The 57671-nt window shown below is 41.5% G+C and carries 56 protein-coding genes and 3 pseudogenes (2 of these 59 running past the window's edge); 31 read left to right on the top strand and 28 right to left on the bottom strand.

The window, feature by feature from the left end; translation table 11 throughout:
* The 3 genes from HMPREF2086_RS08560 to HMPREF2086_RS08550 all read left to right on the top strand — a co-directional run.
* A protein-coding gene (locus HMPREF2086_RS08560; protein WP_023928381.1) for a type II toxin-antitoxin system HicA family toxin crosses the window boundary here: on the top strand, positions 1-100 show its 3' portion. The gene continues 98 nt to the left of window position 1, outside the view; only the last 100 of its 198 coding nucleotides appear in the window; its start codon lies beyond the left edge, outside the window; its stop codon occupies positions 98-100.
* Between the two features lie 81 nt (positions 101-181).
* Positions 182-418, top strand: coding sequence for a hypothetical protein (locus HMPREF2086_RS08555; protein WP_023928380.1), 237 nt, complete (start codon positions 182-184; stop codon positions 416-418).
* Complete coding sequence (locus HMPREF2086_RS08550) at positions 415-669, top strand: type II toxin-antitoxin system RelE/ParE family toxin (RefSeq protein WP_023928379.1); 255 nt, start codon at positions 415-417, stop codon at positions 667-669. The genes HMPREF2086_RS08555 and HMPREF2086_RS08550 overlap by 4 nt, the downstream gene beginning before the upstream one ends.
* Positions 670-935: 266 nt before the next feature.
* Here the strand turns inward: HMPREF2086_RS08550 and HMPREF2086_RS08545 are convergent, their stop codons facing one another.
* The 3 genes from HMPREF2086_RS08545 to gatA all read right to left on the bottom strand — a co-directional run bounded on the left by HMPREF2086_RS08545 (position 936) and on the right by gatA (position 5617).
* Positions 936-2333 (bottom strand): FAD-linked oxidase C-terminal domain-containing protein, encoded by a 1398-nt coding sequence (locus HMPREF2086_RS08545; RefSeq protein WP_023928377.1) that lies wholly within the window; start codon positions 2331-2333, stop codon positions 936-938.
* A 262-nt stretch (positions 2334-2595) separates the two neighbouring features.
* A complete protein-coding gene (guaB, locus tag HMPREF2086_RS08540) occupies positions 2596-4227 on the bottom strand; it encodes an IMP dehydrogenase (RefSeq protein WP_023928375.1) in 1632 nt (543 codons plus the stop codon).
* 28 nt (positions 4228-4255) lie between these two features.
* A complete protein-coding gene (gene gatA, locus HMPREF2086_RS08535; RefSeq protein ID WP_023928374.1) occupies positions 4256-5617 on the bottom strand; it encodes an Asp-tRNA(Asn)/Glu-tRNA(Gln) amidotransferase subunit GatA in 1362 nt (453 codons plus the stop codon).
* A gap of 376 nt (positions 5618-5993) precedes the next feature.
* Between gatA and HMPREF2086_RS12185 the strand changes: the two are divergent.
* A pseudogene (locus HMPREF2086_RS12185) lies at positions 5994-6194 on the top strand (hypothetical protein); the annotation flags it as partial.
* A 161-nt stretch (positions 6195-6355) separates the two neighbouring features.
* Positions 6356-7126 (top strand): glycosyltransferase, encoded by a 771-nt coding sequence (locus HMPREF2086_RS11240; RefSeq protein WP_034561544.1) that lies wholly within the window; start codon positions 6356-6358, stop codon positions 7124-7126.
* Between the two features lie 60 nt (positions 7127-7186).
* Here the strand turns inward: HMPREF2086_RS11240 and HMPREF2086_RS08520 are convergent, their stop codons facing one another.
* The 8 genes from HMPREF2086_RS08520 to lpxB all read right to left on the bottom strand — a co-directional run bounded on the left by HMPREF2086_RS08520 (position 7187) and on the right by lpxB (position 13742).
* Positions 7187-7924 carry a hypothetical protein gene (locus HMPREF2086_RS08520; protein ID WP_023928370.1) on the bottom strand — a complete coding sequence of 246 codons (738 nt, stop codon included), beginning with the start codon at positions 7922-7924 and terminating at the stop codon, positions 7187-7189.
* Between the two features lie 36 nt (positions 7925-7960).
* A complete protein-coding gene (hisG, locus tag HMPREF2086_RS08515) occupies positions 7961-8575 on the bottom strand; it encodes an ATP phosphoribosyltransferase (RefSeq protein ID WP_023928368.1) in 615 nt (204 codons plus the stop codon).
* Between the two features lie 3 nt (positions 8576-8578).
* Entirely contained in the window at positions 8579-9265 is a 687-nt protein-coding gene (locus HMPREF2086_RS08510) for a type III pantothenate kinase (RefSeq protein ID WP_023928367.1), read from the bottom strand.
* A gap of 10 nt (positions 9266-9275) precedes the next feature.
* Positions 9276-10511: a hypothetical protein gene (locus HMPREF2086_RS08505; protein WP_023928365.1), complete on the bottom strand. Its 1236-nt coding sequence runs from the start codon at positions 10509-10511 to the stop codon at positions 9276-9278.
* Positions 10512-10525: 14 nt separating this feature from the next.
* Positions 10526-11353: a hypothetical protein gene (locus tag HMPREF2086_RS08500; protein ID WP_023928363.1), complete on the bottom strand. Its 828-nt coding sequence runs from the start codon at positions 11351-11353 to the stop codon at positions 10526-10528.
* Between the two features lie 139 nt (positions 11354-11492).
* On the bottom strand, positions 11493-11948 hold the full coding sequence (gene dut / locus HMPREF2086_RS08495) for a dUTP diphosphatase (protein WP_023928362.1): 456 nt from the start codon (positions 11946-11948) through the stop codon (positions 11493-11495).
* Positions 11949-11977: 29 nt separating this feature from the next.
* The gene (gene greA / locus HMPREF2086_RS08490; RefSeq protein WP_023928361.1) at positions 11978-12466 is read right to left on the bottom strand and encodes a transcription elongation factor GreA; all 489 of its coding nucleotides are present in this window, start codon (positions 12464-12466) and stop codon (positions 11978-11980) included.
* 43 nt (positions 12467-12509) lie between these two features.
* Entirely contained in the window at positions 12510-13742 is a 1233-nt protein-coding gene (gene lpxB, locus HMPREF2086_RS12180) for a lipid-A-disaccharide synthase (RefSeq protein WP_408605745.1), read from the bottom strand.
* 459 nt (positions 13743-14201) lie between these two features.
* On the opposite strand from lpxB, the gene HMPREF2086_RS08480 reads away from it, so the two are divergent.
* Positions 14202-14621: a Fur family transcriptional regulator gene (locus HMPREF2086_RS08480; protein ID WP_023928359.1), complete on the top strand. Its 420-nt coding sequence runs from the start codon at positions 14202-14204 to the stop codon at positions 14619-14621.
* 438 nt (positions 14622-15059) lie between these two features.
* On the opposite strand, the gene HMPREF2086_RS08470 is transcribed toward HMPREF2086_RS08480, so the two are convergent.
* From HMPREF2086_RS08470 to dnaE (HMPREF2086_RS12555), 3 genes and pseudogenes are all read right to left on the bottom strand, one after another.
* Complete coding sequence (locus HMPREF2086_RS08470; RefSeq protein WP_023928358.1) at positions 15060-15326, bottom strand: hypothetical protein; 267 nt, start codon at positions 15324-15326, stop codon at positions 15060-15062.
* A 519-nt stretch (positions 15327-15845) separates the two neighbouring features.
* Positions 15846-17594: pseudogene (gene dnaE, locus HMPREF2086_RS12560) on the bottom strand (DNA polymerase III subunit alpha); the annotation flags it as partial.
* Between the two features lie 159 nt (positions 17595-17753).
* Positions 17754-19436, bottom strand: a pseudogene (dnaE, locus tag HMPREF2086_RS12555) (DNA polymerase III subunit alpha); the annotation flags it as partial.
* Positions 19437-19957: 521 nt separating this feature from the next.
* Here dnaE (HMPREF2086_RS12555) and HMPREF2086_RS08460 point away from each other — a divergent pair.
* Positions 19958-21004 carry a cytochrome-c peroxidase gene (locus HMPREF2086_RS08460; protein WP_051397687.1) on the top strand — a complete coding sequence of 349 codons (1047 nt, stop codon included), beginning with the start codon at positions 19958-19960 and terminating at the stop codon, positions 21002-21004.
* Positions 21005-21345: 341 nt separating this feature from the next.
* On the opposite strand, the gene HMPREF2086_RS08455 is transcribed toward HMPREF2086_RS08460, so the two are convergent.
* A complete protein-coding gene (locus tag HMPREF2086_RS08455; RefSeq protein WP_034561538.1) occupies positions 21346-22920 on the bottom strand; it encodes a hypothetical protein in 1575 nt (524 codons plus the stop codon).
* 101 nt (positions 22921-23021) lie between these two features.
* On the opposite strand from HMPREF2086_RS08455, the gene HMPREF2086_RS08450 reads away from it, so the two are divergent.
* Both HMPREF2086_RS08450 and HMPREF2086_RS11710 read left to right on the top strand, forming a co-directional pair.
* Positions 23022-25910 carry a DNA translocase FtsK gene (locus tag HMPREF2086_RS08450; protein WP_051397677.1) on the top strand — a complete coding sequence of 963 codons (2889 nt, stop codon included), beginning with the start codon at positions 23022-23024 and terminating at the stop codon, positions 25908-25910.
* A gap of 369 nt (positions 25911-26279) precedes the next feature.
* On the top strand, positions 26280-26417 hold the full coding sequence (locus tag HMPREF2086_RS11710; protein WP_156921329.1) for a hypothetical protein: 138 nt from the start codon (positions 26280-26282) through the stop codon (positions 26415-26417).
* 23 nt (positions 26418-26440) lie between these two features.
* On the opposite strand, the gene HMPREF2086_RS11005 is transcribed toward HMPREF2086_RS11710, so the two are convergent.
* From HMPREF2086_RS11005 to HMPREF2086_RS11000, 5 genes are all read right to left on the bottom strand, one after another.
* On the bottom strand, positions 26441-26992 hold the full coding sequence (locus HMPREF2086_RS11005) for a c-type cytochrome (RefSeq protein ID WP_023928352.1): 552 nt from the start codon (positions 26990-26992) through the stop codon (positions 26441-26443).
* 293 nt (positions 26993-27285) lie between these two features.
* Entirely contained in the window at positions 27286-28248 is a 963-nt protein-coding gene (locus HMPREF2086_RS08440; protein ID WP_023928350.1) for a lipid A biosynthesis lauroyl acyltransferase, read from the bottom strand.
* 13 nt (positions 28249-28261) lie between these two features.
* Positions 28262-29728 (bottom strand): Ppx/GppA phosphatase family protein, encoded by a 1467-nt coding sequence (locus HMPREF2086_RS08435; protein WP_034561728.1) that lies wholly within the window; start codon positions 29726-29728, stop codon positions 28262-28264.
* Positions 29729-29778: 50 nt separating this feature from the next.
* On the bottom strand, positions 29779-30030 hold the full coding sequence (locus HMPREF2086_RS08430) for a YfhL family 4Fe-4S dicluster ferredoxin (protein ID WP_023928346.1): 252 nt from the start codon (positions 30028-30030) through the stop codon (positions 29779-29781).
* 349 nt (positions 30031-30379) lie between these two features.
* Positions 30380-30979: an FtsB/FtsL family cell division protein gene (locus HMPREF2086_RS11000; RefSeq protein WP_023928345.1), complete on the bottom strand. Its 600-nt coding sequence runs from the start codon at positions 30977-30979 to the stop codon at positions 30380-30382.
* A 259-nt stretch (positions 30980-31238) separates the two neighbouring features.
* Here HMPREF2086_RS11000 and ndk point away from each other — a divergent pair, with 259 nt between their 5' ends.
* The 11 genes from ndk (at position 31239) to sppA (ending at position 39589) form a co-directional block, all read left to right on the top strand.
* Positions 31239-31652 (top strand): nucleoside-diphosphate kinase, encoded by a 414-nt coding sequence (gene ndk, locus HMPREF2086_RS08420; RefSeq protein ID WP_023928343.1) that lies wholly within the window; start codon positions 31239-31241, stop codon positions 31650-31652.
* A gap of 166 nt (positions 31653-31818) precedes the next feature.
* Positions 31819-32193 (top strand): DUF177 domain-containing protein, encoded by a 375-nt coding sequence (locus HMPREF2086_RS08415; RefSeq protein ID WP_023928341.1) that lies wholly within the window; start codon positions 31819-31821, stop codon positions 32191-32193.
* 1 nt (position 32194) lies between these two features.
* Positions 32195-32347, top strand: coding sequence for a 50S ribosomal protein L32 (rpmF, locus tag HMPREF2086_RS08410; protein ID WP_023928340.1), 153 nt, complete (start codon positions 32195-32197; stop codon positions 32345-32347).
* 257 nt (positions 32348-32604) lie between these two features.
* Entirely contained in the window at positions 32605-33594 is a 990-nt protein-coding gene (gene plsX / locus HMPREF2086_RS08405) for a phosphate acyltransferase PlsX (RefSeq protein ID WP_023928338.1), read from the top strand.
* Positions 33595-33653: 59 nt separating this feature from the next.
* A complete protein-coding gene (locus HMPREF2086_RS08400) occupies positions 33654-34667 on the top strand; it encodes a beta-ketoacyl-ACP synthase III (RefSeq protein WP_023928337.1) in 1014 nt (337 codons plus the stop codon).
* 295 nt (positions 34668-34962) lie between these two features.
* Complete coding sequence (locus HMPREF2086_RS10995; RefSeq protein WP_023928336.1) at positions 34963-35487, top strand: copper chaperone PCu(A)C; 525 nt, start codon at positions 34963-34965, stop codon at positions 35485-35487.
* Between the two features lie 102 nt (positions 35488-35589).
* On the top strand, positions 35590-36198 hold the full coding sequence (locus HMPREF2086_RS08390) for a hypothetical protein (protein ID WP_023928335.1): 609 nt from the start codon (positions 35590-35592) through the stop codon (positions 36196-36198).
* Between the two features lie 16 nt (positions 36199-36214).
* On the top strand, positions 36215-36808 hold the full coding sequence (locus HMPREF2086_RS08385; protein ID WP_023928334.1) for an SCO family protein: 594 nt from the start codon (positions 36215-36217) through the stop codon (positions 36806-36808).
* 6 nt (positions 36809-36814) lie between these two features.
* Positions 36815-37750 carry a thioredoxin family protein gene (locus HMPREF2086_RS10990; protein ID WP_023928333.1) on the top strand — a complete coding sequence of 312 codons (936 nt, stop codon included), beginning with the start codon at positions 36815-36817 and terminating at the stop codon, positions 37748-37750.
* 20 nt (positions 37751-37770) lie between these two features.
* On the top strand, positions 37771-38562 hold the full coding sequence (locus HMPREF2086_RS08375; RefSeq protein ID WP_023928332.1) for a pyridoxine 5'-phosphate synthase: 792 nt from the start codon (positions 37771-37773) through the stop codon (positions 38560-38562).
* Positions 38563-38686: 124 nt separating this feature from the next.
* Positions 38687-39589 carry a signal peptide peptidase SppA gene (gene sppA, locus HMPREF2086_RS08370; protein WP_023928331.1) on the top strand — a complete coding sequence of 301 codons (903 nt, stop codon included), beginning with the start codon at positions 38687-38689 and terminating at the stop codon, positions 39587-39589.
* A 61-nt stretch (positions 39590-39650) separates the two neighbouring features.
* Here the strand turns inward: sppA and HMPREF2086_RS08365 are convergent, their stop codons facing one another.
* Positions 39651-40130 (bottom strand): hypothetical protein, encoded by a 480-nt coding sequence (locus HMPREF2086_RS08365; RefSeq protein WP_023928330.1) that lies wholly within the window; start codon positions 40128-40130, stop codon positions 39651-39653.
* 237 nt (positions 40131-40367) lie between these two features.
* On the opposite strand from HMPREF2086_RS08365, the gene HMPREF2086_RS08360 reads away from it, so the two are divergent.
* From HMPREF2086_RS08360 to HMPREF2086_RS08310, 10 genes are all read left to right on the top strand, one after another.
* Positions 40368-42710: a DNA methyltransferase gene (locus HMPREF2086_RS08360; protein WP_023928329.1), complete on the top strand. Its 2343-nt coding sequence runs from the start codon at positions 40368-40370 to the stop codon at positions 42708-42710.
* A 90-nt stretch (positions 42711-42800) separates the two neighbouring features.
* A complete protein-coding gene (locus HMPREF2086_RS08355; protein WP_023928328.1) occupies positions 42801-43178 on the top strand; it encodes a hypothetical protein in 378 nt (125 codons plus the stop codon).
* A gap of 99 nt (positions 43179-43277) precedes the next feature.
* Entirely contained in the window at positions 43278-43547 is a 270-nt protein-coding gene (locus tag HMPREF2086_RS08350) for a hypothetical protein (RefSeq protein WP_023928327.1), read from the top strand.
* A complete protein-coding gene (locus tag HMPREF2086_RS08345) occupies positions 43544-43804 on the top strand; it encodes a type II toxin-antitoxin system RelE family toxin (RefSeq protein ID WP_023928326.1) in 261 nt (86 codons plus the stop codon). The genes HMPREF2086_RS08350 and HMPREF2086_RS08345 overlap by 4 nt, the downstream gene beginning before the upstream one ends.
* A gap of 50 nt (positions 43805-43854) precedes the next feature.
* Positions 43855-44976 carry a formyltetrahydrofolate deformylase gene (purU, locus tag HMPREF2086_RS12550; protein ID WP_023928325.1) on the top strand — a complete coding sequence of 374 codons (1122 nt, stop codon included), beginning with the start codon at positions 43855-43857 and terminating at the stop codon, positions 44974-44976.
* Between the two features lie 314 nt (positions 44977-45290).
* Positions 45291-46580 (top strand): O-acetylhomoserine aminocarboxypropyltransferase/cysteine synthase family protein, encoded by a 1290-nt coding sequence (locus HMPREF2086_RS08335; RefSeq protein WP_023928324.1) that lies wholly within the window; start codon positions 45291-45293, stop codon positions 46578-46580.
* Positions 46581-46733: 153 nt separating this feature from the next.
* On the top strand, positions 46734-47048 hold the full coding sequence (locus HMPREF2086_RS08330) for a type II toxin-antitoxin system RelB/DinJ family antitoxin (RefSeq protein ID WP_023928323.1): 315 nt from the start codon (positions 46734-46736) through the stop codon (positions 47046-47048).
* A gap of 3 nt (positions 47049-47051) precedes the next feature.
* On the top strand, positions 47052-47318 hold the full coding sequence (locus tag HMPREF2086_RS08325; RefSeq protein WP_023928322.1) for a type II toxin-antitoxin system RelE/ParE family toxin: 267 nt from the start codon (positions 47052-47054) through the stop codon (positions 47316-47318).
* A 22-nt stretch (positions 47319-47340) separates the two neighbouring features.
* Entirely contained in the window at positions 47341-48240 is a 900-nt protein-coding gene (locus HMPREF2086_RS08320) for a homoserine O-succinyltransferase (protein ID WP_023928321.1), read from the top strand.
* 573 nt (positions 48241-48813) lie between these two features.
* Entirely contained in the window at positions 48814-50532 is a 1719-nt protein-coding gene (locus HMPREF2086_RS08310) for an OmpP1/FadL family transporter (RefSeq protein ID WP_051397686.1), read from the top strand.
* A gap of 131 nt (positions 50533-50663) precedes the next feature.
* On the opposite strand, the gene HMPREF2086_RS10980 is transcribed toward HMPREF2086_RS08310, so the two are convergent.
* The 7 genes from HMPREF2086_RS10980 to HMPREF2086_RS11705 form a co-directional block, all read right to left on the bottom strand.
* On the bottom strand, positions 50664-51998 hold the full coding sequence (locus HMPREF2086_RS10980) for a phosphonoacetaldehyde reductase (protein ID WP_023928319.1): 1335 nt from the start codon (positions 51996-51998) through the stop codon (positions 50664-50666).
* The gene (locus HMPREF2086_RS08300; RefSeq protein WP_023928318.1) at positions 51995-53665 is read right to left on the bottom strand and encodes a thiamine pyrophosphate-dependent enzyme; all 1671 of its coding nucleotides are present in this window, start codon (positions 53663-53665) and stop codon (positions 51995-51997) included. Before HMPREF2086_RS08300 ends, HMPREF2086_RS10980 begins: the two co-directional genes overlap by 4 nt.
* Before the next feature lie 84 nt (positions 53666-53749).
* Entirely contained in the window at positions 53750-54520 is a 771-nt protein-coding gene (locus HMPREF2086_RS08295; RefSeq protein ID WP_232219101.1) for a TylF/MycF family methyltransferase, read from the bottom strand.
* Entirely contained in the window at positions 54486-54641 is a 156-nt protein-coding gene (locus HMPREF2086_RS12170) for a hypothetical protein (RefSeq protein ID WP_023928316.1), read from the bottom strand. Before HMPREF2086_RS12170 ends, HMPREF2086_RS08295 begins: the two co-directional genes overlap by 35 nt.
* Positions 54642-54794: 153 nt before the next feature.
* Positions 54795-56090 carry a phosphoenolpyruvate mutase gene (gene aepX, locus HMPREF2086_RS08290; protein WP_034561702.1) on the bottom strand — a complete coding sequence of 432 codons (1296 nt, stop codon included), beginning with the start codon at positions 56088-56090 and terminating at the stop codon, positions 54795-54797.
* Between the two features lie 64 nt (positions 56091-56154).
* Positions 56155-57252, bottom strand: a complete 1098-nt coding sequence (locus HMPREF2086_RS08285) for a class I SAM-dependent methyltransferase (protein ID WP_023928314.1) — start codon at positions 57250-57252, stop codon at positions 56155-56157.
* 208 nt (positions 57253-57460) lie between these two features.
* Positions 57461-57613, bottom strand: coding sequence for a hypothetical protein (locus HMPREF2086_RS11705; RefSeq protein WP_156921328.1), 153 nt, complete (start codon positions 57611-57613; stop codon positions 57461-57463).
* Here HMPREF2086_RS11705 and HMPREF2086_RS08280 point away from each other — a divergent pair.
* Positions 57592-57671, top strand: the beginning of a protein-coding gene (locus HMPREF2086_RS08280; RefSeq protein WP_023928313.1) for a ComEA family DNA-binding protein. The gene runs 178 nt beyond the window's last position; 80 of the gene's 258 nt are visible here — the first part of the coding sequence; its start codon is at positions 57592-57594; its stop codon lies beyond the right edge, outside the window. The genes HMPREF2086_RS11705 and HMPREF2086_RS08280 overlap by 22 nt on opposite strands.

Here is a 57671-nt window from a genome sequence, read left to right as displayed (position 1 = left end):
CTATAAAAAAGACTCCAAGCGAATGGTATTACCACACCACAGCGGGAAAACTTTGCACCCAAAGATTATCAAAGAGCTATTTGAGGTTTTAGAGGATTAGCAAATCGCTAAATCCCCTTTAGCCAAATCCATAGAATCCAAATAAGTATGCTACAATACGCCAAAACCTAAAGGAGTGAGTATGACCATAGACTTGCCAAAAGAAGTGGAAAACTTTGTCATCAGTGAAGCAGACAAAGAGAACATCAGCCATAGCGAACTCATTCAAAGGGCTTTGGCGCATTTGGCGCACGAGAAGCGAATCCAAAATTACAAAAACGACATAGAGCTAATCAAACAAGGCAAAATGAAAATGCTAAGCGCGGAGGAAGTCTTTGGCAATGTGCGAAAAAGGCTTAAAGAAAGTCGCAAGAAATGAAAGTGATATTTAGCGATAGGTTTGAAAATGAACTTTTTGCCATTGCGGATTACATAAGTTTGGATAGTCAAAAACGCGCTGATTTATTTGTGGAGGAAGTGGAATCGCGTTGTTATAATCTCGCCACTATGCCCTATAAATGCCGAAAGTCGCTAAAATTTGATGATGAGAGTGTGCGTGATTTGATTTGCAAAGGCTATGTGATTCCCTACCTTATCAAAAATGTGTGGGAAGCAGAGGAGCAGGACTAAGTCTGCATTTTTAATTTGATACCCACTTTATCATACCAACACTTACCTTTTCATACTCAAGGTTTTTTGTCATACTGAGGGCAAAGCCCGAAGTATCCAAAAAAAAGCCACAGATTCACCACTTGCCACTTCACTTTGCTATACTTTTTGTCATACTTAAGCGTAAGCGAAGTATCTCAAAGACAAAAGAGAGATTCTTTAGTCGCTAGCTTGCTTTAAGTATGACAAAAATGCTATGCAAACTCAAACACGAATTATTTAGAAAATTACTTAAGTCCCATTTTGTGGGGATTTAGGATATTATTTGGGTCAAATGCCCTCTTTATCGCGCCAAAAAGCTCCATTTCCGCCTCGCTAAAGGCTAGGTGCATAAAAGGTGCTTTGCTTAGTCCGATTCCGTGCTCGCCACTTAGCGTGCCCTCGAGTTCCACAGCGATTTTGAAAATCTCCTCGATACACTTATGCCCCCGCGCGAGCTCGGCTTCATCAAGCGGTTTGCTCGGGTCGCCCACCATTACATTTGTATGCACATTGCCGTCCCCTGTGTGCCCAAAGCAGGGAATCTTAAAGCCATATTTCTCACTCATCTCCCCGATACGCGCTAGGAGCTCGGGCAGGCGCGAGCGAGGCACGGTAATGTCCTCGTTGAGCTTTTTTTTGCCATAGATATTGATACTTTGGCTTGCGTTGCGCCGTGCGAACCACAAATCCTCCTCCTCTTGGGCATTTTGCGCGATTTTGAACTCCGTGCAGCCATTTTCTCTAAATCGAGATTCTAGACTCGCAATTTGGTCTTCTATCAGCACTTCTAAGTCCCCATCGACTTGTGTTATGAGTATCGCGCCCGCGTCAAGGGGCAAGCCTTTGTGAAATTTCTCCTCCACCGCGCGAATGCTTAGGTTATCCAAAAACTCCATTGCCACAGGCGTTATGCCACTTGCCATAGTTTTATACACGGCATTCATCGCAGATTCAATGCTTGGAAACACGCCCATAGCGGATTTTTTGAACTTAGGCTTAGCAATGAGTTTGAGCGTGATTTCGGTGATGACGGCGAGTGTGCCCTCGCTTGCGATTAGGATTCCCGCGACATTGTAGCCCGCGACATCTTTTATGGTTTTTTTGCCCGCGCGGATTATCTCGCCATTTGGGAGCACCGCTCGCAGTGCCATTACGAAGTCTTTGGTGATTCCGTATTTTGCGGCACGCATTCCGCCTGCGTTTTCGCTGACATTGCCCCCCAAAGTGCTGTAATCTTGGCTTGCAGGGTCTGGCGGGTAGAAAAGCCCGCGTTTTTCCACTTCGTTTTGAAAGATTTTATTTACCACAGCGGGCTGGACACGGGCGATGAGGTTTTTTTCATCGATTTCTAGAATCTTGTTAAAGTGCTTTTCTAGGGCGAGGATTATCCCGCCTTGAGCGGGCAAAGCCCCACCTGTAAATCCACTGCCCGCACCGCGCGGGATAACGGGGATTTTGTGTGTGTTTGCGTATTTGAGAATCGCGCTTACCTCGCTCTCATCACGCGGAAATACCACCGCTTCTGGCTCGTATCGCTCGCGCGTGGCGTCATAGCAGTAAGCTAGCAAATGCGCTTTGTCATCGTAGCAATTCTCCTTGCCTACGATATTTTGTAGGGCTTTTATGTGAGCACAATCAAGCATTTTATCTCCTTTGTGTGTTGTGATAGGTGTGTTTTGTGATTGGACTAACTTATTATTGTGAGTTTTGTCGCTGTAAAAAATATTTATAGATTTTTTTTAGATTTGGCAAAATGGTGTGAGATTTTGCTTTATCATCGCCAATTAAGCCAAAAACATAGCGATTGATACAGATTCTCTCGTGCCAAACTTGCTTATGAAAATATAAATCTTATGTTTTGCCTACTATACAAATCTATATGTCTAAAATCTAATCGCGTAAAATCTAGCCGTGATAATTTGGGGCTTCTTTGGTAATGTCAACATCGTGGACATGGGATTCTCTTAAGCCTGCTGAAGTGATTTCTACAAATTCTGCTCTCTCCCAAAGGCTAGATAAATCCTTTGCTCCTAGATACCCCATAGAGCTTCTAAGCCCACCTACAAGCTGGTGTAGGACATCGCCTATGCGTCCTCGATATGGCACGCGCCCCTCTATCCCCTCTGGGACTAGCTTTTCTTGGGCAGTGCCCTCTTGGAAATACCTATCTGCGCTTCCTTTTGACATAGCACCGATACTGCCCATACCTCGATAGCTTTTATACTGCCGTCCTTGATATAGCACCAAATCCCCCGGGGACTCCTCCGTGCCTGCTAGAAGTGAGCCTATCATCACGCTTGATGCGCCAAGTGCCAAAGCCTTTGCTACATCGCCTGAATACTTTATCCCGCCATCTGCGATGATAGGCACACCGCGTTTTATTGCCACTTGTGCGCAGTTGATTATCGCAGAGACTTGAGGCATACCTACACCTGCGACAATTCTCGTAGTGCAGATACTGCCCGGTCCTATGCCGACTTTTATAGCATCTGCACCTGCGGAGATTAGGTCATTTGTGGCTTGTGCGGTTACGACATTGCCAACGATGACTTGGACATCTAGCGTATTTTTTATGCCCTCTAGTGTGGAAATGACATTTTTGGAATGCCCGTGTGCAGAATCAAGCACAAGCACATCTACACCTGCTTCGACTAGAGCTTGCGCTCTATCAAGCTGCCCTACCCCGATAGCCGCACCCACGCAAAGCCGTCCTTGCGCGTCTTTGTTTGCGTTTGGATACTCGATTCGTTTTTGAATGTCTTTTATGGTGATAAGCCCTTGCAAGATATTGTTTTTATCGACTATGGGGAGTTTTTCGATTCTGTGAGCGTGCATTATTTGCTGTGCTTGCTCTAGGCTTACACCCACATTTGCCGTTACAAGCGGCATTTTTGTCATCACATCGCCCACTTTCTTGCTTAAATCCTTTTCAAATCGCATATCACGATTGGTAAGAATACCTATAAGCAAGCCATTTTCATCTACCACAGGCACGCCCGAAATCTTGTAATTATCCGTGATGACTTTTGCATCTGCTAGGGAGCGATTTGCTTGGATAGAGACAGGGTCGCGGATAATCCCACTCTCGCTTTTTTTGACTTTGTTTATATGTTCAGCTTGCATTTGTGGTGGCATATTTTTGTGGATAATACCTATGCCACCATATCGCGCCATAGCAATGGCAGCTTTATACTCCGTAACGGTATCCATAGCAGCGGAGATGATGGGGATATTTAGACTAATAGTGCGGGTAAGCTTAGAGCTAGTATCCACTTCCTTTGGTAGCACGGCAGAATACGCAGGGATAAGCAAAATATCTTCAAAAGTAAGGGCTTTTGGGAATGATTGAAAGGGAGGTTTTGTTGTGGCTAAAAATTTGGGATTAGCAAAGTTTGGGCTAGATTTTGTAGTGGATTTTACATTTGCTTGTGAAATGGATTTTGACTGCGTAAGTGGCTTTGAGGTGTGGGATTTTGGCTTTTTTGTTTTGGCTGGATTTGGAGATTTTGTTGTGGATTTTGCGGTGGGGTTTGTCATTTGCTCGCTCCTTTTTAGATTTGCTACTTTAAGAGAGTGCACTCTCAAGCGCGTAAGCACAATCTAGCACGGATTGTTCATCAAAATGCTTACCAATAAGCTGCATACCGATAGGAAGCCCATCGCTATCTTTGCCCACAGGGATACTTATAGCTGGCAGTCCTGCTAGATTTATACCTATGGTGTAAATGTCGTTTAGATACATTTGTAGAGGTGTTTGCATCGTGCGAAACTTCGGTGCAGTGCTTGGAGCGACAGGGCACAAAATCAAATCTGCGTCTTTAAATATTTCATCAAATTGTGCGCGGATAAGGGAGCGCATTTTTTGCGCTTTTAGGTAGTAGGCGTCATAATACCCACTGCTAAGGACAAAGCTACCTAGCAAGATTCTGTTTTTGACTTCTGTGCCAAATCCATTTGAGCGCGTGGAGAGATACAAATCTTTTAAGCTGCGTTTGCTTGTGTCGGCATTTTGAGCTCGATTGCCATAGCGCACGCCATCAAAGCGCGCTAGATTTGAGCTAGCTTCTGCTGTGCAGATGATGTAGTAGGTAGATATGTGAAAGTTTGTATCAAGCATTTTTTTGGGCAAGATTTCATTGCCGCTAGATTCTAGGACTTTTATGGTGTTTTCATAGGCTTTTGCCACGCTAGAATCCGCATCTTTGATAAAATCCCTTAGCACAGCGATTTTGAACCCTCTCTCTTTGTCAAGTTTGCTAAAGCACTGCAAGGGGGCTTTGCGTGCGCTTGTAGAATCCCTCTCATCGCCACCGCTTATAGCATCTAGCAAAATAGCGCAGTCTTCGACATTTTGCGTGATAGGTCCTATTTGGTCTAGGCTAGAGCTATAAGCGATGAGTCCATATCGGCTTACGCGCCCATAAGTAGGCTTTAGCCCTACACACCCGCAATACCCCGCAGGCTGACGAATCGAGCCACCTGTATCACTACCAAGTGCTGCGATAGCTAGCCCTCCTGCCACAGCTGCAGCACTTCCTCCAGAGCTACCACCGGGGACACGCGAAGTGTCGCAGGGATTTTTCGTGCGTCCATAGCAGCTAGATTCTGTGGTGCTTCCCATAGCAAATTCGTCCATATTTGCTCGCCCAAAAGCACTCATTCCATTTGTGTGTAGATTTTCTATCACAGTGGCGTTATAAGGGGATTTGTAGCCTTTTAGGATTTTGCTTGCACAAGTGATTTCCCAGCCTTTTACGCTTATGTTGTCTTTTATAAGGATTGGCACACCGCTTACCTCATCATCGCTGAAGTCTATATATGCGTTTAGCTCGGCATTTTCGCTTTGCTTGGCTAGATTTTGTATTTGGGATTTTAGCTCGTTTTGCTCTGGCTTGCTAAGGCTTAGGGCTTGCTTTAGCGTTATCATATTTGCTCCTTAAGAAATATAGCTTGTTTAGACTACTATTGCGTGGGATAATCGTGGCGACATTATAGACAAAAATAGCTTAAAGAATCTAAAATTTGGGGGTATTATTGTGGGCAAGTCTTAGTGCAAATGCAATAAGGCGTAGTAAAGTATTTGATTTGCTTTTGTAATGATTTTTATAGAGAATTTATGTGGTGTTGCAATAGCACTTGTGAAAAATGATTTATGACTAGGCATTGGAGTGATATTCATTGCTAATCATCTAAATTTTGTATCCAAATTTTGTTATAATGGCAACTTTTGATTTGATAGAATTTACACGATTCACTATTTAACCTATGCACGATTTGACTTGCGATTTACTTAGGAGGTGCAAATGCTAGAATACGCGATTTTCCTAACCAAAAGGGCGATTTTGCAGTTTTTATGCAATTTTATCCCATTCAAAGCCACTCGCAAAAAGGCGCGAAACGCCATCTTTGATAAAATTGATAAAATCATCACACTTGATAAAGTCGATTCGCACTTGCCTAATGCAGTTTTGGCGCAAATAAACGCGCATAATAACGAATATTTCATCACTAAAAATCGCCAAATCGCTGCGATTATAGGGGGGGGGGGGGGAGCGATAATCCGCACACCGATAACAAGCGCAATACCCAAAAGACACACTTTGGCTACTTTGACTTTGATAAAAATTCATCTAATCCACACTTACCGCTTAATCCTTGGGCTTTTATCCGCGTTTGTAACGAAGCTATCACGCTTAGGGCTTGTTTGGAGAGCATACTTCCTGCCATTCAGCGTGGGATTATCGCTTATAATGACTGCACGGACGGCAGTGAGGAAATCATCTTAGATTTTTGTGCGAAATATCCTACTTTTATCCCCGCGAAATATCCGCATCATATTGAGATTCACAATCCACAGCGCGAAGAAAATAAGCTACATAATTACTATAATTTCGCCCTATCTCATATTCCCAAAAAGCAATGGCTTATTAAAATCGATTGCGACCATATTTATGATGCGAAGAAGCTATATAAGGCGTTTTATTTGCCAAAAAGTCGTTTTGATAGTGTGATAAAGCCACGATTTGATATACTTATTAGAGAAAGGCGAGTGTATATTAGAAAACTAAAACACGGCTTGATACAAGATGATTTTTTGTTTCGTGGTGTTGATGATTGGCTGATTTATAATAATGGCTTAGACTTTGTAGTTTGGCATCCAAATGAGAATAGTAAGCACCTATTTTTTGAGACTTTGACTTGTAGAAATCGAAGGCGAAATATATGCACAGAGCTAAACAACTATCACTTTCCGTTTGTGAAAAACTCACGCGCGGGATTTGGTGATGATTGGATTAAGGGTGCGTTTTTACTAGATGAAATCTGCCAAAGTCCGCTTGTCGGCACACGAATCGACCCAAAGTTGCTTAATAAAGACAAAATCTTAGCGATTTATGATAGCTTTGATTGGAGCAAAGCAAATTATAAAAAGCCTTAAAATGTTATTTTAAAAAATGTATGGTTTGATAAAGTGGAGAATTTTCCTAAATGCAAGGTGCTACCAAACGGTTGCGATGATTTTGATTCTATTTTGTGGGAGTTTGGCGTTTTTGGTATTTTGTTTTGTCGTAAAAGAGATGATTTTGCTATCTAGCCCGCTAAATGAAGTGCCTTTAGATTCTTGTGTGGATTTTTTGGCTGATTCTTGGGGAATTTTTTGCGCGGATTCTTGCGCAAGGTTTTGATTTTTGGGATTTTTATCTTTGCTTCCATCATCATTTTTGCCACTTTCATCACTGCTATTAGCTATCTCACTGTGCTCTTTGCTCATATCTATGAAAGTAAGCCGCGCTTTGGTGCAAGTATTTTCATTTGATTTGCATACTCCTAGCCAAAAATCAATGCTTAAGCTACTTTTATCATCACTCCAAGAGTAAGTGTAGCCATACCTTATATCTAAAGGCATTTCATACGAAACCACATAATTATGGCTTTTTGTAGGTAGATTGCGCTCCAAAGCATAGCCAGATTTTTGGTGGGTTTTGCCGTATTGTCTTAGATAAAGCTGATAGGCAGTTGGTATATCTCTAGCCTCTATGATGATTTCTCTTGTTTTGCCCCTCTCACCACACTCGCTTGTGTTGCTAGCAAAGCGAACCTCACAATCCACATACCCCATCTCCTCCCATCGCCATTTGCCCCACTTTAGCTCATCTGCGATGGCAACAAATCCGCATATATGCGACACTATTGCCACTATGAGAAAAACCTTTTTGTATTGATTGTGTTTTATCATAATCTTGCCTTTTTAGTATTGCGTTTTGCCAAAAATTTAATGCTCTAGTGCGACTTCTATCCTAGAGCAAAGCTCCAAAATCGCGTGCTTTTTAAGCGAGAAGCTATTAAAATTTGCGATTAGATACGCGCTAGAATCTAGGATTTTCTCACTCTCTATGAGGTTGTTTGCCCTCATCGTCTCACCCGTCTCTACAATATCTACAATCCCATCACACAGCCCCACAAGCGCAGCTAGCTCAATAGAGCCATATAGCTTTATCATATCAATAGGTATGGCTTTTTGAGAAAAATACTTTGCAGTGATATTTGGCATTTTTGTAGCGATAGTAATCTTTGGCTTTGAGTAATCAATAGGCTTGTGTGCGTGTGCGCCAACCACCACGCGACATTTGCCTATGTTTAGATTTAGTAAGCGCATAATGTTATAGGGCTGCTCCTCTAGCACATCTAGCCCCACCACGCCTATATCGGCAGCTTGATGATAGACATAGGTGGCGACATCTTGACTTCGCACAAGCATAAAGCAAAAATCGCCTTTTTGCAAGATGAGCTTCCTATCATCAAAGCCAAAATCCTCTCCAAAAATGCGAGAAAAAAGCTGCAAAGTTTCCTTAGCAATGCGCCCTTTTGGAAGTGCAATATTTAGCAAATCCTACTCCCAATCCAAATCCATAGGGGCTTCTTCTAGCTCTTGCACGCTTTGAGCTCTGCGCCTTTTTTCTAATGCCCTCTCAATAGAAATCCTCATACCACGAAATACCATAGTTTCATCATAAATCGCTTGTGCAAAAAATTTCGCTAGATACTTGCCATCGCCACCTGTAAAATATGCTTTTTTTGAGCCAATCGTGTTTTGGATAGTCAAAATAATGCTTTTTAGCATTCCATAAGTGATACTATCTTTGGTATTTAGTGGTAGCTCTTTTGGCTCATAAGTGAAGTTTATCCCTCCTACAAGTAGTGGAGATATGCGTCCATACGCGCCTATCATTTCATTAAACCCCGGTAAAATATAGCCGCCTTGATGTCTGCCACCACTCATCACATCTACGGTAATAGCCGTCCCCGCATCGATTATCACGCCATCTCGCACGCATAGACACGCAGCTTTTCTATCCACACCAAGCCCCATATACTCCGTAGGCAAATCAATAATAGATTCTAAATCATAAGTGGTTTTAAATGTTTTAGTAAGGATTTTTTCATTTTCTGGATTTACGCTAATGTAGTAAATCTCTTCATTAAACATTCTTCTGTGCAGTGAGCGGGGAAGCAGGTGGGTTACTTTTCCATTGCTCCAAAAGTGAAAATGCGTGTTGCCTATATCGCATAGTAGCATAGTGTCCCCTTTATTGAGATGTTATAAAATCGGCAATTTTGGCAAAATCAAAGTAGTATCTGTTGTAATAAAAAATATTTTTGGTATAGAAATGAAGCTTGTTACTCATCATTTTGCCAAATGTATCTTGTGCTTGATAGACTTTGTGGCTGAAGTTTTCCAAATCTAGCGCGATGATAAAGCTACCATTTTTCTCATAAGTGTATAGCACATTGTTTGCTACGGACATTCCCTCCAAACTAGCGTATTCAAATTTCCTAGTATTTACTTCTCGCAGCGTGTGGTCAAGCTGTGCGATTTTGCCCTCTAGGGTAAGTGCATATAAATAGCCATTTGCAAAGGTTATGTCTTTTATGTCCTCTTGGTAGCTAAACTGCTGTCCAGAAACAATGCTTATGAGCTTTTTTGGTGTGGCGGCAAATATGCGAACATCATCGCCTTGCAAATAGATAATGTTATTAAAAAACTTCTCGCTTGATACAATGATATTTCGCTGTGTTTCGTAGTTTTGCAAGCTCACAACCAAAATCCTCCCATCAAGAGTTGGAAAAACCACCACAGAGTCCAAAAATAATGGCGCAGCTATAAGCTGATTTACCGCTAGGACTGCGCTACCTTTTTGGCTAAAGACGGATTTGTAAGACTCGCTATTTTCTCCACTATTTTTAAAATCTTTGTCAGCACTTTCATCTTTTGCAAAATCCACATTTGCAAAATCCGTGCTAGATTCTAAAGAAATAATATGGCTTGTGTTATCGGTAGTTACAAAAGCAAGTAGATTTCCCTTTAGGCTTGCGCTGATAGCACAGCCTTGAGTTTTTAGCTTGATTTGTTCTTTTGTGCAAGCGGAGTTTTCCTCTTTTATCGGGCAAGTCCCGCTATCAAACGCACTCTCATCAATCACGCTAGCCCTCACTAGCAGCATCTCATCACACCCTTTTGCAAAAATATAATACCCTCCAGACTCGTTTAAAAATCTTGCATCTTTGGGGATAATCTCTTTTATTTGCTTATTTATGGGGACAAATCCACTTTGGGTTAGGAGCGAGCCGTCTTTTAGCGTGGCTACATAGCGATTGTTTTGGGCTATGGGCGTGGGGAGTGATTGAGAAAAAATAATCTCTCCATCGACTTTGGCAGGTGTATAAAATTTCTTTGAGCTACAGCCTAAAAACACCACGCAAGAAATAAATGCAAGCGTGAAAATCCGCGCAATGTCGATAAATTTAGTCCTATTTTGATTCATTAGTCTGCCCTATTTTATTTCTCTTTAGCCTCTGTGTCTGTTTGGCTGCTAGGCTTTGGCTCAATCTTTGAGCTAGAATCTTGCAAATCAATGCTTTTTGCGCTAGATTCGTTTGTGTTAGATTTTTGCTGTGTGCTAGGTTTTTGGGCATTTTCCTCGCTAGATTTTGTGGATTCTTTGGGTGTTTGAAGTTTTATAGACTCTAGCTTGGTGGATTCTAGTGGGAGTTTATCTATGCCATAATGCTCCATTTGCCTAGCAATAGAATCTAGGCTTGACTCGCTAGAGACACCATTTAGCACCTCGCGAGCTTTGTCAATGTCGTTATTTTTTAGTAGCAAATATGCTTCTTGGATTTTGGCAAAATCTTTTAGCGAGTCGTTTTGTTTTTTGGGATTTTTGGCAATAGTGCTAAGTGCTTGCAAATCCTCTTTTAGCGAAGCTAGCTCATAGCTTGCGATTTGAGCGATAAGCTCATTTTTTGATTGGCTTAGCTCCTCTAGCTCGGCTATACGCGCCTCTTTTTGACTAGAGAGGTTTGCATAGATAAATGCGTCATAAAGTTTGGGGGCTTTGTTTTTTAGATTTTCTCTTAGCACGGTGTTTTGTGGAGATACAAGCAGCTCATTATATATTTGGCTAATCTCTTTGGCATTTTTTTCCTCGACATAGTCGCTTGCTACGACTATGGCTATCCATAGCACTACCACAGCGACAATCCCAAGTAGCACAAACTTGTATTTTTTAAATAGCCTCTCTAGTTTAAAGGCGTTTTCTAGTAGTTTTTCATCGTTTTGAAACTCGCTCTTTATGGTTTCCAAATCTTTGCTTAGTTTGCTCAAAACTTTACTCCTTACATTTTTGGTTTTGCTTGAAATCCTTTGCTTTATGCAACTCTACGCAAGCTAACTTGCGATTTTGACTAAAGCATTGGATTTTGGCTTATGCTACATTTTTGGGCTTATCTGCACCTATGTTTACTTAGATTTTGCTACCAAATCCACCACTGCTACCAAAGCCCTTTGTCCCACGCTCGCTCCCACCTAGCTCGCTTACCTCGACAAAATCCACTTGCCACACTCTTTGAACGACTGCTTGGGCGATTCTATCGCCTTTGTGGATAGTGAAATCCTCCTTGCCAAGATTTATCAAAATCACCATTATTTCGCCACGATAGTCGCTATCTATCGTGCCCGGGGTATTTAGCACGGATATTGCGTTTTTTATGGCTAGCCCAGAGCGAGGACGCACTTGGATTTCATAGCCACTCTCTATCTCAAAGGCAAGCCCCGTGCGAACTGCTATACGCTCCCCTGCCTTTAGGCATACCTCATCAATAGAGTGCAAATCAAATCCTGCAGCCTCAAGCGAATGATAGCGCGGGATAATCGCTTCTTGGCTAAGTCTTTGCACTTTCAAGGTAGGGCTAGATTGCATTTGCTTCTCCAAAATTTTTTTATGAATTTTTAGTCTTGCTCAAAGTTAATTGGCTTGTATGAAATGCTTAGGATTTCAAAATCACATTCTCCGCGTGGCAAAGTGATATTTACTTCATCGCCCACTTCTTTGTCTAGCAAGGCTTTTGCGATAGGCGAACCATAAGAGATAAGTCCACGCGAAGAATCGCTCTCTATGCTACCCACAATCGTATAGGTGGATTTTTTCTCACTATCCAAATCCAAAATCTCAACCGTGCTACCAAAGCTAACTTTATCGTGTGGTAGCTTGGAGGGGTCGATGACTTGGGCTTGTGCTAGCATCTCGCTCAAATCCTTTATCCGTGCGTCAATAAAAAGTTGCTTTTCCTTTGCAGCGTGATATTCAGCATTTTCTTTCAAATCCCCGTGTGCACGAGCAATATCGATTTCTTTGATGATATTTGGACGCTCAACTTCTTTGAGGTTTTTTAGCTCGGAGCAAAGTTTTTGATGTCCGTATTGTGTGATTGGCTGCATAAAATTCTCCTAAAAATATAAGCGCATATAATACCAAAATCTGTTAATCCATTAGCAACATATTTGCGACATTTTGCGCACTTCCATAATATTTTTTGTGTGGGATTTTGTCATCATTTTTATGATTTTTATCCTTTGAATTTTGCGCACTAAGATATTCCCACAACTCTTTAGCGCATTTGATAAAATGCCCATTTTTTGCTCTCTCTAGCTCTCTATTATACGCACTCAAAAGATTATCCACACTCATATCGCCCTGTATTAGCTCCTCGTGCATTTTTGATTCTCCTCTGCCTGCGCTCTCGCCACAAAGAGCGTTATAAAAAATATTTGCTAGCCCTATGTAGCGTAAGCCTACAAACACCCTTGCAATGAGATAGTCCAAAGTAGCAGCCTTGTAGCACAGCACAAAAGGTGTGCCTAAAAGTGCTGCTTCTAGTGTGGCTGTGCCAGAGCAAATAAAAGCAAAATCCGCTTCTTTTAGGGATTTTTGCGTATCAAAACTTAGCTCAAACCCGCTTAAATCTCCATATATAGATTCTAGCTCTTTTTGATTTTTGCTTGCAAAAAATGTGGGGATAACGAGGGTTTTTGTGCATATATTTTTTTGCTCTAGCGAATGTGCCACCTCTGTAAATGTAGGGAAAATCCGCGCTATCTCACCCCTCCTAGAGCCCGGCATAAACACAATATGCTTTGCAATATTCTTTGTAGGTTTTTGTGGATTTTGATTTTGTGGGCTTTTGTCTTGCAAATTTTGCGTTTGGGAATTTTTGCCTTGTGCACCTTGTGATTGCCTAGATTGCCTACTTTCTAGGATAGTGAAATCTAGCCCATCAAGCAAAGGGTGTCCTACAAATTCTATCTTTTTGTCCTGCCTTGCTTCTAGCGAATAGTAGCTTAGCTCAAAAGGCAAAATCGCTAGCAATTTATCAAAAAAGGCTTCTAGCTTTTTTGTCCGCCACGGCTTCCAAGCCCACACTTGTGGCAATATATAATAATAAATCGGGGCTTTTATCCCGCTAGATTTTATTTTTTTGGCAAGTGGTATGTGAAATGAGCTAGAATCCAAAAAAAGGATTTTATCCGCTTCTTTTGCGGCGTGTAGCATAGTTTTTTGCGCTTTTAGTATGAATGGTAGCTTTTTTGCCACATCGACAAAGCCCATTATGGAAAAATCTTGCGAGAAAAATAGTGGAGTAAAGATGAGATGATTTGATATAAAGTCATTGATAAAATCACTGGCGATAGCGTCTTTTGGGCTCGCAATTTGCATAGATTCTAGGTTTTGCGTGGTTTGTTCTTGTTTGAACTCTTGTGATAATTCTTGCAAGATTTGTTGCTCTAAATTTTTATCAAATATGCCTATGATTTGGATTTTTGTGATTTGGATTTTGGGCAAATTTATTGGAAGAAAATTTTGCGAAGTTTTTTGTTGCTTATCTTGTGTGTTTTTCTCTTTTGGCACAGAATTTATAGCTTCTTTTATTATTTTTCTTATGATTTCTTTTATGACTTTTTGGGCGTGGATATTGGAGCTTGGCTCTAACGCGCTAAGTAGGAGTTTCATAATCTTCGCTTTTATGTGAGATTTGGTAGTAAAAATCCCTAAATTGTATAACAATTTACTTAATTTTTTATACGAATGAATAAAAATATTTATTTAATTATGCTAAATTACTAGGTTAAGTCAAGCCACATAATGTGGCTTATTACAATACAAAAGGAAAAAACAATGGAATTTGAAGCAAGCCTAAAGGCTAAAAATCTCAAATCCACTCCACAGAGAATCGCTATTTTGCGTGAGATACAAAAAAACGGACATATCGGTGTAGAGGACATTTATCACAATATCAAAAAAAACTATCCTTGTATTTCTCTAGCCACTGTGTATAAAAATGTCGCCACTCTCAATGAAGCGGATATACTGCGCGAAATCAAAGCCCCCACACAAAAGCAAAAATATGAACTCGCTTGCGACAAACACATACACGTAAGCTGTGAAAAATGCGGCAAACTCCAAGATGTCTATGCCAATGTAGACGCACTATCAAATGAGTGCAAAGAAAAAACAGGATTTGATTTGTTTGATATTTCGGCGGTATTTATCGGCGTGTGCCCGCAATGCGCCAGCAAAGAGAAAAAAGCGATATAAAATCTTTGTGCCAAAATCGCTTTATTTGCGCGCTTTTGGCACAAAAGCTAAAAAACAAGCAAAACCTCACACAATCAAAAACTTCCAAAACTTCATAGCCACAAAATCCCTCACAAAATGCCTTTGGTAAGAATCTCGCAAAGTATTTATTACACAAAAATTTATTACAAGTGGATTTTTGGCTTTCTAGGATTCTAAAAAACACGAAAATAAAGCCACGCAAAATATCACAAACGCTTAAAAATATATTTTTGTGATTCTGTCCGTGCGAAAATAATGCAAACGCATTGATGAAATCTAACAAAGAATCCAAATAAATTAAATCAAAAAATAAAGAAAAAGTCCAAGAAGTAAAATGCAAAAAGTAAAAAAGCAAACCTAGCCTAGAATCCAAACCTAGAATCTATCACAAAAAACGATTCTAGGCTAGAGAAATCATCACGCGCTTTTTGGGGCGTGGCTGATATGGTGCTTGGAGGCATTGTGCGTATGATTGCCCTCTTGTAAGCTATTCAAACCACCCTGCGTGTCCTGAACGCTATGAACCCCCTGCAAACTCCCCAAAGAGTGCAAGCTCTCCTTGAAGTGCATATCTTTTATCTGCTTTCTCACGCCGTATCGTATCTTTTCTACTTCCATATACAAAAAATACCCGATTACCACGATTGGCAAAGCATACATACATACAACTACAATCACAGACATACTATACTCCTTTATGTGGTTTTTGAATCTTTTGAGATTTGCTAACCAAATCCCAAAATCCGCTAAATTCAAAATTTACTAACTATCAAAGTAGCAAGAAGCATTCCAAACCTAGCACGCAAAAAACAGCTAAAAACCACCAAAACTACACAAGCCTGCGCAAAACTCACGCAAGCACCAGAAATAATATGAATACTACGCCTCCACTAAATCTAGCCACTCCACACCCTCTATCTCTTCCATAGCCAAGACATCTTCTTTTATCCTATCGCTTACGAGAAAATGGCTTTTAAATCGATATTGTCGCCCCTCCTCTTTGATGATTATGTGTAGCTCTCGCTCGCCTGCGTTTGATTTTGCTGAAGCAGAGATTTTCTCTAGCTGTTTTGGGCTTACCTCTCTGCTTAGCACTAGCCCTAGCGGACAGCCATGTCCAAATCCTATGTCTTTTATGTCTGCTACTTTGAAATCCTCTTTGGAAATATACTGACCATCTGCTTCCACATAGTCATCTCTCTGTTTATACTCTATGCGGATTCTTTGCTTTTTTGCCTCCTCAAATGGCAAAATATCAAACACCCTCACTTGGTTTTCTTCCTCTCTCTCCTCGATTTTGCCCTTTAGCACGACAGGCTTGTTTAAATCTAGCATATCAAGTTTTAGTAGTCCTTGCTCAAATATGGTGATTTCGATTTCGCCCATCAAGTCTATCACTTTTAGGCTACCATAGATTTTGCCACTTTTTTTGCCAACTTTTTTTGCTACGCTCATTACCTTTACGATAAGCATAACGCTAGAGCCTACTTTTAGTTCCTCGATTTTGTCGATTCCCACCACATTTTTTATGGATTTTATCTCTTTTGCGTATTCATCAAGTGGGTGTCCTGTGATATAGATTCCCAAGCTTTCATACTCATACTCAAGCATTGTCTTAGTGTCAAACTCTTTTATGTCCTTAAAGTCAAAAATCACTTCAGATAGCTCCTCTTTTGAGTCGCTAAATAGCGAGCTATCGATAGTTTCTTCAAGTTTTTGTTTGTTGCGCCCGATTTCACAAATCGTATCAATATGCTTCATCATACACGCACGACTAAACCCTAGATTATCCAAGCTGCCTGATTTGATAAGTGGCTCTAGTGAGCGTTTATTTAGCTTTGAGAAATCCATTCTTTGGACAAAATCTTGCAAGTTTTTAAACTCCCCACTACTTTTGCGCGTCTGTATAATGTCGTTTATGACATCTTTGCCCACGCCTTTTATCGCGCCAAGTCCAAAGATGATTTTTTTGGTAGTGCTAGATTTTGGGCTAGAGTCCCCACTAGATTCTATGCTAGAATCCACTTGGGTAGAATCTGTATTTTGCGCCTCTGTGGATTTGGCATTATCTTTAGACACTGCTACATCTGCCACACCAAAAAACTCCACAGATAGATTGATATGGGGAGGCAATACTTCTAGATTCATATTGCGCGTTTCTTGGATATATTTTGCTACTTTTGTGATTTTGTCAGATTCTACTGTGAGCTGTGCAGCCATAAACTCGTGCTTATAGTAAGTCTTTAGATATGCGGTTTGAAATGTCAGCATAGCATAGGCAGCAGAGTGAGATTTGTTAAACCCATAGCCTGCAAATTTTACGATTAAATCCCACAGCTCGCGGGCTTTTTTCTCATCGTGTCCGTTTTTTAGTGCTCCTTGTGCGAATTTTTCTTTATTGTCAGCCATTATTTGCTCATCTTTTTTTCCCATAGCGCGGCGGATTAAGTCTGCTTCGCCTAGTGAAAATCCACCGATAACTTGGACGATTTGCATAACTTGCTCTTGATAGACGATTGTCCCATAAGTGGGCTCTAAAATCGGCTTTAACTCTTTAAACATATAGGTTACGGGGGCTAGTCCGTGCTTGCGATTGACAAAGTCATCTACCATACCTGACTCCATAGGTCCGGGACGCCCAAGCGCGATAATAGCGACAATATCTTCAAAGCAAGATGGCTTTAGCCTGCGAGATAGCCCCTGAAACATACCAGATTCTATTTGGAAAACACCGAGTGTATCGCCACTTTGGATAAGTCTATACACCTCTTTGTCATCGACATCTACTTGGGTGAAATCTATGCTTTTGCCATATCGCTCTTTGATTAGCTTTAGCGTGTCATCAATCTGTGTTAAGTTTTTTAGCCCCAAAAAGTCAAATTTAACTAAATCCACAGGCTCTAGATATTTCATCGAATACTGCGTAACAATCACGCGAGAGCTATCCTCTGTGGCTTGTGGATTTTGCTCGCTAGATTGTGCTAAATCTTGGCTATTTGAGCTTAGTGATTCTGCGCTTTGATTTGCTTCATCTTCATTTGTTTCGTTCTCACTTGTTTGACTTGCACTAGATTTGGATTTTTTCTTTTTTTTCTTATTACGAGAATCTAGTAGCGTAAAAAGTGGAATCTTATTCCACAGCTCTTGAGTGCTATCTAGCACGATAGCAGCAGCGTGTCTACCTGCATTGCGATTGAATCCCTCGACTTTTAGGGAGTTTTCCCACACTTTTTTGGCAAGAGGATTTTGCTCGACTAAGGCTTTGATTTTGGGCTCTAGCTCCCACGCCCCCTCAATAAATTTGCCATCTTTTTCATAGCCTTTTAGCGTGATTCCAAGCTGTTCGGGGATAAGTTTTGCAAACTCATCAGCATCTTTATATGGCATATCTAGCACGCGAGCGACATCGCGTATCACGCCTTTTGCAAGCATTTTGTTAAAGGTAATGACTTGAGCGACATTGTATTTGCCATATTTATCCACCATATATTTGATGACTTCTTGGCGTCTGCGCTGACAAAAATCCGTATCAATATCGGGCATACTTACGCGCTCTGGATTCAAAAACCGCTCAAAGAGGAGATTATACTTCATCGGGTCAATATCAGTGATATGCAGGCAAAACGCCACAAGACTTCCAGCGGCACTTCCTCTACCCGGTCCTACGGGGATTCCCTGCTGTTTTGCGTAGTTGATAAAATCCCACACGATAAGCATATAGCCCGGGAATTTCATCGAAGAGATGATGTCTATTTCGTATTCTAGTCGCTCTTTGTAGCTTTGGTGTTTTTCTTGTGGGATATTTGCTAGTCGCTCTTCTAGTCCTTTTCGTGCTTTGTATTTGAAATACTCCTCATCACTCTGCATATCTAGCCCCTCTTTTTGGGCGTATTCTTTGGTAAATTTAAAACTAGGTGGCGTGGGTGGATTGTGCTTATCATCTTTTAAGTCGATTTTGAAGTCTTTGCATTTATCTGGGATTTCTTGAGTGTTTGCTATTGCCTCTGGTATATCTGCAAAAATACGCTCCATTTCTTGTGCAGATTTTACATAAAATTCTTTGACAGTATGCTTCATTCGCTCCTGACTCATAGTCTTGCCCATTCCTAGACACATTATGATTTCTTGGAAATCTGCGTCATCTTTGGTAGCATAGTGCGCATCATTTGTGGCGATAACTTTTATGTCGCATTCTTTTGCGATTTGCAAAATCTGTGTGTCGATTTTTTCTTGTGCTTTGATTCCGTGTCGCATTATCTCTAGGTAAAAATCATCACCAAAAATCTCTTTGTATTCTAGTGCTGCTGCCTTTGCTGCTTCATAGCCACCCGCGCCACGCATTAGGTTTTTTTCGCTCAAATTTAGATTCCAATCCACTTCTCCAGCCAAGCACGCACTTGAGCAAATCAGCCCCTCACTCCGCTCACGCAGGATTTTTTTGTTGATTCTAGGATAGAAGTAAAATCCATTGATAAAGGCTTGTGAACTAAGATACATAAGGTTTTTATACCCTATTTCATTTTTGGCATAAAGGCATAGGTGAAATCTCTGTGGCGTGGCTTTGTCGCTTAGATTTTCGTTGTTGTGTAAGTAGGCTTCCATACCTATTATGGGATTTATGCCATATTTTTTCATTTTTGTATAAAAATCAATCGCACCAAACATATTTCCGTGGTCAGTCATCGCAACAGAAGTCATACCCAGCTCTTTAAGTCTTTTGGCTAGGACTTCTAGCTTGTTTGCGCCATCTAGGAGGGAATACTCGGTATGTAAATGTAGGTGGGTATAGCTCATTTGACACTCCTTTGTTTTGATATAAATTTTGTTGTTTTATGTGCTTTTTATATGTGGCTTGTGAGGGGGTAATATCTATTGTGTATTTTGACAAAAATATATTACAAAACCACAAATATATCTCACATATTTTTACATAAATCTTGTTTGTAAAATTTGCTTGTAATTTTTATATTTTGACAATCGCTAGCATTATAATAAAAACTCATTTAAGAAGTCTTTAGAATCTTATAAAAAGTGTAAAAATTTATTAAAATTTTTGTTTTTTAAGCGTGTGTAAAAATGTGGATTAAAAAACTTTTTATCATAATTTGGCTAAAATTGATAAGCTAGAATTTGAGCTAGAGATTTTGCCAAAATTTTGCCCCGAGATTTTTATCTAGTTTGTTTATGTAAATTTTGCTATTCAAGGAGAGAAAATGCGATTTCACACTTTATTTGCCAACCTTTTTTCTGTGTCGATAAGGGCTACCATAAGGGTTACAAGCGTTGCTACAAAGACTGCTAGATGCGTCATAGCTATGCTATCACTGCTATGCTTGCTACCACTGCAAACCACACTACAAGCACAAAATCCTAGAGAACTTATGGAGGATGCTAGAGATGCGGGGCTTTTGCCTATGCCTCAAGGCAAAGACTTGGAGGACTATCAACGGCTACATATTGAAAAGCAAAATATCATCAAAAACTATTCGCCCAAATTTACCCCCACTCAAATAGAGCTAGGCAAAAAGCTGTTTTTTGAGCCTAGACTTTCTCGCTCGGGCAATATCTCTTGCGCTAGTTGCCATAATCTAGGGCTAGGTGGCGCGGAGGTTATGCCTGCTGCTATCGGGCATAAATGGCAGTCAAACCCACAGCACCTAAACTCCCCCACTGTGTTTAACACCCTCTTTAATCGTGTGCATTTTTGGAATGGTCGTGTAAAAGATTTATCCCACCAAGCCCAAGAGCCGATGAAAAATCCCGTAGAAATGGCAAACACCGAGCGAGATATTATCGTTACTTTGCAGTCAATCCCTGAATATGTCAAGGAGTTTAGAGCGGCTTATGGAAATAATGTAGTCATAGATTTTAAGCTAATCGCTGATACTATCGCACTTTTTGAGATGACGCTAAATACACCTAGCAGATATGATGATTTTTTGCGAGGGAATCCAAAAGCACTAAGCATAGAGGAGCAAGAGGGCTTAAGCCTTTTTATCGAAAAGGGCTGCACCAACTGCCACAAAGGCATAAATCTAGGGGGGACAATGCAACCATTTGAAGTCAAAAAACCTTATGAATTTGCCCATATAGGTGGGTTTAAGGGCAATAAAGACGGCGAGGTAAAAGTCCCCACACTGCGCAATATCCTCCACACTGCGCCGTATTTTCACAATGGGCAGTATTGGGACATAAAAAATGCGATAAAAACTATGGGGGAAATCCAGCTTGGAATAAAGATTGATGATGAGGATACACGCAAGATAGAGAAGTTTTTTGAATCCCTAAATGGCAAATACCCCATCATCACTCAACCTATCTTGCCACCTAGCACGCTAAAAACTCCTAAGCCAGATTACTAGGCGAGGATTTTATAAACGCTATTTGCAAAATCTATACAAAATCCATAATAGATTAGGTGGCTTTTAGTAATTTTTAGTAGCAAAAAACAAGCTAGATTTTATTAGATTTATTTGGGGATATGTGAAAGATGTTTTGTGTAAAAATTTGATTCTCTTTCAAGCCTGATTTCCTAAAAACTCTATGGCTTTTTGCATTTTTGAAATTTTGAAACCACGCTTTTTAAGTCGCACTTGGCACATTACGCACACTTGAAATATCTTTGGCAGATTCTAAAAATAGCAGATTTTGCACCAAGCTATGCAAGGCTAATAAAAAAACAAAATCTAGCAAAGCCTAAAATCTACATTCGATAATCTCTTGATAGCTGTGCGGCTTGCTCCTCATTTACGATGACAAATTTTGCATCTTTGTTGCGTCTTGATTTTTGCACCTCAATGATAAGTGCATTTGGGTCGCCGTGCGGGATAGAATGGTCGATATATCCTCTCTCAAAAGTGTAGTTATTGATATGAGACATAAACTCCCCATCGCTTTTCACAGGAAACACCTCATAATCCTTGTTTATCGACATTATCTGCGTTTTTAGCGACATTTCCAATCTTGGGTCGGTTGTGTAGATTAGGAAAAATTTTTGATGAGCTTTTTTGTATCGCTCATAAAAGTTATATCCCATTTTTTCAGCATCGCTTAGTCGCATTTTATCAAGCCTTTTTAAGTATTGCCAATAAAATGTCATCGTGCAGTAAGCACTATTTATGTTTTGCTGCTTGAAAAAATTGCTATGCACAGAAGTTGAGCCCATACCTGCTTGCCATATTTTGTTATCTAGCACGGTGGCGATAGTGTTTAGTGCGTTGCGTATCTCATCGGTTAGCTCCTCCCTGCGTCTTCTTATTTCATTGTCGAAATCCGCTACATAGTTTTGCTGAAAACTCTTGGTAGCTTTTATGAGTCTATCTTTACACGCGGTAAAGATTTTTATCTCCTCTTCAGATTTTGCGATGATGTCTTTGTGCTTCTCTAGCTTGGGTGGGAGGGTGGTATCTTTTTTGTTGCGCTCTATGACGCTACGAAGTCGATATACTTCTTTTGTGGAAAATTTGACTTTGTTTTCAAGCTGAAGCATTCTCTCTTTTATCGCAGAAATCGCCTTTTTTGCTCCATTGAAATGTAGCTGTTTTTCCAAAAACACATCTGTGTAGATATTTTCGCTTTTTTGGGTTTCTCTGCCCTTTAGCTCTTTGAAGCAAAACTCTAGTCCGCGTAGCTTTTGCAAATCCTCTGCAAACATATCTGGAGTGATATTTTTATCGCAAAATACCAAAAAATCTATCGCTTTTGTCATAAACCGCTTCACAGCCATATAATTAAGCCTATCCTCACGGGGAATCTCCTCGACATCGGCAAGGGCAAATTTTATGGTGTTTGTCTCTGGCGTGTAGTATTGTCGCACGCACTCTTCTACGCCTTGAGTAAGCTCGACATTTTTCATATTAAGATAGTCGGTTTGCTTATATATCTCTTCGGCTTGTTGATAGCGTATGGACAGCTCTTTGTAGTTTAGCTCGACATCGGTTTGAGTGCTCCAAAAGTCATATTCTGTTACAAGAGAATCTGGACCGAACTCTTGATATTCACTACTTTTTGCATCTGTAATGTGTCCATTGCTATCGGCGCGAAACTCTACGAACATACCCGAAACGGGCAAAAATTTCCTATCCCTCCAATTTTCTGCGCGTAGCTCAAACACCCTTTTTGCAAAATTTATCACCGTGCCTGAGCCTGTCGCCATTGAATAGCGAGTAATCTTTCCGTGCATTTTGCTCTCCCAAAAGACTGATTTTAACTCCAAAAATCCCAAAATCACTTCTAAGCAAGCTAGCTTTATAAAATCAACTTCATAAAGTAGTGGCAAGCTAAAGTTTAAGGGCTTTCCTAAATGAAACTTTTAAAGCACTTATGATATAATACTTCTTTAGAAATTTTGCTTAAAAAAGCTCAAAAAAGGGCGTAACATTGAAAAAAATATATATATTCTTTGCTTGGTGTGCTTTTTTTATCGTTTTAACCATTGCTACGATTTTTGGAGATAGAGGGCTTATGGGCGAGCTTGGTAGGGGGCTTGCTATGCTAAATCTAAGTTTGTTTGGCTATCTTGGCTATGTGTATTTGTTGTTTTTTATTTACCCTGCTTATGCGGTGTATAAGGACTCTAGCCTAAGTCCAAAGAGGCTTAAAGTCATTGGTGGGATTTTGCTTATTTGTGCGGGGATTTTGGTGGTTCAGTTTGCGTTATTTGGCAGTGAGAGGGGTGGAAAAGCAGGTGAGCTACTCGTTAGGCAGATTTCGCCTTTTGTGGGTGTGCTAGGCGTGATAATCGCCACATTTTTGAGTTTTTTGGTAGGCATTCTTTTGCTTATGCCAGATAAAATCTTTTGGCTAAAAGACAATCTAGGGGCGATTTTTGAGTTTTTGGGAAAAGGCTTTGTAAGTGTAGGGAAATCTATCTTCACGCTTTTGGGCGAGGGGCTAAAGACTATTTGGAGTGCCTTATCATCGTTTTTTCAAAGCGATAGTATCAAAGCCTTTAATCCTCCCATAAAAGAAAGTAGTGCGCAAAATACTCAAAGAAATGCCTATAATGCGGATTCTAATCATACGCGACAACAACACACACAAAATGTTTATAGCAATTCTATGCAGGATTTTAGAGATTCTAAGCAAAATCTGCAAAATCATTTAGAGCCTTTTTGGGAGCAAAGCATTTATGAAAATCCAAATAAACCAAATCGCACGGAGCTAGAATTTGATGAAAGGCAGGTAACTATCATCTATGAGGATAAAGACAAAGAGCAAAAAGCCCAAGAAAGCAAAGAGCAAAAATACGCTAAAATGGTGCGACTTGTCGAGGAGGGCGAGGAGGGCGAAATCCTAGAAATCGATGCTAGCGAAGTCCTAGAGCGAGCCAAAAAACGCGAAGCACAATCACAGGTCTATAATGAGCCACTTCAGCCACGATACACAAGGCTTGCTACTACTTCAGAGAATCAATCAGAGAATAAATATGGTGAAAATCACGAAAATCACTATGCAGAAAATCATCATATTGATAAGGAAGCGCAAGAATATTTAACGCAAAATGCCCTGCAGGATTGTGAGCAAGATTCTACACAGGAATATTGGCAGGATTTGAGCGAAAATGGGTTAGCAAACCAAAATCTAAACTACCAAGATAAAAACGATACTACACTAGAATCTACACAAAATTTTGTCAAGCAGGATTTTGATGATAAACAAGGCTTTGATAGTTCTCAAGCACAATCCAATCTAGCGCAATCTAGTGCGCAAGATTCCCACCAAAAGCAGCAAAATCCACAAAAAGATTCCACGCACTATGAAAGTAGTCCTTTTAAGCACACTCCATCTAAGACATTCTCGGCAAGCGATACTCTACTAAAAGAGCTAGATAAAGGCACGCTAGAAAAGCCTAAAAACTACGCGTTGCCTGATATTAGCTTCCTAGCTATCCCGCCCAAAAACACTCAAAGCCCAGAAGAAGACACCATAGATAAAAAAATCCACGACTTAGAACACAAGCTAAAGACATTCAAAATCAACGGCAATGTAGAGCAGTTTTATTTAGGACCTGTGGTTACGACTTTTGAGTTTGTCCCTGAAGCAAATGTCAAGGTAAGCAGGATAGAAGCCCTTAGAAAAGACATATCTATGGCACTCTCTGCAAAAGCGATTCGTATCCAAGCTCCAATCCCGGGCAAAAACGCAGTGGGAATTGAGGTCCCAAACTCACATAGAGAAACAATATATCTGCGTGAAGTGCTAGATAGCGAGCTTTTTAAAAACACGGCTTCTCCGCTAGCACTTGGACTTGGCAAAGATTTGGTTGGCAATCCTTTTGTAACGGATTTAAAGAAATTGCCACATTTGCTTGTTGCTGGGACGACAGGGAGCGGAAAAAGCGTGGGGGTAAATGCGATGATACTCTCACTACTTTATCGCAATTCCCCTCAAAGCCTACGGTTAATAATGATAGACCCAAAGAGAGTGGAATTTAGCCTATATGAGGATATACCTCACTTGCTTACGCCTATCATCACTGACCCTGCAAAAGCAATCACTGCGCTAAACAACCTCACGCGCGAAATGGAGCGCAGGTATGATTTGATGCGTGAGTATAAAACCAAGACCATAGATGACTACAATGTCAAAGCAAAGCAAAATGGAGGCGAGATTTTCCCCTTTATCGTGGTAATCATTGATGAGCTAGCAGACTTAATGATGACGGGGGGGAAAGAAGCAGAAATGCCCATTATCCGTGTGGCACAGATGGGTAGAGCCTCTGGACTACACCTAATCGTAGCCACACAACGACCAAGCCGAGAAGTCGTAACAGGGCTTATTAAGACAAATTTCCCTGCTAGGCTTGCGTTTAGAGTGGGGCAGTCTATCGATTCTCGGGTGATTTTAGATAATGATGGGGCGCAAAATCTACTAGGCAATGGCGATATGCTGTTTTCTACGGGTGGTGTGGGACTGCTACGACTACACGCGCCGTGGGCTACGCCTGAAGAGATAGAATCTATCGTTGGCTTTATCTGCTCTCAAGGCGAGCCCGAGTATGATACAAGCTTTTTAAGCGAGGTAGATGAGGGAATTGGGACGCATACAAGTGAGGTAGATGAAAGTGAAGACTTCGGCGTAGAAGATGAGCTATTGCAAAAAGCAAAAAACATAATGCTTCAAGATGGCAAGACTAGCATATCCCATCTACAAACGCGTGGTTTGGGCGGCTATCCAAAATGTCGCAAAATCGTATTACAGCTTGAAAAAGACGGCTTTTTGTCTAAGGCGGATTCTAAAGGTGTGAGACATATTATCGGGGGGTAAATTTGGGGGGATATATTTTGTCGGTTGTGGTATTTTTGCGTTGTTTTTTGTGGTGCTTAGACAGAGTAGCTTTTGGGGTGTCAGGCTCTGTGATTTGTCATATCACAATAACGCAATTTGTCATACTTAAGGCTTTCTAGGGAAAATCAAAATAGTTTATAATGAAATCAATCCACCACCAAATCCCCTCCGTGCCAAGAGAGGGTGCTTTCAGAGCGCAAAAACTTAGAGATATGTTTTAAGAGGCTTCTTGCGCAGGCATTTTTTACGCAATCGTTTTTTACACAAGTCAAATTATTTTATAATACCTTGAAAACAAAAAAAAGAGTTTCAAAGAAGTATTGCAAAAAGTCTAAAAGAAGTTAAAATGTGCGAAAAGCACAAGAAAGCTATAAGAACAAAATAAATACAAGAGTCTTAGCAAAATCCAATGCAGAATCTAATAAAAGCAAAAAGTCCAAAAAAAATGGCTATGACTTAGCAGTCATAGCCACAAAAAAAGATTAAAGAAAAGATTAAGCGACTAATGCTTAGTCATCATCGTCATCTCTCTTTTTCTTCTTTTTAGCTCCAGCTTTTGCTTTTGCTTTTTGGTTGTATTCTGCACGCAAAGCATTGATATGCGCAGAGACATCTTGGATTTCTTGGTCAGTCCACTCATCCATATTCACAGTCATTATGACATTTAGCCCACCATTATCCGCAGTGCCTGCTCGATAGTCTTGCAATTCTTTGACAAGTGCTGCATAGTCTCTATCAAGGATAGTTCTACCCTCTAGTTGCCCTGGTGCTGTTACATCGCCTTTTGAGCCGTGGCAAATCGCGCAAGATTTGTAGCGTCTTTTACCTTTTTCAAGTGTAGCTTCATTGAAGCTTTCTCGTCTTTGGACAGCTTTCATACCGTCTTCTACTCTTTTGCGTTCATCGCCTTTGAGAGCACTTGTGGCTGCTTTTGCTTTTGCTCTGTTGTCCGCTGGTGCAGCACTTAGCAAAGATGAGCTTACCACTACCCCACACATAAGTCCCGCTAGAGAGACACCTTTACCTACTACTTGTAACCGCTTCAAAACATTCACACACATTTTTTGCTCCTTTATGCTGTGTAGAATCACTTCGCTTTATGTCGCGTGGAGTAGAATATCCGCCCGACTAAAAGCTAAGCAGAAAAATTATCTTTCATTTACGAAAGATTAACTTTGATTATAACAAATTTTTTTTGATTTGCGAAAAGATTTTATGCAAAAAGCGTATAAAATCCAAAGTCTTAGCCCAAAATCTCACAAAAATTTAGCAAAACCAACACTACTTATGTAAGCACACCATATACTAAATGTATACTATTGTATGTCGAGTTGTGCAAAATAAACCTAAAAATCTAATACAAATCTGTATAAAACTCTTTCCAACGCCTATGAAACCAAAACCAGCTTTTTGGGTTTGTCTGTATAGCGTGCGCTGTGATATTGGCTTGGGCTTGGGTGGCTTGGAGTATATCCGCGCTAGAGTCTTGGGTGTGTGGCGCAAAGATAGCAGGGAAAAACCGCACAACAAACTTTGAATAGCCCTCATCAAAATCAATAAACACAGGCACGATACCCACACCAAACCTACGAGATAAAATCGAAGCAATAGGCGTGTGTGTAGCTTTTTTGCCCATAAATTCTACCTCTATGCCCTCGCTTTTGTTCATACTTTGGTCTGTGAGTATCCCAGCGAGTGCGTTTCCTCCGCCATATAGTCGTAGCAAATGCTTAAACGCTCCTGCTTTGTTTATAAACTTCACGCCTTGAAACTCACGCCTAGAGATGATTAAGCTATCCACAGAATCAATCCCTGTAAGTCGCCCTAGACTTGCCATCTGACACTTGCGATAGCGAGGTGGCAAAAATGTCGCCATAGCTTCCCAATACCCAAAATGCCCAGAGATAAGCACCGCACTACCTTTGGAATCTAAGCATTCTAGTAAATAATGCTCATCAATAACTTCAAATCGCTTTTGGTGCTTATGGTAGGGGATATTGGTTACACGGATAGACTCAAGGATTACAAAGGCAAAGTTTTGATAGCATCGCTTGATGATTTCTTTTTTTTGCTCGGGCGTGAGAGTGTCGCCATAGATGAAGTCTAGGTTTGTTTTGGCATCGTTGTAGCGGTTTTTGTTATCTAGCCGATACATAAGTAGCCCTAGAGATTTTACAAATACCAAAAACACGCAATGAGGCACAATAGCTAATAGCCACCCAAAAAAACTCACAAAGCCAGACAAAAACCTGCCACTTGAGTAAGTAGCTAGCTTTTTTAGCTTGGGAGTTATAGTGTCTTTGCGGTGTTGTGCCATTTGGTATAAAATCCTAGTTTGTTATAAATTCTACTGATAGCTTTGCGGGTGGGATAAGCCTAGATATGTCCTCTCTTGCAAGATATAGAGCGGATTTGCAGTGGATTTGTAGTGATTCTCTTGCATAAGTGTAAGCTAGCTTTTCTTCCCCTGTGGCACACAGCGTATGAGCAAGTGATAGCACGAAGCTAAGCCATTGCAATGATTCTAATGGTGGCATAATCTCACTGATATGCGCTATGGCAGAATCTTTGGGAATCTGCTTGCCTAAATGCTGAACTAGCAGACATATCACAGCCCTTTGGGTATGAGAAAATCCATAATCAAGCCCATTTAGCAAGATATACGCTCCAAGCTCGGACTTGCCATAGAAGTTTAGAAAACTACCAATATCACAAAGCTGTGAAGCGACATTTAAGTAGGCTTTATACTCATCTCCTAGCTTATGGAGTGGAGCTAGAGTGTCAAAAATCGCTAAGGCTTGCTTGGTGTGGTTTTTTGCTACTTTTTGGTTGATGCCAAACCTATCTTTTAGCGCGATAAGAGAAGGCAAAATGCCATTTGGGAATCGGTGCTTTTGCGTGCGAAGCATATCGCTAAGGAAAACCCCCTCACGCACACCCACACCACTAGCGGTAATGTTTTTTGCCCCAAAGTGAGCCAAAAGCATAGAAAAAATAAGTGCACCACTTCTAATATTGTCTTTTCTATCAAGCGGGACACCTAGCCCCTCCAAATCCTCCTCTTTTGCTTTGTAGATACTATGTATGAGAGGTCGCATTTTGCTTACTTCTACTTCATAGCCGTGAATAGTTTTTATGGGGTATTTTGCCTGCCTGCTTATCATTTTGGCTATCGCCCGAATCGTCCCACCAATCCCAAATACATTCTCACACACAAAATGTGGTGGGAGTTTGGCTAACTCTTCTAAGATAAATTCCTTAGCAGAATCAATATTTTTATGATGGTCAAAAAACAACTCTTTTAGTCGAATCGTGCCAAGTTTTAGAGAGATTAAATCCTTTAGAGTGCCGTTTTCTATGATAGCGCATTCTGTGCTACCACCACCTATGTCTATGGTAATACCTGTTTTGTTGTGGGAGAGATTGGCGCAAGCTAGCCCACCATACCACGCTTCTTTTTCCCCGTCAATGACTTTTATGTCTATGCCGCTTTGCTTCCTAGCTCGGAGCAAAAACTCCGCCCTATTTGGCGCGTCTCGTATCGCAGAAGTCGCCACACAAAAAAGTTTATTTGCCTTGTATTGCTTGGCTATTGCCCTAAATTCTTTCAGAGCTGATATTGCTCTTTGCATTGGGATTTCTTGCAATGCTCCGTTGTTCTCATAGCACCCTTGCGAAATCCTAACTCGCGATTTACATTCATAAATAAGGCGAAATCCATAGCGACTTGTTTTTTCATAAATCGCCATTCTAGCGGAGTTTGAGCCGATGTCAATGACTGCGGTTACTTTTGCCATTTGTTGCCCTTTAGCTTGGTTTGCAAGAAATATGGGCAACATTATATCTTTTATTCTTTATTTTTTAGTTGTTCGTATTTGTATTTTAGCTCTTCCAAACTTTCAGCATTGTCAGGGTCTGGCATAATCGCATCTTTTGGGCAAGCACTCACACAGCTTGGCTCATCATAATACCCAACACATTCTGTGCAACAATCAGGGTCTATGCGGTAGATTGGCTCACCCTCAATGATGGCTTCATTTGGGCATTCTTCTAAACACGCATCGCAGGCTATACACTCATCATTTATCATCAAACTCATTGTTACACTCCTTTTAGTATGGTGGATTTTGTGGGCTTGGCAAGGCTAGCAAGCACAAATCAAGCAAAAATCAAATGGTGCTTTTTAACCAAAATATTCTTAAAATAAGTTGAAATTTGATAAAAAACTTGGAATCTAAGCCAAATATTTTGCAAAATTAACACAATATTGGCAAATAAATTTGCAAAGTAAAATTGAGATTTTTTTTGTGTGTATTTTAGGGTGTTTTTGGGTTTTATAAAAAAACACTAAAACTTAAAAACGCCAAAATCAGCTAGCCATATTTGTGGTTACTTGCGCTAAATTGGTATTGCTATTGCGCTACACTATGCTGCACCTTATTGCTATATTACTGCGGTTGGGAATTTAGCTTTAGGTATTGGTAGCGGAGCTTTTCGCGCTCGTTTTGAAGTCGTTTGTTTTCTTCTTGGAGTAAGTCTCTTTGTGTTTGGAGTTTGTTTATATCACGGCTTGTGTAGTATATTGTGCTACTTAGCCAAACCTTTGGCATACACACGAGCAAAAACAGCGAAAGCCCGATATATGCGTAGATAAGATAGCGCACATTTAGTCCCTCATCTTTTTGCTCTAGCTCTAGGGCAAATATCTCATCTCGCTCGTGTGGGTCGATTCTCATTTGGATTGATTGCTCGCTTGTGGCGATTTCACGCACGCTGATTTTGCTTGGCTGATTTGGTTTGATTCTATGCGGGGCGTTCATTGTGGTGCTTATAGAGCGTGGGGCTAAAGCAGAATCAAGCGCGGATAACGACAAATCAACGCTAGATTTTTCACTAGATTTTGCGCTAGATTTTGGAAAATCCATAGGTTCTATGTGAGGTTGTATGTGTTCTTTTTTTTGGGATTCTAATGCGTGTGGGCTTTGGGTATTTGTGGACGTGCTTGCAGTGGTTTTGGGGGTTGATTGATTATCTTGTGAGTATTGCATTTGCTTTAGCCCTTAAGCGATTTTTGGTTTTTATTGGATTTTGGCTTTGTTTGACAAAACATTAGCGAAATCTAGTGTTTGGCAAAATCTAGCACTGCTTAGAATCTCGCGTGTTTTGTAGTGCTAAATCCACGACATACAAAATCGGCATTATATCAAAGTTTGATTTTATCTAATGAGGTTTTTTGAAGTTTAATTTTTTATTATTATTTAAGCATAAGCGCATTATAATCACAAATTACTTTTTTTAGGAGACTTTATGGAGCAAACTTTATCAATCATCAAGCCAGATGCCGTAGAAAAGGGTGTGATAGGCAAGATAGTGCAGAGATTTGAGGACAATGGATTGCGCATAGCGGCGATGAAAAAACTTTGCTTGAGCGTAAGCGATGCGCAAGGGTTTTATGCCGTGCATAAAGAACGCCCGTTTTTTAAGGATTTGGTGGAATTTATGGTAAGTGGTCCTGTGGTAGTGATGGTGCTAGAGGGACAAAATGCCGTAGCCAAAAATAGAGAACTTATGGGTGCGACAAATCCAAAAGAAGCAGCAAAAGGAACGATTCGTGCAGATTTTGCAGAGAGTATTGATGCAAATGCAGTGCACGGAAGTGATAGCCTAGAAAACGCCAAAATCGAAATTGCGTTTTTCTTTAGCACACGCGAAATTTGCTAGGCTTTGTGGATTTTGTCGTTTTCTACTCAAAGCAGATTCTAAGGTTTTCTAGATAGCCTATCCTAAGAACGCTTTGCTTAGACTGCGTTGATTGTGAAAATTTTTGGGTAGGGAGCTTCTTTTTACAAATGCTGATTTTGCCAATTTTGCAAACACCAAAATCTAAATGAAAATCCAAGCACGCAAAATCTCCTCCACACCGAAATCTTTTAGCCTAGAAAAAGATATACAAGGAGACATAGTAAAGCTAAGTGGCGAGATACAAGAAGCAAGGGGGCAAGGGCAAAAAGGGCTGTTTCTTTTGGAGGGCAGGCTAAGCGGAGAAATCACGCTAGTTTGCGACATAAGTGGCGAGGAATACCAAGAAACGCTAGATGAAGAATTGGTTTTGTATATTTCAGATGGATTCTGGGATGCACAAAGCCAAAGCTTAGAGACATTTGATGTTATTGAGTTTTTTGATGGCTTTATTGACTTAGATTTTATCTTGCAAAGTGAAATCGAGTCAATCAAACTAGACTATCATCACAAAGGAGAATAAAATGGCAGTCCCAAAGCGAAGAGTAAGCAAGACACGAGCGGCAAAGCGCAGGACACACTACAAAATCACTCTTGCAAAACCTATCAAAGACAAAGACGGAAGCTGGAAGCTACCTCATCGTGTAAATAAATTTAGTGGCAAATACAAAGGCTAATTTTTAACCAAGACTTTGTTTTAGCGTGAAATTTTAGGGTTTTGCCACTTTTGGTGGTGGATTTAGCGTTCTATATTTTGATTTGGCGGTGTCGTTTATGTCGCATATTATGGTGTCGCTCACAAGTAGATTTTTGCACAAAAAACTAAGAGCAAACTCTCAATATAAACGACAAAAATTTAAAAATACCTAAAATCTACCAAATTATCTTATTAAGTCTGTTTTTACTTCTTTTCTAGAATTTTTAAGGAGATTGTATGCTAAGAGTAGCTGTTGATGTTATGGGAGCGGACAAAGGTGTAGCCCCTATCGTTCTTGGTGCGCTAGAAGCATTGAAAAAGCGTGAGTTTGAAGCGATATTAGTCGGCGATGAAAGCCAAATCTCCCCCCTCATCTCAAATCTACCTCAAAATCTCAAATCTCGTCTTAGCGTGCGCCACTGCTCTGATTATATTCGTATGGAAGATGGAGCGACAGAAGCACTAAAGCGCAAGGATTCCTCTATATATGTCGCTACCGAGATTGTCAAAAATGGCGAGGCAGACGCGCTTGTGTCGCCCGGACATAGTGGAGCGACTATGAGCCTAGCCACGATGAGAATCGGCAGAATCAAGGGCATTTCTCGCCCCGCTATTTGCACGCTTATGCCTACTACTACGGCTAAACCAAGTATGATTTTGGACGCTGGGGCAAATACTGATTGCAAAAGCGAATACTTGGTAGAATTTGCCATAATGGGCAATGAATACGCCACTTCTGTGATGGGCTATGAAAATGTCCGCGTAGGATTGCTAGCAAATGGCGAGGAAGAATCCAAAGGCAACGAACTCACAAAAGAGGCTTTCAAACTTTTGAAAGAGTATCCATTTTTCATCGGCAATGTAGAGAGTGGCGATATTTTTAATGGTAGCACTGATGTCATTGTCTGCGATGGGTTTAGCGGAAATCTCGTGCTAAAAGCAGCAGAGGGTGTAGCAAGTGCGGTAAGCAAAATCTTAAAAGATGACATAAAATCCTCTCCTATAAAAATACTAGGGGGAATCCTACTAAAAGGCTCTTTTGCAAATCTAAAGAAAAAAATGGACTATGCAGAATACGGCGGTGCACCACTGCTAGGAGTAAATAAAGTCGTAATCATAAGCCACGGCAAAAGCAATGAGAGAGCCATAGAATGCGCTGTATATCAAGCACTAAGAGCACTAGAATCAAAAGTATGCGAGCGCATAGAAAAAGCATTCGCAAAGTAGATTCTAAGCGCAAATAAAACATAAGATTTTCTAAAACTACACCTAGCAAAAGGACAAAAATGTATTACGCCTCCCTGCGCTCTATTGCTTCATTTACGCCATCTAGGTGTGTGCCAAATAGCGAATTTGAAAAAACGCTAGATACAAGTGATGAGTGGATTACCAAGCGCACAGGGATAAGGACACGCTACTTCGCGCTAGACTCGCAGGGAAGTAGCGATTTGGGTGTAGAAGCAGCTAGGCTTGCCATAAAGCGTGCAAACCTAGAATCTAGCGATATTGATTTGGTAATCTGTGCGACTTTGAGCCCAGATTTTGCTGCTATGCCAAGTAATGCTTGCCTAATCAGCGCGAAACTAGGCATACAAAATATCCCAGCATTTGACATAAGTGCAGCTTGCACAGGATTTATCTACCTGCTAAAAATCGCTAAGAGTTTTATAGAATCAGGTGCATATCAAAATATCTTAATCATCGGTGCAGAGAAGGTAAGCTCGGTGCTAGATTTTAGTGATAGAGGGACTTGTGTGCTATTTGGCGATGGTGCAGGAGCAGCTATCATCTCACGCACGAAAGACAAAGCAGAATCTATCCTAGATGTCCATATCAGTGCAAATGGCAAGTATGCTGATTTGCTAATGACGCCACAAAAAGCAGACAAAGCCCCTAGCAAAGATAGTAGCGATACAAACCACGACATACACTACAACGGCAAGCTACAAATGAAAGGCAATGAAGTATTTAAATACGCCGTGCGCACGCTTATCGCTGATGTGGAGCACATTTTAAGCAAAAATGCTATTTCGCCAAAAGACATAACGCACTTTATCCCTCACCAAGCAAACTTGCGTATCATAAATGCAGTGGGCGAACAACTTGCACTAAAGGAAAGCCAAATCGTGCTAACCGTGCAAAAATACGGCAACACTTCTGCAGCAAGTATCCCAATGGCAATTGATGAAATCTATCGCGAGCATAGACTAAAAAAGGGAGATTTGTTGTTGTTAGATGCGTTTGGTGGCGGGTTTACTTGGGGCTCTGCACTTTTGCACTTTGGTGGCGAATGCTTGTGATAGTATTTGCAGATATGATTTAAATTGTCATAAAATCCTTAAAAAGATTCTCACACAAAAACTTACAAAAACTTTTTAATCGCGTTTTAATTGCATTTGCAAACTTTCTTAAAATCTTTTATCTTTTTTTTACACACATAAGTTTTTATTTAGTTTTGGATTTTACGCTTTTTTGTAATTTTTCACATTTTTTACGCTTTTTATGCTTTTTAGAAAACACCGATAAACCACACCAAAAGATATGGAAAGATTTTTGCTTAAATTGCCCTATAAACATCACAAAGGAGTTTTATTTATGAAAAAATTTGCACTAAGCTTTTTGCTAGGCTTTTTTCTTATCCCAAGCTTAGCCCAAAGCGCGACAAAAACCACTCCCAAAAACCCTATAAAAGCCACGCTTTATGTGGTGGAAAGTATCGCAGATAGTAAGGTAAGTGCTAGCTTTGGTGTAGTAGAAAATCTAAGCGATGAAATCATCACGCTAAATGCAGCCTTTAGCGATATAAGCAACGCCACCGAGCTACACCAAAGCATAAAAAAAGCCGATGGAACTTCGCAAATGCAAAAGGTGGATTCCTTGCAAATCCCACCAAAATCAAGCCTACAACTAAAGCCAAATAGTTTTCACATAATGTTTATAGGGCTACGAACTCCACTAAAGGCAGGAGAGAGCGCACAACTCACACTCTCCACAGACAAATCCAACACCACACTACAAGTCCCAATCATCGCTAGAAAAGACCTTGATAAGCACTTGCAAAATCTTGGGATTACTGATTTGGCTGATTCTCACTCACAAGAGCATTCACACCACCACTAAAGTTATCAAGCTAGCACACGCAAAATTAACTTTAATTAACCAAAAGGGTTTAAGATTTTATACAAGTAGAGGAATTGCTTAAGAATCTTTAAGGAATGCTTAATGAGTAATAACAACAAGTTTGCTATCTTTGCGGGTATTATGATTGTGTGCGGGATTATCGTGTTTGCACTTCAAAACAGCTCCTTTACTACCACCACAGAATCCATAGCTCATTCAATCACAAGCGTAAGCCAACGCCTAAAAAACAACCCAAAAGCCTCCCAAGCAGCAGAGGAAGAAGATGACAAGCCCAAAAGAAATTGTCTGCTAAATCGCCGTGTGTGTGATTTGAAACTAGCAGGCGATAGCCCACAAGCCCGCAGAACTCGCGCAAAAGAAGCGCGAAAATCTGGCTCCACAGAAGTGGTTATGCCAAATAGCGACCCCATAGAAATCACAGTAGAGATGATACCAAAGAGTGTCCGCGCCCTAAAAAACACAACCTTTCGTGTAGAGGGGGCGGATTTTCGCGCACTAGAGGGGAGGCTAGTGGGTGTAAATATGGATATGGGCACGACTATCATCACTTTTAAAAAGACAGGGGAAAATCGCTATGATGGCAAGTTTATACCATCTGTGTGCATAGAGGAAGTGATGCAATATAGCCTAAAACTCTATGATGAGGGGCAGGATTTGGGCTTTGCAGTGGATTTTGATATTTATCGATAAGGTTTAAGGAGTAAGTATGGCAGAGACTATCAAACCCCCCAAATCTAATCCAAACTCGGGTATATTTCGCGCTTTGGGGATTTTGCTTAGTATTGCGTTTTTGGGTGCGCTTGCTTATTGGAGTGTGCAAAAAAGTCATTCTTATGACTTCAAAGGCGCAAAAAGTATGCAGGGTGTGGTGGATATGGCAAATTTTGATGGGAAGTATAAGATTGTGTATTTTGGATTTTTATCCTGCCCAGATGTATGCCCCACGACTTTGCAGCTCCTAGCAGATGCGCTAGAAAATCTGCAAGACTCTAGCGAGATTGTCTTGCTTTTTGTCTCGCTAGACCCAAAGCGAGATAGTTTGAGCGCGATAGATAGCTATGCTAAGCATTTCTATGCTCGCTCGTATGGACTGATTTTTGAGGAAGAGGACTTAGAAGCGATAAAAAAGACTTATGGCGTTCACTCTCGCAAAATCGAACAAAAAGATTCCGCACTAGAATACACCATAGAGCATAGCTCGGTTGTGTATTTGTTTGACAAAAAAGGCAGGCTAATTGAGGAAGTGCGCAATCTCGCTGAAATAGAAAACTCGCTAAAAAACCTTATCTCACGCCACTAGCTAGCAATGCCAAAAAATATTATATGCCAATATAGGATTCTAGGTGGTGCGCGAAATAAGCAATGTGATAGGCTTTCTAGGATTTTTCGCTTTTTTGCTATGTTTGCTTCAAAGGCTAATCATAGAGATGAGCACACATTGATTTTTATGATATTTTTTTTGCTAATGCCTTTGCTTGTCTTGTGTGGTTGCCAAAATACTCAAGATAGCAAAAATACTCAAGGCTACCAAGCACATAATGCGGGATACGAATCTAGCGTAGATTCTAGCTTGCAATCTAGCACGCAATCCAAATTAGATTTTGCTTATTCTAGCGATTTTGCGCGAGAATTTGACAAGCAGGATTTTGGCTACAAAGGCAATAATAAGCCTTTTGATGATTTGTCTATCAATGATTTGCTTGGTGGTTTATCTAGTGGCAATCAAGTCTTTTTGCTAGATTCCACAATACTAGCAAAAGATAGCACCTCATCTACGCGCAAGCCTATCTTGCTGTTTTTTGGCTCGCCTTTTTGCACTCCTTGCAAGCACATTATCCAAAACATTGCAAAATCTAAAGCCCTGCAAGAAATGCTAAAATCCCACTACCAAGCTTACTTTATCAATATTTTATCCAAAGAATCATTACAAATAAATCTCCCCTCTCTCATCAAAAAAACACAGCAAAAAACTACACAAAAATCCGCGCAAAAAATCACACCCCAAAGCTCAGCAGAGTTTCTCATCACAAAAAAATCCCTAGCACGCACGCTAAATATCCGCGCTACGCCCACGATTTTGTTTTTGGATAATAGCGGTGAGGAGATTTTCCGCTTTGTAGGGGGGCTTAGCAAAGAGCATTTACTTATTGCGCTAGATTTTTTGAAATCCCCACCCACTAGCAACAATCAACAACAAATTGCGCTAGAATTACACAAACGATTTCTAGCTCAAAACAAATAACCATACACAAAGGAGAATCTATGGCAAAAAAAATCGCGCTTGGGCTAAACATAGACCACATAGCCACCTTGCGAGAAGCCCGCAAAATCAACTACCCAGACCCGCTAGAAGCGGTATTTATCGCCAAAAATTGTGGTGTAGAGCAAATCACTTTGCACTTGCGTGAAGACCGCAGGCATATCCAAGATGATGATGTCGAGCGAGTAGTGGCTAGCTCAAATATCCCCGTAAATGTCGAATGCTCTTGTGATGAGCAGATTGTAGATATTTTGTGCGAGCTAAAGCCATACAAAGTAACGCTTGTGCCAGAGCATAGAGAGGAGCTAACCACAGAGGGCGGGCTAAATATGCGCTCAAAGAAAATAAAAGAAATCATTGAGGAGTTTAACGCACGCAAGATTTATATAGCTACTTTTATAGACCCCGAGCTGGAAGCCATAGAGCTATCCAAGCAATACGGCGCATCAGGTATTGAGCTACACACAGGTAACTACTCCAATATCTATCAAGCCCTCTACTCAAACATAGAACGCACGCACAACGCCATAAACTACCTTACCCTAACACACGATGAGCTACACGAAAAGATGCAAGATTCTATCCATTCTCTTAGCTCTTGTGCCAAAATCGCAAATGAACTTGGGCTTGGTGTGTTTGCAGGGCACGGGCTAAACTACCAAAATGTGAGAAATATCGTAGAAAATGTCCCTTACCTAAGTGAGCTAAATATCGGGCATAGTATCATCTCTCGCGCCGTAATCGTAGGGCTAGAGAGGGCTATAAGAGATATGCAATCTTTGCTTTATGTTTGAAGCGCGGGTTTGGGCTTTTTAAGCGTGCTTACTTGAGCTTTTTGTGTTTTGAGTATTTTTAATCGCTAAGTATTTTTATCACGCAGAATCGTGGAATATAGATTTTATGTTTAAGGAGTGCTAAATGGGCATTTTTTCTAAATTTTTTGGCAAGTTTTTTGGTGGGATTTTTCGAGGTGTGGTAGGTGTGCTAGATTTTATCACTAAGTATTTTAAAGCCCTAGTTTTTTTGTTTATCGTGCTACTGATTTTGGGGGCAAGTAGCGAGCCAGCCCAAATCCCAAATCTTGCCAAAATCCACCTAAAAGGTGCGATTTTGGATGCAAACTCCGTGCGCACGCAAATCGAGCAGATTGAGAAATATCCTAGCATAAAAGGCGTGCTGCTTGTCATAGACTCGCCCGGTGGCGCGGTGGGTGCGAGTGTAGAAATCGCAGACTTGATAAAAGAGCTCAATACCAAGCTCCCCGTAGTCGCCCATGTGCAAGGCACTATGGCAAGTGGGGCGTATTATGCGGGTGCTTATGCGCGCAAAATCTACGCAAATCGTGGAAGCCTAGTGGGTAGCATAGGCGTGATTTTCGCAGGGGGCAATATCGAGGAGTTGCTAGGCAAAATCGGCTACAAGCCTAGTGTGCTAAAAGCAGGAGAGTATAAAGAAATCGGCACGGCATTTCGCGCGTGGAGTGAGAAAGAGAGGGAATTCCTCCAAAACCTCATAAACGAGGAATACGATACTTTCGTAAGCGATATGATAGAGGCTAGAGGGCTAAAAAAGGAGGATTCTACCAAGTTTGCGGAGGGCAAGATATTTAGTGCCAAAAGTGCGCTAGAGCTAGGGCTCATAGACGCGCTAGGCTCGCAAAATGACGCCATAGAGGAGCTAAAAACCCTAAGCAAAGTCAAAGAGCAGCGGTGGCTAGAAAAAAACAAAATCGACTCATTTATGGACAATCTCATAGAATCAAGCGCAAGCCTTTTTGTAGGCGCGATTTTTGACACACTTGGGGGCTTTTCGCTTAGGTAGCTTAGGCGGTTGCGATTTGCCACCTCAAACAAACTCATCAAGCCATAAACAAAATGAGATTTTAAGAAGTAGCCTGCCCGACATTTTTGCCAAAAAAGTAGCACCACAAAACTACGGCACAAGCACTCATCGTAGCAAGGCTAAAAGCTACCCACAAAGTGTGTTGCTGCCACTGCTCTGCTAAGGAGGCAAAAAAGTCCGCAGGGATATGCGCGATAATATATGGCAAAGCCAAAAGCACGACAAACACGGCGATAAAGCAGAGCAAAAACCGTTTTGTCGTCCGTGCTATATCGCTTCGACTTTCTTGCTTAAGCCTATACGCGCTATGCACTCCTCCCAGTCCAAAAACAAACGCCATAAACAAAGCCTTCTCCACAAGTAAATCTTTGTCCCTCTCGCCCCAATCCGTAAGATAGGCAATCTCAAAGCTACTCCCAATAAAAGAAAGCAAATATGGAAAAACAAGGAAAAACATAAAGGCAAAAGCAAATTGTATAAAAAATGCTCTTGCAAACACCTCTACAACCTGCTTGCTCATTTTTTCTCCTTTTTTTTTGAAACTATTTTAAAAACACCTCTTAAAAAGTGATGACACGGATACTATCACAATTTTTATAACTCTGTCAAGTAAAATGATTATATTTTTCATAATTTATTTTTAATGAACTAAAGCGCAATTAAAATCCTAAACAATCTAGTATCTTGCCAAATCCAAGATTTAAGATAAACCTGCTATAATGCTAGCTTTTATTAAAAGATTTTAGAGGATTTGGCAATGCTAGAAAACTTTGACTTTACGCTGCTAGATAATGAGGATTTTAAAGAAGATTCTGTGCGTGAGCTAATCATAAAGCCACTGCTTGATAGGCTAGGCTTTGAGGGGACAAATACACAAGAAAATCTAAGTGTAAAGCGTTCGGTAGCACTAAAAAGCGATACCGTGATAGGTGCAAATAAACGCATAAAAAGCAATGATATAGTTATCCCTGATTATTTGCTTTGTATGGATTCTAAAGTGCATTGTGTGCTTGATGCTAAAGCCCCAAAAGAAAGCATCGCACCACAAAGCGACAATGAGCGACAAGCCTTTTATTATGCGATAAACAAAGATATAAAGTCCCCACTTTACGCGCTTTGCAATGGTAAAGTGCTGATTATCTATGAGACAGCTAAGCAAGAGATTTTGCTTGAGATTGATTTAAAAAATGATTTAGATTCAAAGTTTGGCGATTTGGCAAATGTCCTTACCACGCCTTTGCAATCACTGCGTGAAGTCCTCAATAAGCCACAAGCCTCCAAAAAGCCAGATGAGTGGTATCTAAGCAGAGAGATTCCAAAGCCTAGATTAAAGCCAAAGAAACGAGCTGCAAAGCGTCATTATGGTTGTCTTGCATATTTTACTCGCCAAAGCTGGGATATTGTAACAGACAACATTAAGGCATTTACGAGTGATGGCGACATAGTGCTAGATAGCTTTGGTGGCAGTGGCGTTACCGCGATTGAAGCGATGATGAACAATCGCTTTGGGATTCACACGGATTTAAACCCGCTCTCTATCTTTATGGTAAAGGCTTTGTGTGCCAAAGTCAATTTAGGCGATTTGCACGACTTAAGCGAAGAGATTTTAAGCGAGTTTGAGTCCCTGCGTCCCAAAAACGACAAAGAAGCAAAGGCATTGCTAAAGGGCGCAAAATACTATCCAAATGCTATTGACAAAGAGTTTGGCGAGATTGCTACGACTAAAATGCAGGATTTAACGCTATGGATTCCCAAAGATGAGATTTTGCCAAAGGGTAGCGATGTGCCAAGTGTGCTAGGACTTTTTAGCAAGACACAACTAGCCGAACTTGCTATCTTACGCAAACTTATAATGCGAAAAACTACTAAAAATAAAGAAATGCGCTATTCTTTGTTTTTGGCATTTTATAATACAGTAAAATCTATCAATCTAACTTTTCATAAATCAAAAACAGGAGGTGGTGATTCTGGAGCTTTTCGGCATTTTAGGTATAGAATAGCAAAAGAACCAACAATATTAGATAGTGCAAAAACTTTTGCAAACAAGATAAAGTATGTAATAAAAAGCAAGCAAATACACCACAATTCCCCCTGCTTTTATAATGCGTATTTTACGCCATTGACACGCATTATAAAAGACTTCAAAGGTGCGATGATTGCGCAAAGAAAAGATTTAAATAAAACAGATTCTCTAGAATCTAAAACAAATGGCGAAAAAATCTTTCAAGCAGACGCGACAAATCTAGCCGAGATTGAATCCCAAAGCGTGGATTTTATCTATACTGACCCACCTTATGGGGCAAAGATTCCTTATTTAGACTTAAGCACAATGTGGAATGTTTGGCTTGATTTGCCTGTGGATAAATGGCTAAAAGAAAAAGAATGTATTGAGAAAGGTAGCCTAGAAAAAAGCCGTGATGAGTATGTGAGTTTGATGAAAAAAAGTTTAAGTGAAATATATCGCGTTTTGAAATTCAATCGCTGGTTAGCCTTTGTTTTTCAACACCAAGACCCGCAGTTATGGCAAATTTTGGTAGATGCGGCAGAAAATGCAGGTTTTGAATATGTTACGAGTGTTAGGCAAGATAATGGACAAACAAGCTTTATCAAAAGACAAAATAAACAAAGCGTATTAGCTGGGCAGTTGATTTTATATTTTCGTAAAGTGCATAATCCAAGAACACTTATCAAAGAAAAAATAGGCGATACTTTAGGACTTGTGCTAAACAACATTGAAGCACTTATCGCTCGAGATGATGGGGCGACTTTGGAGGAAATCTATGCTGATTTGCAGATTCGAGGATTAGAGCTTGGATTTTACCACGAACTAGGGAAAATGTATAAAGACTTAACACCACTTATAAATCAACACTTTGATTTGGATAGCACAAGTGGGAAATATCACATAAAGCAAGGACAAAGATTCAAAAGTCATTTTATTGACATAAAAACAAGAGCGCGTTATTTTGTGCTTTCATTTTTGCGTGGTTGTGAGCGTCAAAATAGACGCGTTACTTTTGATGATATTTGCCTAGAAGTAATACCGCTACTTAAAAATGGAATAATGCCTGAAAAGGCTCTTATTAGCGATATTTTATAGGATATTGCTATCCCAAATAAACAAATGGGCGAATGGAGATTAAAACCTAAAGACGCAAAATTATTTGATGATTTTTAAAAAGGATACACGATGAAAAACCCAAATGATAACGCTATATGCCAAGACTTAGCGCAAAATCTTACAAAAATTTTCCAAGACAATATCAAAGATTTTGATATTGATTATGTTAGCAGTGGGATATTTGAGTATGGCGATGGCTTTGTGCTATTGTTAGCACCATTTGACAGCGAGGAAGCAGAACTAGCCACTAATGAAGTTAAGCGAGTGGCGAAGCAAAATAGCGAATCTATCGTTCAAACAATCAAACAAGCTACACAAGAAAATGGCGAGGTTGTGGAGGTTGAGTTTGATTGTGAGGAAATTTTTATGGATAATTATGGCAAATATGATATTGATTTGTCTGAAGTAATCGAAATTTCTTTACCCTTTAGGGCTTATGAGCAATAACGCGATTTTGGCTACTTTGGCTTTGATTGAAATAGCGATTGGCAAAGTTTGCAAGGGCAATTGTGCTATAATCGCTAAAAATTTCTAAAAGGAGTAACAATGACACTGCAAGTCCAAATCAGTGAGAAAAATAAAAGCGAGATTATGAGTGCGATACGACTGCTACGCGGTGTGCGTGAGGTAAGCGAATCGCACAAAATAAGCGAGTCTAAAAAATTGCGCAAAACACGGGATTTAAGCAAATCAAAAGAGGAAAAACTCCCCATAGAAACCAAAGCCGACTACAAAGCGTGGAAAAAAGCGCGAAAAGAGCTTGAGCGGGGGGAAACTTACAGCCTAGAGAGTGTCAAAAAAGAGCTAGGGCTATGAAGTATAGGGTTGATATGAATAAAGAGGTGCGAAAGTTTTTGCACACCCACCCCGAAGTAAGCGCGAAGTTTATATCTGCGCTCGAGCAAATCGCGCAAAATCCATTTGACAACGCGCTTGATATAAAGAAGCTGCAAGGACAATCGCACAAATACCGCTTGCGAATCGGCAAATATCGCCTGCTGTATGAAATCATCGATGAGCAGATTTTGATTTATGCCTACAAGGCGCAATCTCGCGGCGATGTGTATAAGTGATTTGGCAAGGCAAAATCGCGCTTAAAAATTACATTACTTAAAGAGGGAAAATGCACTACACTCTACTAATCACCACGCAAGATAGCGCGGGGCTAGTCTATAAAATCTCGCGCATACTCTATGAAGCGGGTGCAAATATCGAGCGGCAAGATGAGTATGTCGATAGGGAAAATGGGCTGTTTTTTATGCGCACGAGCTTTGTGGTGGGTAGTGCAAGTCTAGATTCTAGAGCTGATTTGGAATGCCAAGCGCAAAATCTAGCACAAAGCACAAAATCTAGCACAAAAACCCACCCCCTAGCCCCACTCGTGCTGCGGGAGGGGGAAAGTAAAGAAAGCGCACAAAACTATATCTCGCACACCTCACACGCTGTGAAAAAGGACAATAGAGAATCTACCCAAAACTCATACACCGCGACAAAATCTAGCCAAAATCTAGCCACAGATTCTGACATTTCTACAAATAGCGAGAATCCCGCGCTAGATTCTCACGCGCAAGGCGCGCTAGAAGCCACACTAGAATCCAAACTCAAATCCGTCCTGCCAAGTGGAGCAAAAATCTCCCTCAAAAAAGCGGGCAAAAAATCCCTCATAATCCTAGCCACCAAAGAAAATCACTGCTTAGGCGACTTGCTCTTGCGCCAAGAAAGCGGCGAGCTAAACGCGGATATAAAAGCTGTCATCGCCAATAGAGTCGAGCTAAAAAGCCTTGTAGAGCGATTTTCTATCCCGTTTTTTTGGGTGGATAGCGATGGGATTTCGCGCGAGGAGCACGAGGGCAAGATAGGCGAGATTATTGAGCGATTTTCGCCCGATTTGCTTGCTTTGGCAAAGTATATGCGGATTTTATCGAGTGATTTTACCTCGCGCTATGAGGGCAAAATCATAAACATTCATCACAGCTTTTTGCCCGCATTTATCGGGGCGAACCCCTACAAGCAGGCTTTTGCGCGAGGGGTGAAAATCATCGGTGCGACCGCGCATTTTGTAACCAACGAGCTTGATGAGGGACCAATCATCGCCCAAGACATTATCCACATAAACCACACTTACAGCTGGCAGGATATGCAAAAGGCGGGGCGCGATGTCGAAAAAAGTGTATTCGCCCACGCGCTTGACTTGGTGCTACACGATAGGGTGTTTATAAACGGCAACAAAACGATTGTGTTTTAGATTGCGCTTTGATTGTATTGGAGGGCTCGGGGATTTTAGGGATAGTTTGTGGGCGATTTGTGAGGTTTGGCAAAGACAATTTTTGCAATGCTCTATTATTTGGTGCATTTTATATAGTTGTTAAGTTTTTGGCAAAATTTTGCAAAAAATTGCAAACACATATTGTGTTTGTTAATTTTTAATGCTATATTTCCATTTGTAAAACGCACAATTTTTCAAAACCAAAGTTTTTTATAAAACCAAAAGTCAAAAAATATTGTGCGAAATCAAACGCGCGAAAGTAAAAGCGCGAAACCACACTTAAGGAGCATACAATGCCAAATTTACCACATACGAACTACGCACCTGAAACGCTTGCTTTGCACGCAGGATACACTTATGATAGAGAGCGCACTTTGAGCGTGCCGATTTATCAAAGCACGGCTTATAGCTTTGAGAGCTTATCTCAAGCAGCTGCAAGGTTTGGCTTACAAGAGCTAGGCAATATCTACTCTCGCCTTACAAGCCCTACTTGCGATATTTTGGCACGCAGGCTTGCCGACATTGAGGGAGGTAGCTTTGGGACAGTGGCTTCTAGCGGAAGTGCCGCGCTTTTTTATACCTTTGCCAATCTAGCCCAAAATGGCGATAATATCATCTACGCAAACAAAATCTATGGCGGCACACAGACTTTGCTAGTGCATACGCTAAAGCGATTTGGCATAGAAGCTAGGTGCTTTGATGTCGATGATATAAGCACTTTAGAGCCACTTATAGATTCTAAGACAAAGGCGATATTTTTTGAGTCGCTATCAAATCCGCAGATTTCTATCCCTGATGTCGAGGGCATAGTCTCTATCGCTAGAAGCCACAAAATCGCTACGATTTGTGATAACACGGTAGGCACGCCATTTTTGTTTCGTGGATTTGAGTATGGCATAGATATTATCGTTTATAGCCTTACCAAATACATTAACGGCGCGGGAAGCGGACTTGGCGGGGCGATTATCGAGGGGCAAAGCCTTAGCCCACTGCTAAAGGACAATCCACGCTACCCAGCGTTTAACACCCCAGATGAGAGCTATCACGGGCTAGTCTACTCTAGCTTGCCTCTGCCCTTTTTTAGCATTCGTATCATCACAGAGTGGCTACGCAATATCGGTGCTACGCTCGCTCCACAAGTGGCTTGGATACATTTGCAAGGCTTAGAAACTCTCCCCCTTAGAATCAAAAAGCATAGTGAAAATGCCCTAAAAGTCGCAAAATTTTTGGAATCCCACAAAAAAATCAAAAAGGTAGACTGCCCTGCCCTAGAATCAAATCCCTACCATTCGCGCGTGAAAAAATACTTTAGAGATTCTCTCTCTAGCGGGCTTTTTAGCTTTGAAGCGCAAAGCTATGAGGAAGCTCTAAAGATTTGTGATAATCTCACGCTATTTTCTATCACGGCAAATATCGGCGATAGCAAATCGCTAATCATTCACCCAGCCTCGACTACGCACTCCCAGCTATCGCACGATGAGCTAAAATCCGCAGGAATCCACCCTGCTGATGTCCGCATAAGCGTAGGGCTAGAAAATGCCGATGACTTAATCGCAGACCTAAAACGAGCGATAGAGCTATAAAAATACGCTTTTAACGCCTTTTTTTGTGTATTTTTGCATTGCAAAGTTGCTTCTTAATAGATTTTGCTTGTCAATTTTGTGCTACCAAAAATAGTGCAATATATGGTATAATGCCTTATTTGTATTTCAAATTAAAGCAAAAAGGAGCTTGCAATGCAAACAACACAGACGATTCGCCCAATTCAGCACCAAACCATAAATGTAACCTTTAGAATGGATAAGGACGATAAGGCGCGATTTGAGAGTATCATAAACGATATGGGGCTAAATCTTAGCTCCGCGTTTAATGTCTTTGCCAAAGCCGTGATACGCGAAAATGCGATACCTTTTAAACTGCAAGGCGAGGGGAAGATTCCAAACGAAGAAACGCGAAAAGTGATAGAAAATATCGAAAAAGGCGTGAATTTGGAATCTGTAACGATTGAGCAGCTAAAAGCCGAGTTTGAAGCACTAAAAGCGAAAGCATAAGCGATGAAACTAAAACGCGAGAAAAAGTTTATAAACGACTTATCAAAGGCGCGGTTAAGCGATAGTGAGTTTAACAAAATGATAGAGTATTTTTCTTTACTAGTTAATGATAAGCCACTACCACCAAGCGCAAACGACCACGCACTAAATGGGGAATATGCCAAATATAGGGAGTTTCATATCGGTGGCGATAAGTTAGTGATTTATAAAATCGCTGATGATACAATTTACCTAGCGCGAATCGGCACGCACGCCCAACTTTTTAAGTAGCAATCACAAAGGAGGTAGCACTATGCCAATCATTATTCCCAAAGACATTCCAGCATTTGGCGCACTGCAAAAGCGCGCTTTTGTAATGGATACTGCGCGAGCCAAGCACCAAGACATTCGCACCCTAGAGATTCTCATCATAAACCTTATGCCCACAAAGATTCAGACAGAAAATCAGCTTTTGTCCCTGCTTGCAAACTCCCCCTTGCAAATCAATATCACCCTCCTTACCACGCAAAGCTATGTAGGTAAAAACACGCCCAAAAGCCACCTAGATAAGTTCTATGTGCATTTTGATTCTATCAAGCATAGGAGTTTTGATGGCGCGATTCTTACAGGTGCGCCTATCGAGCATTTGGAGTTTGAGGAGGTAGAGTATTGGAAAGAGTTAGTAGAGATTATGGAGTATTTGCGCAAGCACTGCACTTCTACGCTATATCTTTGCTGGGGAGCTATGGCTGGGCTATATCATTTCTATGGTATCCAAAAGCAAGCCCTAGACAAAAAGTTATTTGGGATTTTTAGCCACTCTATTAAGTGCTCTGATGTGCTATTTACAGGGCTTGGTGATAGTGTGAAAATGCCCCATTCTCGCCACTCTAGTATGAATCCAGCCCATATCTATGCCCAGTGCAAATGCTCGGAGCTAAAGATTCTCCTAGAGGGCAAAAAAAGTGGCATAACCGCCCTAAAAGATAGCAAAGATATATTTGTGCTAGGACACCCAGAGTATGACGCAGATACGCTGCTAGCAGAATATGAGCGCGACAAGGCTAAAAAGCTCCCCATAAAAAAGCCCAAAAACTACTTTAGTAAGCAAGGCAAGCCAAAGTTCTCTTGGCGTGCGGATTCTAGCGTGATTTTTAGTAATTGGCTCAATTTTTGCGTGTATCAAGATACGCCTTTTGTTTTGCCAAAGTGAGTTTGAGCCCGTTTTTGAAGTCGTTTTTTTTTTTTTTTTTGGTAAAATGGCTTTTTGGTTCTTTATTTGCATTGAGTGCGTTTATTGTTATATTTACGTGCTCGTTTGTCATTGCGAGATTTTGCGAAAATCTAAAAGAACCCACCCCCAAACCCCCTCCGCAGAGGGAGGGGGCTTTTAAATGAGAAACTTCCCCCTCTACCACAATTTTATCATTTGCGGGGAAGTGGCTAATAAAGAAAAAGTCCCTCCCCGTAGCAGAGGGATTTAGGGAAGGGTATATTAGTGGTGTATTTGGAATCAAAAAGTATATTTTTATCGTATAGAAGTTTTATTGTCATATTGAGCTTTTGCAAAAAGCAAAATATCTCATTTCCCCCTCCCTCTGCGGAGGGGGCTAGGGGGTGGGTAGATTTTCGTTTGAGATACTTCGGGCTTGAAAGCCCTCAGTATGACAAAATCAAAAAAGTCAAAAAACACAAAAAAAACAAAATCGAGGGAATAGATGCAAAAAAAAATCATATAACGATTCTTGTGTCGGCACTTTTGTGGCAAAATCTAAAATTAAGGAAAATGAATTTGTATAAAAAATACATAAAAATCTTAGCATTTTTTGCATTTGTATCTAGCCTAAGTGCAAATGGATTTAAAATCCAAGAGCAAAGCCTAAATGCCACTGCACTTAGCTCGGCTTATGTAGCAGGGGCTAGAGGAGCGGATGCTAGCTATTACAATCCCGCAAATATGGGGTTTAGCAATGATTGGGGAGAAAACAAAAGTGAATTTGAGCTAGCCACTTCGCTGATAAAAATCCCCGGCTTTAGCTTTGATGTCCCTACGACAAATCAAGGGCTTTACTCAAAGACTACGCTAAGGTTTGAAAAAAGTATGGACGACATTATCACAACTATGAAAAAGATTTTCCCCGGTCTAGGACTAGGAAGCTTGCAAGAATCTATCATACTAAACCACTCCGACCCAGACTCTCAAATCATCACAGGTAGCACGGGGGATACGAACTTTATCTTGCCCAAATTTTTTTACAAATCCCGCACCAATCACGGAGTAACGCTAGGCTTTAGCTTTGTGGCTAGCTCGGGGCTAGCTATGGAGTGGGCAGGCAAAGGAGGGGAGTTCCTCCAAGATGTGTTTATAATGATGATAGAAGCAAGTCCAAGTATATCTTGGACAATCGCAGATAGACTCTCTGTGGGGTTTGGTTTGCGTGGAATGTATGCTATGGGGAAATTTAACAATGTCGTGTATGTCCCGCTAGATAAAGAGGGTAAGGGAATCTCACTTACCACTGAGCAAATCATAAACCTAGCTAAACACCCAGAAGCCCTAAATATACTTATCCCAGAATCCATACGAAATGGAATTGTAGGAGATGTATTAAAAAACGATTTTGTATCGGGATTTTTAAAGATTTTTGGGCTTAATGTCAAAATAGATGGCTGCACCACAGGCGGGGTAGAATGCGTGGATTGGGGTGCGCTAATGGGTAGCGTAACAAGCGAAACCACCAATCTTTATGGCACTTCCAAAGTCTATCAAAAGTCAGAGGGAAGTGATTTATCCGTGGGGTATCGCTTGGCAGCTTCGCTAAGAGTGATAGATAGCGGTATGCTAAGTATCGTGTTTAACTCCCCTGTGAAGTTTGATATGAGCGGGGAGGTAAAAGCCCTTACTTATGTAGGTGGTGCTATGGGCAATGTGCTTACCACCGCTCCGCTAAAAATCGCCGTGCAAATGCCAGAAATCCTAACTGTGGCTTATGCCCAAGAGTTTTTCGACAAAAGAGTGCGACTAGAGGGAGTGTATGAGCGGACATTTTGGAGCAGGGGGTGGAAGTTTAATGTAACGCCAGACTTTGAAAACGCCAAATATGAGGGGCTAAGCGGGCTTGTAAGCTACCGAGATGTGTGGGAGACTCAAGGAGGTGCTAGCCTAAAAGATATGGTGGGTATCGCTGACTTTGGTGTGGTAAGCAATATGGGTGCGGGCTGGAGGGATACCAATACCTTTCGGCTAGGAGCGACATATCTAGGCAAAAAAAATCGCCTTATGGGCTCTATCGCTTATGATGCCGCCCCAAGCCCGCAGGACAAAATCGGTATCCCCGATAGCGATGGCTATATGGTAGGAATCGGTGCGAAGCGCAATTTTCGAGGGTTTGACTTCGGGCTAGCAGGAAGCTGGACTTATAAGTCATCTATGTCCTCTATGTATCACAGCGGCGGGCTAGGCGGACTATATATCTACACCGCTTCACTTGGCTATCGGTGGTAGGGGTTTGGCGCGTCTATGGCGTGATGATTTTGGTTGATTTTTCGGGTGGTTTTTTGGTTTGTGTCTTTTTTGATTTTTTACATTGTGCAGGGGTTTGTTTTTTATCTTGGGTGAGAGATTTTAGCCAAAAATTAGCCCAAAAGTGCTTCTCTCAAAAACACCTCTTTCACGCGCTTGATGTCAAAAATTCCGTTTTTTGCTCGGGCGTTTAGAGTGGCAAAGATTTCATTGATAAATGCAGAGTCTAGCCCATAGTCTTTTGGATTTGGCGAAATCTCTAGGGCTTCAAAGACTTCCAAAAGTCGTGCCCTAAATGGCGATAGAAGCGTGTAAGCGTGGCTTTGCTTTGGCAAGCACTCCAAAAGCAAGGGCAGACTAAAGCTACACGCAAGCCCGTGTGGCGTGCCAAATCTCATTGTCAGCGGATAGCTTAGCGCGTGAGCTAGTGCGGTTTGGGTGTTGCTAAATGCAAGCCCAGCACACATACTCGCCTGCATTATGCTTGTTCGCAACTCTAGCGATTGGAGATTTTCTGCCAAAGCGGGCAAGTCGCGCAGGATAATCTCTATGGAGCGTAAGGCGTGGTGCGTGGAGATAGGGTTTGCGTTGTTGTTCCAAATGGACTCAAAGCTGTGGCTTAGCGCGTCAAGTGCCGTGTGTATCGTAGTCTCGTGCGACAAACTCAAAGTCAATCTCGGGTCATAAAACGCTTCTTTTGGATAGAGAATCTCATCACTCAAAGAGTGCTTGATAAAGGCGTCATTATCCCAGATAGTCGCCCAGTGGGTAAGCTCACTGCTAGTGCCAGAAGTGGTGGGGAAAGCATAGATAGGCTTTGCTTGGACATTGTCTTTTGGGCTGTGTCTTGTCGGCGATTTTAAGGGAGATGCTTCACGCACTTCGCTCAATGGACGCTCAAGTCCTATTTTCGCTCGCGCGTTCGCACAACCCTTAAAATCACTCGACAATACTTCGCCCAGCGAGTTTGTAGATTCGGCGGATTCGTGCGATTTTGTGGCATTTGAATCCAATTCTAGTATTTGTGGTGGAAGTTTTGTATTTGGAAAAAATTTTGGGCGTGAGACTAGACTAATGGTCTGCGAACGCTCAAAATTTTTTCCAAGTGCGAAAGATGCACCCAAAGACGAATTGTATGCACTGAAAAACTTCGCGCTATCTATCACGCTCCCGCCCCCAAGCGCGACAATGCAATCAAAATCTTTAAGCCTAGAAGCTATATCACCCAAATGCTTTAGCTGCGGATTTGGCAAAATCTCATCGACAACGCCTACAAGTTGCTTACCAAAAGCGTTTGCAATCTGCTCACTTAGCCCCCTTTTGCTAAAGCCCTTGCTTGTAACGAGCAAAAATCGCTCATTTTTGCACCTCTGCGCCAAGTCGCCAATCGCACTAAGCCAATCCACGCCAAAGTGGATTTTCACGGGATTGTGATAGGTAAATTTCATTGCTTGCTTGCCTTTATAGTTTGTGTGTCTGCACATTCTAGATTTTCATTTAGCCACGCGCCAAATCGCAATGCCACTTGCTTTGGCGTGATTTTGGGGCGTCCTAAGTTTTTTTTGCTCCCCTTTGCGATTGAAAGGTAGATAAACCACGCGCCACCACTTTTCGCGCTTACAAACTCGCCCAAGAGTTTGTCAAACTCATCTAAAGTTTGCGCTTCCCTTGCCACCGCGTAGCCACAAGATTTTGCGATAGCGACAAAATCCACAAAAGGCGAGAGGTTGAACTGCCCGCCCGTGCTATCGTGGCTTTGATTATCTAGCAGGATATGGCAGAGATTGCCCTTGTTTGCGAGCTTTGCGTAGTAGGCATTGCCACTTAGCGTGCCAAGTCGCATAAGCAACGCACTATCGCCATCAATAGCGATGACTTTTTTGCGCGATTTGAGTGCGATGCCTAGCCCTAGCGCACTCACACAGCCCATAGAGCCCACCATATAGAGCTGATTTGGCTTGTCTCCTAGCTCGTAGAGCTCGCGCCCGCATTTGCCTGTGGTGGCGAGTAGGGCGCAATCGTTGCCGAGATTTTGGATAATTTGTAATGCTTCTAATCGCGTGGGTTGCGCGGAGTCTTTTGGGGCGTTGTCTTTGTCATTCTGAGCCGTAGGCGAAGAATCTCTTTGTGCCTTTTGAGATACTTCGCTAAGCTCAGTATGACAAATTTTGCCAAAATCTAGCAAATCTGTGCAATGATTACCCGAAGACGAATTGTCTAAAGGGTTATTTGTGAGGGCGACTTTTTCAAAGCAACTATTACGCACGATAAAAAAGAAACTTTTGTTTGACTCTAGCACCTTCTTAGCTTGTGCCAACTGCTCGCACGCCACCTCAAAGTGTGAATCCAAAAACGCGCACTCTATTTCGCAAGTTTGTAGTAGCTTATCGGTGATTTTCCCTAGCAATTCGTGCTGTGGCTCATCGGTGTTTTGCCCAGCTTGATTTGGCTCGCCACGCAGGGAGACAAAGCCAAGTATGGGGATTTCAAAGGTGTGGTTTAGACTTGTGAGGGGTGAGAGGGCATTGCTTAGCCCGCTGTTTTGCATTAAAACCACGCCATATTTTCTTGGGCTGTGTCTTGTCGGCGATTTTAAGGGAGATGCTTCACCCGCTTCGCTCAATGGACTTTTTTGTCCTATTTTCGCTTGCGTGTTCGCACAACCCTTAAAATCACTCGACAATACTTCGCCCAACGCGCTTGTATTTTTGGCATTTTCGCGGGAATCTTTTACCCACCCCCTAACCCCCTCCGCAAAGGAGGGGGAATTTTTTGAAGCCACACTATTTCCAAAATCGTTACATTCTTTTGCGTTTTTGTGCGGAAGCATTTGAGATGAGAAATCGGGGTTGTGCGAAGCGAGCGAGGAAATAGAACTTTGAGGTTCATTGACGAAGCGAGCGCAAGCACTCCCCGATTTATCGCTCAAAGGCAACGCACAAGCAAGGCTCACTCCGCTTGCGATTGCCACCGCCTCCCCCTCATTATTCGCCATCACAAACACATTCTCATTTATCGCCCAATTTATAAGTGGTGCGAGGTAGCTACAAGGCACGCCCACAAAATCACAAAATCCCATCCGCTTTAGCTCCGCTCCAAAAGCCTCTGTTTGCATTTCTTTATCCTTTTGTTTTTAAATTCGCCCCGCGTGTGTTTCTAGAATCTAGATTCTAGAAACGCCTGCATTCTATCTTACATTCTAGGGCTTGATAATGGCTATGCTTAGATTATCCCCGATTGGAAGTTTTAGCACTGGATTTAGTCGCGACTTACGCATAAATTCGCCCACAGCTTCGCGCACGCCGACATAGCCAGAGGAAAAATACTCGTGGATTAAAATCACGCCTCCGCTTACCATTTTGGGATAGAAAAACTCTAGCCCCGCCAAAATCGGCTCATACAAATCCGCGTCCAAATTGACAAAGCAAAATCGCTCATTCTCGCACCCAACGCTACTTTGGGGAAACCAACCCTTTTTTATGATACACTGCTCTTTGTGTGGCATTTTGCCTAGCACGAGCTCTACGCTTGTGTTTGAGAAGTGCTTTTTGCCTAGACTTGCACCCATTGCGCCGTCTTTGCTTTGGGCTAAGTCTTTGTCCCAAAAGCCCTCAAAAGTGTCAAACAAGTAGAGCACCCTATCGCTAAAGCACTCATTGATTTTGCGTGCGAAATCCCCACGATAGACGCCTAGCTCGGCTACATTGCCCTCTAGATTCTGAGACTTTGCTTCGCTAGCAAAATCTTGCAAAAACGCTTCTCTAGCGCGGACACTTAGCTCGATATGGCTTGTGTCGATTTTCTCACGCGCGATTCCCATTTGTTCTAGTTGAGCGCGGATTTCATAAAACCCTGTGAAAGTGCCAACAATCACGGAGTCAAAATCTAGCTTACTCAACGCCTCGCTTTGCTTGATAGGATAGGCACTCAATGTATTACTCCCCCCCCCCATTAAGCGTGATAGTGCCATTTGTTTTTAGCGGGTCATTGTCGATAAAGCAAAGGATTTGCTCGCCCTCTTTAAGGAGATTTTGTGCGATTAGGCGTCCGCAGTTGCCCGCACCAAAGATTACAATCTTGTTATTGTTCATTTGAAGTTCCTTACAAATTTAGATTTTTAGTTTTACAAGTTCGCGCTTGTGCTTGAATCGTGAATCTAGATTCACGATTACCCACCCCCTAATCCCCTCCGCCACAATTTTATTTTTGGGAGGGAGATTAAGCCAAAAAAATCAAGCACACGGCTAAATAGTGCCCGGGATTAGGGAGAGTATCTCTTTTACGCTCATACATTGCCCCTCTATTTCCGCGCTTCTGTCGTGCTCCAAAATCCCCTGCGCGACTTGCTTCATCGCTATGAAGCTCGCTCTAAGCAAGTGATTTGCATAGATGATGATATTTGCCCCTGCCTCTCCTAGCTCACGCGCCGTGATTTCATTGAAGCTCGTTGGCACGACTACGATAGGCGTTAGTGAGTTTTTGGCGCGGAATGCGCGTATAAAATCCAAAATCTCCTTTGGGTCTTTGTGGCGAGAGTGTATCATTATGCCATCAGCTCCTGCCTCGACATAAGCGAATGCACGGGTTAGTGCGTCTTGTAAGCCTTTATCCAAAATCAAACTCTCAATGCGTGCAATAATCATAAAATCGCTTGTGATTTGTGCTTCTTTGCCTGCGCGGATTTTGTCGCAAAAGTCTTCAATGCTATCTTGGGTTTGCTCGACATCGTTGCCTAAAAGTGAGTTTTTCTTTAGCCCCGTTTTATCCTCGATGATACACGCGCTCACTCCTGTGCGCTCTAGACTGCGAACAGTGAAAGCGAAATGCTCGACTTTCCCACCCGTGTCGGCATCATAGATAAGTGGCTTAGAAGTTACTTCAAAGATTTCATTTATGGTGTTTAGCCGACTTTGTAGCTCTACTGCTTCTATGTCTGGCTTGCCACGACTTGTAGAATCTGTAAGCGAACTACTCCAAAAGCCGTCAAACTCGATTTTTGTGCCGCCGTGATTTACGAAAGCATTTTGTGCGATGAGCGCAGAGATTGCCGAGTGCGTTTCGATAAAGCGCAAAGGGACTTTGGCATCTATTAGTCTGCGAAGCAGAGAAAGCCTAGCATTGGTGCTTATGCCTATGGCTCTGGCGTTTGCGTTTAGCTGCGTGGAGCTAATGCCCTCTGTATAGCTTGGCTCGATAAGTGTGCCACAGCCTAGCTCCTCTAGCGTGTCAAGCACATTTTGACGGGTTTTGGTTTGTGCGCCACTTTTCCAATCATCGCCGTGTATGACAAAGGCGGGCTTTAGCGCGCGGATATTGCCCTCATAGCTTAGCGTGTCTTGGGGGATTACCCTATCGATAAATGCGATAGACTCTAGCACGGCTTTGCGCTGCTCGTAATTCATATAAGGCAGGCGTTTGTAAGAAGCGATTGCCTTATCAGTAAGCAGTCCTACGACTACTTCGCCCTCTATCTCATCGGCGTGCTGCTTGGCGATTTTTAGGATATTGATATGCCCCGGGTGGATTAAATCCGCGCTCATAGCGACATATACGCTAGGTTTTGTGCTGTGTTTTTGGCTTTTGTTGGGGGTTGTGTGGCTAGGATTATGCGGCATAGGATACTCCTAGCTCGCTAGAATCTAGCTTGATGAGAATGACAAAGGCGTATAAGGCTTGGTCGCGCTCTTTTACTCTCTCTCTCTCTCTCTCTCTCTCGTTGCGTGCGATGCCAACTACGCGGAAAAAGTAGTCATCTTCGCCATTAAATGGCGCAAAGCCTCTGTCCTCTTTGGCAAAGTGGATTGTGAGATTTAGCTGGGATTCTAGAACTTCACAAAGGCTTTCAAAATCTACAAACCTGCGATAATGGCTATCGTGGATAAAGGCATTTGCTTCTCCCTCCACAGGTTCGCCCTGTTTATATAGGGAGTTTTTCTTGCCTCTTGCTTCGATAGCGACAATCCCGCTTGGAGCAAGGAAGTGTGGGATTTGGGAGAGGAGGTTTTCTTGTTGTGCGTGCGTGATAGAATGGAGCGTAAACCGTGAGTAAATGCAATCAAAGCGTGGGTTTAGCGACAAATCGATGAGCTTACTACTTGCTTTGTCAATGAACCTTTGAGTTCTATCTCCTCGCTCGTGGTGTAACAACCCTGATTTTTCATCTAAAACATTTTCGCGTTGGGTAGTGAGCGCGTCATCTTTTGTGCCACTAAACGCGCTATCTACCCCCCCCCTCTCAAAAATCGCGCTAAGGTTGGTAAAATCCCCTGCGATAAAGTGTGGGTTTGCTATGCCTTTTGTGGTGGTGGCGCAATGCTTGGCAAGGTAGCTAATCTCATCAGCCACTTGGTCTATGGCGGTGGTTTGGATTTTGTTTTTGGCAAAAAATAGCGCGTCTCGTCCGTTGCCACAACCTAGCTCGAGCAATGAGAGAGTGTCTTGCGGTGTGTGAGAGCTTTTTGTGCCTGCTTGCGCGTTTTGTGCGTTGTTTGCGCTTAAAGTTGTATTTGCGTTTGCGTGCGTGTTTGCGTGCGCTTTGGCGTTTGTGTGTATTTGTGCGTTGTATGCGTGGGAATTTGCGTTTGATTTTTTATCCACTTGCATTTGGCGTAGGTAGCTATCCCACACAAACTGCGCAAATAGCGAGGGCTTACCCCCAACCTTGTGCTTAGCATAAAATTTAGTCCAATAGCTTTTGTCCATTCGCGTCCTTCATAATGTGGTTTTTGTTTGAATTATAGCTTAAATGAGTTAGCAACACATTAGAGTGCAAGTCTAGCGTGTAAAAACACACAAAATAACAACAAAAATGAATAAAATTTATAAAATACCCAATATTTTAAGCGCACATTAAGTGTAGTGTAGTTAGAATCGCGCTTTTTTGTTGTGCTTGAATTTAGCATCTAGACACTTAATAAAAAGTATTTATTTTTAGCCCTGCCTTGATGAAGTGGCGATGAAATTTCTTTGATTTTGCTTGTTCTATTTTGATAGATTCTGCCGACATAAAAAACTTATAAAACTTCAATAAAGGACATTTCAATGAAAAAACTTCTAGTTGCATTTTTACTCCCTCTTTTTGTATTTGCAAACTTTGCTTTGGCTGCTATAAACCTCAATAC

This window comes from Helicobacter macacae MIT 99-5501, assembly GCF_000507845.1.
GTDB lineage: Bacteria > Campylobacterota > Campylobacteria > Campylobacterales > Helicobacteraceae > Helicobacter_B > Helicobacter_B macacae.
This window is presented reverse-complemented; position numbering and strand designations above follow the sequence as displayed.

Coding starts and splice junctions, on each gene's coding strand:
- HMPREF2086_RS08555 (WP_023928380.1), top strand. CDS start 182: ATGACCATAGACTTGCCAAAAGAAGTGGAAAACTTTGTCATCAGTGAA.
- HMPREF2086_RS08550 (WP_023928379.1), top strand. CDS start 415: ATGAAAGTGATATTTAGCGATAGGTTTGAAAATGAACTTTTTGCCATT.
- HMPREF2086_RS08545 (WP_023928377.1), bottom strand. CDS start 2,333: ATGCTTGATTGTGCTCACATAAAAGCCCTACAAAATATCGTAGGCAAG.
- guaB (WP_023928375.1), bottom strand. CDS start 4,227: ATGACAAACCCCACCGCAAAATCCACAACAAAATCTCCAAATCCAGCC.
- gatA (WP_023928374.1), bottom strand. CDS start 5,617: ATGATAACGCTAAAGCAAGCCCTAAGCCTTAGCAAGCCAGAGCAAAAC.
- HMPREF2086_RS08520 (WP_023928370.1), bottom strand. CDS start 7,924: ATGATAAAACACAATCAATACAAAAAGGTTTTTCTCATAGTGGCAATA.
- HMPREF2086_RS08510 (WP_023928367.1), bottom strand. CDS start 9,265: ATGCTACTATGCGATATAGGCAACACGCATTTTCACTTTTGGAGCAAT.
- HMPREF2086_RS08505 (WP_023928365.1), bottom strand. CDS start 10,511: ATGAATCAAAATAGGACTAAATTTATCGACATTGCGCGGATTTTCACG.
- dut (WP_023928362.1), bottom strand. CDS start 11,948: ATGCAATCTAGCCCTACCTTGAAAGTGCAAAGACTTAGCCAAGAAGCG.
- greA (WP_023928361.1), bottom strand. CDS start 12,466: ATGCAGCCAATCACACAATACGGACATCAAAAACTTTGCTCCGAGCTA.
- lpxB (WP_408605745.1), bottom strand. CDS start 13,742: ATGCAAATTGCGAGCCCAAAAGACGCTATCGCCAGTGATTTTATCAAT.
- HMPREF2086_RS08480 (WP_023928359.1), top strand. CDS start 14,202: ATGGAATTTGAAGCAAGCCTAAAGGCTAAAAATCTCAAATCCACTCCA.
- HMPREF2086_RS08470 (WP_023928358.1), bottom strand. CDS start 15,326: ATGTCTGTGATTGTAGTTGTATGTATGTATGCTTTGCCAATCGTGGTA.
- HMPREF2086_RS08460 (WP_051397687.1), top strand. CDS start 19,958: ATGCTATCACTGCTATGCTTGCTACCACTGCAAACCACACTACAAGCA.
- HMPREF2086_RS11005 (WP_023928352.1), bottom strand. CDS start 26,992: ATGTGTGTGAATGTTTTGAAGCGGTTACAAGTAGTAGGTAAAGGTGTC.
- HMPREF2086_RS08440 (WP_023928350.1), bottom strand. CDS start 28,248: ATGGCACAACACCGCAAAGACACTATAACTCCCAAGCTAAAAAAGCTA.
- HMPREF2086_RS08435 (WP_034561728.1), bottom strand. CDS start 29,728: ATGGCAAAAGTAACCGCAGTCATTGACATCGGCTCAAACTCCGCTAGA.
- HMPREF2086_RS08430 (WP_023928346.1), bottom strand. CDS start 30,030: ATGAGTTTGATGATAAATGATGAGTGTATAGCCTGCGATGCGTGTTTA.
- HMPREF2086_RS11000 (WP_023928345.1), bottom strand. CDS start 30,979: ATGCAATACTCACAAGATAATCAATCAACCCCCAAAACCACTGCAAGC.
- ndk (WP_023928343.1), top strand. CDS start 31,239: ATGGAGCAAACTTTATCAATCATCAAGCCAGATGCCGTAGAAAAGGGT.
- HMPREF2086_RS08415 (WP_023928341.1), top strand. CDS start 31,819: ATGAAAATCCAAGCACGCAAAATCTCCTCCACACCGAAATCTTTTAGC.
- rpmF (WP_023928340.1), top strand. CDS start 32,195: ATGGCAGTCCCAAAGCGAAGAGTAAGCAAGACACGAGCGGCAAAGCGC.
- plsX (WP_023928338.1), top strand. CDS start 32,605: ATGCTAAGAGTAGCTGTTGATGTTATGGGAGCGGACAAAGGTGTAGCC.
- HMPREF2086_RS08400 (WP_023928337.1), top strand. CDS start 33,654: ATGTATTACGCCTCCCTGCGCTCTATTGCTTCATTTACGCCATCTAGG.
- HMPREF2086_RS10995 (WP_023928336.1), top strand. CDS start 34,963: ATGAAAAAATTTGCACTAAGCTTTTTGCTAGGCTTTTTTCTTATCCCA.
- HMPREF2086_RS08390 (WP_023928335.1), top strand. CDS start 35,590: ATGAGTAATAACAACAAGTTTGCTATCTTTGCGGGTATTATGATTGTG.
- HMPREF2086_RS08385 (WP_023928334.1), top strand. CDS start 36,215: ATGGCAGAGACTATCAAACCCCCCAAATCTAATCCAAACTCGGGTATA.
- HMPREF2086_RS10990 (WP_023928333.1), top strand. CDS start 36,815: ATGCCAAAAAATATTATATGCCAATATAGGATTCTAGGTGGTGCGCGA.
- HMPREF2086_RS08375 (WP_023928332.1), top strand. CDS start 37,771: ATGGCAAAAAAAATCGCGCTTGGGCTAAACATAGACCACATAGCCACC.
- sppA (WP_023928331.1), top strand. CDS start 38,687: ATGGGCATTTTTTCTAAATTTTTTGGCAAGTTTTTTGGTGGGATTTTT.
- HMPREF2086_RS08365 (WP_023928330.1), bottom strand. CDS start 40,130: ATGAGCAAGCAGGTTGTAGAGGTGTTTGCAAGAGCATTTTTTATACAA.
- HMPREF2086_RS08360 (WP_023928329.1), top strand. CDS start 40,368: ATGCTAGAAAACTTTGACTTTACGCTGCTAGATAATGAGGATTTTAAA.
- HMPREF2086_RS08355 (WP_023928328.1), top strand. CDS start 42,801: ATGAAAAACCCAAATGATAACGCTATATGCCAAGACTTAGCGCAAAAT.
- HMPREF2086_RS08350 (WP_023928327.1), top strand. CDS start 43,278: ATGACACTGCAAGTCCAAATCAGTGAGAAAAATAAAAGCGAGATTATG.
- HMPREF2086_RS08345 (WP_023928326.1), top strand. CDS start 43,544: ATGAAGTATAGGGTTGATATGAATAAAGAGGTGCGAAAGTTTTTGCAC.
- purU (WP_023928325.1), top strand. CDS start 43,855: ATGCACTACACTCTACTAATCACCACGCAAGATAGCGCGGGGCTAGTC.
- HMPREF2086_RS08335 (WP_023928324.1), top strand. CDS start 45,291: ATGCCAAATTTACCACATACGAACTACGCACCTGAAACGCTTGCTTTG.
- HMPREF2086_RS08330 (WP_023928323.1), top strand. CDS start 46,734: ATGCAAACAACACAGACGATTCGCCCAATTCAGCACCAAACCATAAAT.
- HMPREF2086_RS08325 (WP_023928322.1), top strand. CDS start 47,052: ATGAAACTAAAACGCGAGAAAAAGTTTATAAACGACTTATCAAAGGCG.
- HMPREF2086_RS08320 (WP_023928321.1), top strand. CDS start 47,341: ATGCCAATCATTATTCCCAAAGACATTCCAGCATTTGGCGCACTGCAA.
- HMPREF2086_RS08310 (WP_051397686.1), top strand. CDS start 48,814: ATGAATTTGTATAAAAAATACATAAAAATCTTAGCATTTTTTGCATTT.
- HMPREF2086_RS10980 (WP_023928319.1), bottom strand. CDS start 51,998: ATGAAATTTACCTATCACAATCCCGTGAAAATCCACTTTGGCGTGGAT.
- HMPREF2086_RS08300 (WP_023928318.1), bottom strand. CDS start 53,665: ATGCAAACAGAGGCTTTTGGAGCGGAGCTAAAGCGGATGGGATTTTGT.
- HMPREF2086_RS08295 (WP_232219101.1), bottom strand. CDS start 54,520: ATGGCACTATCACGCTTAATGGGGGGGGGGAGTAATACATTGAGTGCC.
- HMPREF2086_RS12170 (WP_023928316.1), bottom strand. CDS start 54,641: ATGAACAATAACAAGATTGTAATCTTTGGTGCGGGCAACTGCGGACGC.
- aepX (WP_034561702.1), bottom strand. CDS start 56,090: ATGAGCGCGGATTTAATCCACCCGGGGCATATCAATATCCTAAAAATC.
- HMPREF2086_RS08285 (WP_023928314.1), bottom strand. CDS start 57,252: ATGGACAAAAGCTATTGGACTAAATTTTATGCTAAGCACAAGGTTGGG.
- HMPREF2086_RS11705 (WP_156921328.1), bottom strand. CDS start 57,613: ATGCAACTAGAAGTTTTTTCATTGAAATGTCCTTTATTGAAGTTTTAT.